57 protein-coding genes and 6 tRNA genes (2 of these 63 cut by a window edge) are annotated in these 54214 nt (G+C 67.9%); 23 read left to right on the top strand and 40 right to left on the bottom strand.

All coding sequences use genetic code 11. The features are described from left to right. Together MUG96_RS15025 and MUG96_RS15020 are read right to left on the bottom strand one after the other, a co-directional pair. Window positions 1–380, bottom strand: partial view of a hypothetical protein gene (locus MUG96_RS15025; protein WP_308220109.1) — the 5' portion only. The gene continues 697 nt to the left of window position 1, outside the view; the window shows 380 of its 1077 coding nt (coding positions 1–380); it begins with the start codon at window positions 378–380; its stop codon lies off the left edge, out of view. Next, the gene (locus MUG96_RS15020; protein WP_246984011.1) at window positions 377–883 is read right to left on the bottom strand and encodes a hypothetical protein; all 507 of its coding nucleotides are present in this window, start codon (window positions 881–883) and stop codon (window positions 377–379) included. The genes MUG96_RS15025 and MUG96_RS15020 overlap by 4 nt, the downstream gene beginning before the upstream one ends. Here MUG96_RS15020 and MUG96_RS15015 point away from each other — a divergent pair, their 5' ends adjacent. Continuing rightward, on the top strand, window positions 884–2005 hold the full coding sequence (locus MUG96_RS15015; RefSeq protein ID WP_246984010.1) for an SWIM zinc finger family protein: 1122 nt from the start codon (window positions 884–886) through the stop codon (window positions 2003–2005). It begins immediately after the preceding gene. A gap of 38 nt (window positions 2006–2043) precedes the next feature. On the opposite strand, the gene MUG96_RS15010 is transcribed toward MUG96_RS15015, so the two are convergent. Further along, entirely contained in the window at window positions 2044–2493 is a 450-nt protein-coding gene (locus MUG96_RS15010) for a helix-turn-helix domain-containing protein (RefSeq protein ID WP_246984009.1), read from the bottom strand. A gap of 97 nt (window positions 2494–2590) precedes the next feature. On the opposite strand from MUG96_RS15010, the gene MUG96_RS15005 reads away from it, so the two are divergent. Continuing rightward, entirely contained in the window at window positions 2591–3232 is a 642-nt protein-coding gene (locus MUG96_RS15005; protein ID WP_246984008.1) for an aminopeptidase, read from the top strand. Between the two features lie 16 nt (window positions 3233–3248). Here MUG96_RS15005 and MUG96_RS15000 read toward each other — a convergent pair whose 3' ends face one another. The 8 genes from MUG96_RS15000 to MUG96_RS14965 form a co-directional block, all read right to left on the bottom strand. Beyond that, complete coding sequence (locus MUG96_RS15000; protein WP_246984007.1) at window positions 3249–3491, bottom strand: hypothetical protein; 243 nt, start codon at window positions 3489–3491, stop codon at window positions 3249–3251. Window positions 3492–3658: 167 nt separating this feature from the next. After that, a complete protein-coding gene (locus MUG96_RS14995) occupies window positions 3659–3958 on the bottom strand; it encodes a hypothetical protein (protein WP_246984006.1) in 300 nt (99 codons plus the stop codon). A gap of 215 nt (window positions 3959–4173) precedes the next feature. Beyond that, window positions 4174–4251 (bottom strand) — tRNA-Lys (locus tag MUG96_RS14990). 185 nt (window positions 4252–4436) lie between these two features. Then, entirely contained in the window at window positions 4437–4841 is a 405-nt protein-coding gene (locus tag MUG96_RS14985; protein ID WP_246984005.1) for a hypothetical protein, read from the bottom strand. A gap of 16 nt (window positions 4842–4857) precedes the next feature. Then, a tRNA-Val gene (locus MUG96_RS14980) sits at window positions 4858–4929 on the bottom strand. 74 nt (window positions 4930–5003) lie between these two features. After that, window positions 5004–5078 (bottom strand) — tRNA-Glu (locus tag MUG96_RS14975). 416 nt (window positions 5079–5494) lie between these two features. Then, window positions 5495–5569, bottom strand: a tRNA-Asp gene (locus MUG96_RS14970). A 12-nt stretch (window positions 5570–5581) separates the two neighbouring features. Then, a tRNA-Gln gene (locus MUG96_RS14965) sits at window positions 5582–5657 on the bottom strand. A 626-nt stretch (window positions 5658–6283) separates the two neighbouring features. Here MUG96_RS14965 and MUG96_RS14960 point away from each other — a divergent pair. After that, a complete protein-coding gene (locus tag MUG96_RS14960) occupies window positions 6284–6916 on the top strand; it encodes an HNH endonuclease (protein WP_246984003.1) in 633 nt (210 codons plus the stop codon). Window positions 6917–6934: 18 nt separating this feature from the next. On the opposite strand, the gene MUG96_RS14955 is transcribed toward MUG96_RS14960, so the two are convergent. Next, on the bottom strand, window positions 6935–7396 hold the full coding sequence (locus tag MUG96_RS14955) for a hypothetical protein (RefSeq protein WP_246984001.1): 462 nt from the start codon (window positions 7394–7396) through the stop codon (window positions 6935–6937). 273 nt (window positions 7397–7669) lie between these two features. Further along, window positions 7670–7743, bottom strand: a tRNA-Gln gene (locus MUG96_RS14950). 919 nt (window positions 7744–8662) lie between these two features. On the opposite strand from MUG96_RS14950, the gene MUG96_RS24495 reads away from it, so the two are divergent. Next, on the top strand, window positions 8663–8905 hold the full coding sequence (locus MUG96_RS24495; protein WP_505465472.1) for a DUF8015 family protein: 243 nt from the start codon (window positions 8663–8665) through the stop codon (window positions 8903–8905). Between the two features lie 247 nt (window positions 8906–9152). Here the strand turns inward: MUG96_RS24495 and carA are convergent, their stop codons facing one another. Further along, window positions 9153–10193, bottom strand: a complete 1041-nt coding sequence (carA, locus tag MUG96_RS14945; protein ID WP_246983999.1) for a glutamine-hydrolyzing carbamoyl-phosphate synthase small subunit — start codon at window positions 10191–10193, stop codon at window positions 9153–9155. Window positions 10194–10294: 101 nt separating this feature from the next. On the opposite strand from carA, the gene MUG96_RS14940 reads away from it, so the two are divergent. The 4 genes from MUG96_RS14940 to MUG96_RS14925 all read left to right on the top strand — a co-directional run bounded on the left by MUG96_RS14940 (window position 10295) and on the right by MUG96_RS14925 (window position 12521). Then, the gene (locus MUG96_RS14940; protein WP_246983998.1) at window positions 10295–10708 is read left to right on the top strand and encodes an Lrp/AsnC family transcriptional regulator; all 414 of its coding nucleotides are present in this window, start codon (window positions 10295–10297) and stop codon (window positions 10706–10708) included. 137 nt (window positions 10709–10845) lie between these two features. Further along, window positions 10846–11433 carry an NUDIX hydrolase gene (locus MUG96_RS14935; protein ID WP_246983997.1) on the top strand — a complete coding sequence of 196 codons (588 nt, stop codon included), beginning with the start codon at window positions 10846–10848 and terminating at the stop codon, window positions 11431–11433. An 86-nt stretch (window positions 11434–11519) separates the two neighbouring features. Next, entirely contained in the window at window positions 11520–12215 is a 696-nt protein-coding gene (locus tag MUG96_RS14930; protein WP_246983996.1) for an SDR family NAD(P)-dependent oxidoreductase, read from the top strand. A 78-nt stretch (window positions 12216–12293) separates the two neighbouring features. Continuing rightward, a complete protein-coding gene (locus tag MUG96_RS14925; protein WP_246983995.1) occupies window positions 12294–12521 on the top strand; it encodes a hypothetical protein in 228 nt (75 codons plus the stop codon). 96 nt (window positions 12522–12617) lie between these two features. Here the strand turns inward: MUG96_RS14925 and MUG96_RS14920 are convergent, their stop codons facing one another. From MUG96_RS14920 to MUG96_RS14910, 3 genes are all read right to left on the bottom strand, one after another. Next, window positions 12618–14327 carry a sensor histidine kinase gene (locus MUG96_RS14920; protein ID WP_246983994.1) on the bottom strand — a complete coding sequence of 570 codons (1710 nt, stop codon included), beginning with the start codon at window positions 14325–14327 and terminating at the stop codon, window positions 12618–12620. A 107-nt stretch (window positions 14328–14434) separates the two neighbouring features. Next, on the bottom strand, window positions 14435–14776 hold the full coding sequence (locus MUG96_RS14915; RefSeq protein ID WP_246983993.1) for a DUF7977 family protein: 342 nt from the start codon (window positions 14774–14776) through the stop codon (window positions 14435–14437). Continuing rightward, window positions 14773–15813 carry a zinc-binding dehydrogenase gene (locus MUG96_RS14910; protein WP_246983991.1) on the bottom strand — a complete coding sequence of 347 codons (1041 nt, stop codon included), beginning with the start codon at window positions 15811–15813 and terminating at the stop codon, window positions 14773–14775. The genes MUG96_RS14915 and MUG96_RS14910 overlap by 4 nt, the downstream gene beginning before the upstream one ends. Window positions 15814–15903: 90 nt before the next feature. On the opposite strand from MUG96_RS14910, the gene MUG96_RS14905 reads away from it, so the two are divergent. Continuing rightward, window positions 15904–16626, top strand: coding sequence for a MogA/MoaB family molybdenum cofactor biosynthesis protein (locus MUG96_RS14905; protein WP_246983989.1), 723 nt, complete (start codon window positions 15904–15906; stop codon window positions 16624–16626). Window positions 16627–16639: 13 nt separating this feature from the next. On the opposite strand, the gene MUG96_RS14900 is transcribed toward MUG96_RS14905, so the two are convergent. Then, window positions 16640–16963 carry a cupin domain-containing protein gene (locus MUG96_RS14900; protein WP_246983987.1) on the bottom strand — a complete coding sequence of 108 codons (324 nt, stop codon included), beginning with the start codon at window positions 16961–16963 and terminating at the stop codon, window positions 16640–16642. Window positions 16964–17091: 128 nt separating this feature from the next. Here MUG96_RS14900 and MUG96_RS14895 point away from each other — a divergent pair, with 128 nt between their 5' ends. Next, window positions 17092–17766: an MBL fold metallo-hydrolase gene (locus MUG96_RS14895; protein ID WP_246983985.1), complete on the top strand. Its 675-nt coding sequence runs from the start codon at window positions 17092–17094 to the stop codon at window positions 17764–17766. 26 nt (window positions 17767–17792) lie between these two features. On the opposite strand, the gene MUG96_RS14890 is transcribed toward MUG96_RS14895, so the two are convergent. From MUG96_RS14890 to MUG96_RS14875, 4 genes are all read right to left on the bottom strand, one after another. Beyond that, complete coding sequence (locus MUG96_RS14890; RefSeq protein WP_246983984.1) at window positions 17793–18125, bottom strand: DUF7126 family protein; 333 nt, start codon at window positions 18123–18125, stop codon at window positions 17793–17795. Between the two features lie 46 nt (window positions 18126–18171). After that, window positions 18172–19089 carry a glutamine-hydrolyzing GMP synthase gene (gene guaA, locus MUG96_RS14885; RefSeq protein ID WP_246983983.1) on the bottom strand — a complete coding sequence of 306 codons (918 nt, stop codon included), beginning with the start codon at window positions 19087–19089 and terminating at the stop codon, window positions 18172–18174. After that, window positions 19089–20747 (bottom strand): glutamine hydrolyzing CTP synthase, encoded by a 1659-nt coding sequence (gene pyrG, locus MUG96_RS14880; protein ID WP_246983982.1) that lies wholly within the window; start codon window positions 20745–20747, stop codon window positions 19089–19091. Before pyrG ends, guaA begins: the two co-directional genes overlap by 1 nt. Window positions 20748–20838: 91 nt before the next feature. After that, window positions 20839–21432 carry an alpha/beta hydrolase gene (locus MUG96_RS14875; RefSeq protein WP_246983981.1) on the bottom strand — a complete coding sequence of 198 codons (594 nt, stop codon included), beginning with the start codon at window positions 21430–21432 and terminating at the stop codon, window positions 20839–20841. 54 nt (window positions 21433–21486) lie between these two features. Here MUG96_RS14875 and MUG96_RS14870 point away from each other — a divergent pair, with 54 nt between their 5' ends. Continuing rightward, window positions 21487–22353 (top strand): PspA/IM30 family protein, encoded by an 867-nt coding sequence (locus MUG96_RS14870; RefSeq protein WP_246983980.1) that lies wholly within the window; start codon window positions 21487–21489, stop codon window positions 22351–22353. A gap of 33 nt (window positions 22354–22386) precedes the next feature. Here MUG96_RS14870 and thrS read toward each other — a convergent pair whose 3' ends face one another. From thrS to MUG96_RS14855, 3 genes are all read right to left on the bottom strand, one after another. After that, entirely contained in the window at window positions 22387–24309 is a 1923-nt protein-coding gene (thrS, locus tag MUG96_RS14865) for a threonine--tRNA ligase (protein ID WP_246983979.1), read from the bottom strand. 177 nt (window positions 24310–24486) lie between these two features. Beyond that, a complete protein-coding gene (locus tag MUG96_RS14860) occupies window positions 24487–25194 on the bottom strand; it encodes a MinD/ParA family ATP-binding protein (RefSeq protein WP_246983978.1) in 708 nt (235 codons plus the stop codon). Between the two features lie 95 nt (window positions 25195–25289). Continuing rightward, entirely contained in the window at window positions 25290–26015 is a 726-nt protein-coding gene (locus MUG96_RS14855; protein WP_246983975.1) for a MinD/ParA family ATP-binding protein, read from the bottom strand. A gap of 99 nt (window positions 26016–26114) precedes the next feature. Between MUG96_RS14855 and MUG96_RS14850 the strand changes: the two genes are divergently transcribed. The 3 genes from MUG96_RS14850 to MUG96_RS14840 all read left to right on the top strand — a co-directional run bounded on the left by MUG96_RS14850 (window position 26115) and on the right by MUG96_RS14840 (window position 31344). Then, a complete protein-coding gene (locus MUG96_RS14850; protein ID WP_246983973.1) occupies window positions 26115–27968 on the top strand; it encodes a His/Gly/Thr/Pro-type tRNA ligase C-terminal domain-containing protein in 1854 nt (617 codons plus the stop codon). A gap of 27 nt (window positions 27969–27995) precedes the next feature. Further along, on the top strand, window positions 27996–29537 hold the full coding sequence (locus tag MUG96_RS14845; RefSeq protein WP_246983972.1) for a glutamate-cysteine ligase family protein: 1542 nt from the start codon (window positions 27996–27998) through the stop codon (window positions 29535–29537). Window positions 29538–29613: 76 nt separating this feature from the next. Then, window positions 29614–31344 (top strand): Na+/H+ antiporter NhaC family protein, encoded by a 1731-nt coding sequence (locus MUG96_RS14840; protein ID WP_246983970.1) that lies wholly within the window; start codon window positions 29614–29616, stop codon window positions 31342–31344. Window positions 31345–31353: 9 nt separating this feature from the next. Here the strand turns inward: MUG96_RS14840 and MUG96_RS14835 are convergent, their stop codons facing one another. The 4 genes from MUG96_RS14835 to MUG96_RS14820 are packed head-to-tail and all read right to left on the bottom strand — an operon-like array spanning window position 31354 to window position 34817. Beyond that, window positions 31354–32403, bottom strand: a complete 1050-nt coding sequence (locus MUG96_RS14835; RefSeq protein WP_246983968.1) for a dipeptide epimerase — start codon at window positions 32401–32403, stop codon at window positions 31354–31356. An 8-nt stretch (window positions 32404–32411) separates the two neighbouring features. Further along, window positions 32412–33428, bottom strand: a complete 1017-nt coding sequence (locus tag MUG96_RS14830; RefSeq protein WP_246983966.1) for an N-acetyltransferase DgcN family protein — start codon at window positions 33426–33428, stop codon at window positions 32412–32414. Between the two features lie 44 nt (window positions 33429–33472). After that, window positions 33473–34363 (bottom strand): Vms1/Ankzf1 family peptidyl-tRNA hydrolase, encoded by an 891-nt coding sequence (locus MUG96_RS14825; RefSeq protein WP_246983964.1) that lies wholly within the window; start codon window positions 34361–34363, stop codon window positions 33473–33475. A gap of 25 nt (window positions 34364–34388) precedes the next feature. Then, window positions 34389–34817 (bottom strand): DUF5802 family protein, encoded by a 429-nt coding sequence (locus MUG96_RS14820; RefSeq protein ID WP_246983962.1) that lies wholly within the window; start codon window positions 34815–34817, stop codon window positions 34389–34391. Between the two features lie 180 nt (window positions 34818–34997). Between MUG96_RS14820 and MUG96_RS14815 the strand changes: the two genes are divergently transcribed. The 3 genes from MUG96_RS14815 (at window position 34998) to MUG96_RS14805 (ending at window position 37431) form a co-directional block, all read left to right on the top strand. Next, on the top strand, window positions 34998–35642 hold the full coding sequence (locus tag MUG96_RS14815) for a DUF1405 domain-containing protein (RefSeq protein WP_246983960.1): 645 nt from the start codon (window positions 34998–35000) through the stop codon (window positions 35640–35642). 96 nt (window positions 35643–35738) lie between these two features. Continuing rightward, window positions 35739–36722 (top strand): hypothetical protein, encoded by a 984-nt coding sequence (locus tag MUG96_RS14810; protein WP_246983958.1) that lies wholly within the window; start codon window positions 35739–35741, stop codon window positions 36720–36722. Between the two features lie 58 nt (window positions 36723–36780). After that, window positions 36781–37431 (top strand): ArsR/SmtB family transcription factor, encoded by a 651-nt coding sequence (locus tag MUG96_RS14805; RefSeq protein ID WP_246983956.1) that lies wholly within the window; start codon window positions 36781–36783, stop codon window positions 37429–37431. 39 nt (window positions 37432–37470) lie between these two features. On the opposite strand, the gene MUG96_RS14800 is transcribed toward MUG96_RS14805, so the two are convergent. Then, on the bottom strand, window positions 37471–37977 hold the full coding sequence (locus MUG96_RS14800) for a DUF8526 domain-containing protein (protein WP_246983954.1): 507 nt from the start codon (window positions 37975–37977) through the stop codon (window positions 37471–37473). Window positions 37978–38117: 140 nt separating this feature from the next. On the opposite strand from MUG96_RS14800, the gene gatD reads away from it, so the two are divergent. The 3 genes from gatD to MUG96_RS14785 are packed head-to-tail and all read left to right on the top strand — an operon-like array spanning window position 38118 to window position 41063. After that, window positions 38118–39362 (top strand): Glu-tRNA(Gln) amidotransferase subunit GatD, encoded by a 1245-nt coding sequence (gatD, locus tag MUG96_RS14795; protein WP_246983952.1) that lies wholly within the window; start codon window positions 38118–38120, stop codon window positions 39360–39362. A gap of 1 nt (window position 39363) precedes the next feature. Continuing rightward, on the top strand, window positions 39364–40278 hold the full coding sequence (locus MUG96_RS14790; RefSeq protein ID WP_246983950.1) for a GNAT family N-acetyltransferase: 915 nt from the start codon (window positions 39364–39366) through the stop codon (window positions 40276–40278). 53 nt (window positions 40279–40331) lie between these two features. After that, window positions 40332–41063, top strand: coding sequence for a sporulation protein (locus MUG96_RS14785; protein WP_246983948.1), 732 nt, complete (start codon window positions 40332–40334; stop codon window positions 41061–41063). On the opposite strand, the gene MUG96_RS14780 is transcribed toward MUG96_RS14785, so the two are convergent. The 4 genes from MUG96_RS14780 to MUG96_RS14765 all read right to left on the bottom strand — a co-directional run bounded on the left by MUG96_RS14780 (window position 41060) and on the right by MUG96_RS14765 (window position 44532). Next, window positions 41060–41632: a hypothetical protein gene (locus MUG96_RS14780; RefSeq protein ID WP_246983946.1), complete on the bottom strand. Its 573-nt coding sequence runs from the start codon at window positions 41630–41632 to the stop codon at window positions 41060–41062. The two genes, MUG96_RS14785 and MUG96_RS14780, sit on opposite strands and share 4 nt — an antisense overlap. Window positions 41633–41766: 134 nt before the next feature. After that, entirely contained in the window at window positions 41767–42051 is a 285-nt protein-coding gene (locus MUG96_RS14775; RefSeq protein WP_246983944.1) for a ubiquitin-like small modifier protein 1, read from the bottom strand. Window positions 42052–42100: 49 nt separating this feature from the next. Continuing rightward, the gene (locus tag MUG96_RS14770) at window positions 42101–43291 is read right to left on the bottom strand and encodes a cation:proton antiporter regulatory subunit (RefSeq protein WP_246983942.1); all 1191 of its coding nucleotides are present in this window, start codon (window positions 43289–43291) and stop codon (window positions 42101–42103) included. Further along, complete coding sequence (locus MUG96_RS14765) at window positions 43288–44532, bottom strand: TrkA C-terminal domain-containing protein (protein WP_246983940.1); 1245 nt, start codon at window positions 44530–44532, stop codon at window positions 43288–43290. Before MUG96_RS14765 ends, MUG96_RS14770 begins: the two co-directional genes overlap by 4 nt. A gap of 96 nt (window positions 44533–44628) precedes the next feature. Here MUG96_RS14765 and MUG96_RS14760 point away from each other — a divergent pair, with 96 nt between their 5' ends. Continuing rightward, window positions 44629–45819: an NAD-binding protein gene (locus MUG96_RS14760; protein WP_246983938.1), complete on the top strand. Its 1191-nt coding sequence runs from the start codon at window positions 44629–44631 to the stop codon at window positions 45817–45819. Here MUG96_RS14760 and MUG96_RS14755 read toward each other — a convergent pair. The 5 genes from MUG96_RS14755 to MUG96_RS14735 all read right to left on the bottom strand — a co-directional run bounded on the left by MUG96_RS14755 (window position 45810) and on the right by MUG96_RS14735 (window position 50584). Further along, window positions 45810–47342 carry an HPP family protein gene (locus MUG96_RS14755; RefSeq protein ID WP_246983936.1) on the bottom strand — a complete coding sequence of 511 codons (1533 nt, stop codon included), beginning with the start codon at window positions 47340–47342 and terminating at the stop codon, window positions 45810–45812. The two genes, MUG96_RS14760 and MUG96_RS14755, sit on opposite strands and share 10 nt — an antisense overlap. Window positions 47343–47384: 42 nt before the next feature. Then, complete coding sequence (locus MUG96_RS14750; protein WP_246983934.1) at window positions 47385–48161, bottom strand: nucleoside phosphorylase; 777 nt, start codon at window positions 48159–48161, stop codon at window positions 47385–47387. A gap of 38 nt (window positions 48162–48199) precedes the next feature. Next, window positions 48200–48703 (bottom strand): hypothetical protein, encoded by a 504-nt coding sequence (locus MUG96_RS14745; protein ID WP_246983932.1) that lies wholly within the window; start codon window positions 48701–48703, stop codon window positions 48200–48202. Further along, window positions 48703–49383 (bottom strand): hypothetical protein, encoded by a 681-nt coding sequence (locus tag MUG96_RS14740; protein WP_246983930.1) that lies wholly within the window; start codon window positions 49381–49383, stop codon window positions 48703–48705. The genes MUG96_RS14745 and MUG96_RS14740 overlap by 1 nt, the downstream gene beginning before the upstream one ends. A 355-nt stretch (window positions 49384–49738) precedes the next feature. Continuing rightward, window positions 49739–50584: a DUF63 family protein gene (locus MUG96_RS14735; protein WP_246983928.1), complete on the bottom strand. Its 846-nt coding sequence runs from the start codon at window positions 50582–50584 to the stop codon at window positions 49739–49741. Between the two features lie 91 nt (window positions 50585–50675). Here MUG96_RS14735 and deoC point away from each other — a divergent pair, with 91 nt between their 5' ends. After that, window positions 50676–51431, top strand: coding sequence for a deoxyribose-phosphate aldolase (deoC, locus tag MUG96_RS14730; RefSeq protein ID WP_246983926.1), 756 nt, complete (start codon window positions 50676–50678; stop codon window positions 51429–51431). Here the strand turns inward: deoC and MUG96_RS14725 are convergent, their stop codons facing one another. Further along, window positions 51432–52919 (bottom strand): spermidine synthase, encoded by a 1488-nt coding sequence (locus MUG96_RS14725; protein WP_373222115.1) that lies wholly within the window; start codon window positions 52917–52919, stop codon window positions 51432–51434. Window positions 52920–53106: 187 nt separating this feature from the next. Here MUG96_RS14725 and MUG96_RS14720 point away from each other — a divergent pair, with 187 nt between their 5' ends. Continuing rightward, window positions 53107–54214, top strand: the 5' portion of a protein-coding gene (locus tag MUG96_RS14720; RefSeq protein WP_246983922.1) for a tRNA (N(6)-L-threonylcarbamoyladenosine(37)-C(2))-methylthiotransferase. Its footprint extends 152 nt past the window's final position; only the first 1108 of its 1260 coding nucleotides appear in the window; its start codon is at window positions 53107–53109; its stop codon lies off the right edge, out of view.

Genomic DNA, 54214 nt, shown 5'->3' with positions numbered 1-54214 from the left:
TAATCTAGCGTCGAGTAGACGAGGTTCTCGGCGTAGATTACCAGCGGACAGTCGTACTCGTTGTGGAGATTACGGAGACGCTCCGTCGCGATACCGTCACGGAGACACCGGACCGCGCGGTGGAGTGCGCCGTCGATATCCTCCAGGGAGTCGCGGTGGTTCCCCCGGATGGCCCTGCGTGTCCCAAAGACGAGACTGCCATCTCCATCGGCAGCGTCAATGACCTGCTCCGGATAGGCCGAGACGTAGCGGTCGTCGTACAGTGTGAACCGGAACCCGCTCCCGTCGAACTTCTCGACGATGGTGAGGTCCTCGGCCTCGAAGAACTCTGGTGGCACGACTGGATGGTCGTAGCGCGGAACTTTCGGATAGACCTTCATGTGTCATTCGTGGCCTTCTGCTCGCTGTCGGTGACTTCGACCACTCCGGGTGGATCGAACTGTTCAGCGTCGTCGGGTATCGGGTCGGTCGATAAAAGAATGATTTTGAGGTATGCTACCACACATCTCTCCCGTACCAGAATTGTCCCGCCGTTTGCGGCCGCGTATTTATTAGCCTCGTCCGCATCATCACCACCAAAATCGTGCCAACCTTCGCTCGCACCGGGACGGGAAAGTGGCACGTCGTCGGTCCCGACGGCTGTCGCTACGGCCGGTCGTTCACCGAGGCGGACACCAAGCCCGACGAGACGGTCACAGCCACGGATATCGTTGCATACGAGCCGCCGTCCGAACCAGACGATGTCGACGCCGTTGCTGATGCACTGACCGAACGCGGGTTTCGGGGAGGGACGACTGGTAACCAGCGACTCGTCTTCCCACAGACCGTCCGTGAAAGCGATGTCGACTGCTGCAATTCGTGTCGGACACGCCTCGAAGAGCATATGCAGCGCCGCGCTGCCGTCATCAGCAATCTCAAACAGGTCACCCCCACTCGCGCGGTCGAATGGACGGTCACCGACCACGACGACCGGCGGGCCTGTGACTGGTGTCGCGCCCACGAACTGACGACGTGGGCAAGTGATGCTCTCGGAGCCGAGGTGTGCCCGGCCTGTGGTCGCCTGTTCGAGTCTCCGCTCGGCGAACCGGACGATGACAGCCAACCGAAGCGCGACCGCCTTCCCGAGACGCCGAGCGATCCGGTCACCCCGATCCTCTTCGGAACGACACTGCCGGAGTACGACCCGACCGAACTTGTCGGGAGCAATCGCCCGCTCATCAAATATCGCGAGAAGAGCAAGTACGCCGATGTGGTGTGCGAACTCGAACGCACAGGCCACGGCTTCTCGGCCGGTGGTCTCGACGCACTCGGTGCGATCAGAGAGCGCTACGCCGCACAGGTTGCCGACGATGACAGCCACCAGACTGACGTCACGCTCTCGGTCGGCCGGACGCCACGGACGGTGACTATCGAGGGGCTCGGGACGAACGACAGCACCGGCGTCATCGAGGAGTGCAGAGAGGTCGTGAGCGACCCGGCGTACTGGATCCCGTTGGGCTGGCCCCAACAGGGCGCGATTCACCGACGCGCAGCCGATCCGTCGATTCCCGGTGACGACCCCGTCGTGGACGCGTTCCCCCGGCTCCGGACCCAAGCACCCAATCAGTCAGTCGACGTGGAGTCCATTCGTCGCGTGACCGACCCCGGACGGTTCGAGCGCGGCGAACGCTACTACGAACGTGGTGCCGTCACGGATATCGAACGCGTTGACGACCAACTCGAAGCCACCGTACAGGGCAGCCGTCCGTACGAGGTTCGCGTGACATTCGCCGGTGGAAACTACACCGAGGGGCAGTGTGACTGTCCCGACGACACAGTCCCCTGCAAACACATCGTGGCTGCCGTTCTAGCGAGCGGTGATGTCCCGGTCACGGGCGGTGACCAGTCACTGGAGGAACTGCTCGCGACGGCGTCGCCGGCGACGCTCCGGCAGGTCTGTCACGAACTCGCGGACGAGGACGTCAGTGTCCGAAAACGGTTGTACGAGAAACTCGGCGGAGAGTAGCACTCAGTGGTACAAGCGCCAGTACATGATTTTTCGGCTCAAGAGGACGAAGCTTCGTTCACGCTCGGTCGTGGCATCGCTTCGATCTCCTCGATTTCGCCGGTCTTCTGGACGCGCTCGTACTGGCGTTGCCAGGCCGCCTCGGGGAATAGGTCGTTCCGATCGAACAACGAGCGTGCCTGGTCGGTGATCCGGTAGAACTTGTAGGGGAAGCCCCGGACGCGATTGCCGGGTTCGATCACTAGTTCTTCGACGACGCCCACGTCCTGAAGAATGCGCAGATGCCGCCGAATCGCGTCTGCTTCGAGACTGGGGTTCATGTAATCTAGTTCTTTCACGCTCGGGGCGCCCTTTGGGTGGCCCACGATGTCGGCAATGAGGTTCGCCCGTGTCCTGTCGGTCGCCTTCTGGAGGGCTCGCCAGGTGTCGAACGCGGCCTCCGCATTCCCTTCACCCGTCTCATTCGTAGGCGCCGTGTCCGGGTGCATAGCTACGGTTACGAGACACACCACGATAAACACTTGGTTGTTAGAATTGACTGTTAGTCTCTTCGAAGCTCAAAGTAATCCGTTAAGCAGTAGCTATATGAGTACCACGGATGATTCGGCAGACAGGATGGCCGAGGACCCGGAGCCGGAGGATACGTCCAGTGACGAGTCGTACATCGACGGGATCGACGCTGCGGAACTGTACGACGAAACGCAGCTCCACCCGACACCCGAACAGCACGAACGGCTGAAAAACGGCCTCCACGGCGAGCTGTTCGATGATATCAGGCGGGCGGACCGCCGGTACCTTGTGATCGGACGCGGCGGTGGGGATGGGCCCGGCGAACGGCGACAACTCGTGTGTGATCGACTCGATAGCCGGACGCGAGCGGTCGCGTTCCGACTCGAGGACTTCGGGTTCACCAGTGACGAACTCGACCTGTGGGCGCCCGCCTTCGACATCCTCTCGGAGGTATCCTCACACGTCGTGGGCGTGCTCGAGGACTTCAGCGGCGGACACGTGTGGGAACTCGGCTTTCTGTATCATCACCAGTCCCACGTCAGGGACATTCTCTGGCTGCTCAAACGGGTCTACGGGAGTACCGAAAAGATGCGCGAACACTACGACAATGGGATGGCCGCCTCGCATCTGGCGGCACTCGAAGCGGCCGCTGGTGACCGCGTCATCACGTGGACCGAGCAGGATGATCTGGTAACTGCCGTCGAATCGATCCCCTGAGGGCGTCGTCCCTGCGTCACTCGTCCGGTGCGTCGATACCCTGTTCCAGGTCCGCGAGATCGCGTTCGAGTCGGTCGACGTGTGCTTCGAGTTCCTCGACGCTCATCAGCGCGAGTCGGAGGAACGCTTCTTCGCGATCCGGCATGAGCGGCAGACGACTCGTCGACTCGTCAGGGCCACCAGAGCACCGTGATCGCTTGCGAATCAGTTCCTCGCGTGCGGCACGGAGTTCCCGTCGAAGCAGTTCTGTGTCGTCCATGGCTATCGTGTCACGCCACCGTGTGTGCAGCCCGCTACGGCCCGGGAAGGCGGTCGCACGAACCGCTCACCGGCGGCGTGGCTTCTCGACCAGTGGTGCCAGTGTATTGCCGTCCGGTACAGAAGGCGATAATAGGTGCTTTCTGTCGCTCTCATCTCGTCCCACTCTCAGGAGTCGGCTGGCGCCAGTCGGTCGACCGACTCGACCGAGACGGTCGCCACGAACCGGTCCCGCAGCTCGTCGACAGCCACGGCGCTCTCGATGGTGACGGCGACCGTCACGAGCGTCGCGCTCACCCGCGGTTCGAGGCCGCGAAGCCCGTCGACGGTCGCCGTATCGACACCCTCCACGCGACGGAGCCGCCGCTGGGCGTCGGTCGCGAGGTCGGCCCCCGCGGCGTCCGGAATCCGGACGGTCAGGACGGCCGTCGTGGTCGTCGTCGATTCCGTCTCGTCTGTGAGTGCCATTAGTGTCACCTCCAGTGAGCGCCGCAGCCCGGTGCTGCGAACCGCGCTCGAATGCGCGAGGTGCGATTCGAAGTCTCTGCTGGTTGCTCCGAGGGTCCGCGAGAGCCAGTATGCGCTGGACAACGCGTCCCCAGCGCCTGGAAGAGGACTCGAACCTCTCACGACCGGAGTAACAGTCCGGTTCCCCCACCACGGGGGACTCCCAGGCACGAGAGAGGGCCGGGCGGGATTCGAACCCGCGCTGCGTCTCGATTAAAAGTCGAGTGCCGCAACCTGGTCGCGGCGTCCGGCCCGCATTGCGGCACCGAAGGCCTCTACCCCGCTGCCGATGGACGTACGAGGACTCGAGCCGGAGGAAGACTCGCTACTGCTCGTCTTCCAGGGTTCGAAGTCCCGTCGTGACTTCGAGCCGCCGACCAGTCCGTTATCGGTGGACCACTCTAGCCACCGGAGGTACAGGTCCGAGAGTGAGGTGGGGTCAGCGAACACGCTCGAAGCCGTCGAGTTGGCCGTGCGTGAACGTCACCTGGTAGGTGACGACGGTGTCGATCGCTTCCACGTACTTTTTGATCTGGAAGCGGCCGTGGTAGTCGTCGCGCTCTGTCCAACCATCGTGAACACGCTCCCGGCTGCCGCAGTAGTAACGAAAACCGTCCTCGTCCACGTCTTCTCGGCTCGCATACGGCCGCTCTTCGGGTGGCACGTCCTCGCAGTGCCACTCTTCTTCGACGAGTTGGCCATCGGCAGTGATTCGATAGGTCCCCATGCAGGGACGGTCGATGCCTTTCGTTTGCCAGTTCACCTCGTCAGCCGGGGGCGCAACGCTCGGGTAGTCGGGAAGCTTGACGTCGGTGTAGAGTTCGACGGTGTCGTACAGTCCCATGTTCTGCACCTCCTGATTGGCGGAGCAGGACTCGAACCTGCGACCTCGCCGATGTCAACGGCGCGTCTCGCCACTCGACCATCCGCCATTGCGGACCCAGGATTCGAACCTGGATTTCGGGGATATGGGCCCCGCGGGATCGCCAGGTTACCCCAGTCCGCATGCTCCAGCCCGGATTCGAACCGGGGGCTCGACCTCGAGAGGGTCGTGAGTTTGTCCAGGCTACTCCACTGGAGCTATCTGGCCTCGGCGAGCAGGTCACTGCCCGCGGGACGGGCAGGACTGATCGAAGTCGAAGACTTCGCGAGGGCCGGAAGACGGGCCTTCCGGAGCCCGAACATGCGTCTCTTCCTCTACAGGGAGGCGTCGTTACCGCTGGACCACAGGGAGACTCACTCAGATTGGTTGTGTGTCGATACGACTGCACGACGGCGGACGACAGCACAGCTGCTGCCCACCGTCGTGGGGGGCGTACTTCGGGCCACCCTGGAATGTCCATCGGACCATGGCGGTTGCAGACCCTTCCGGGCCCAGCCTGCCATCCACGATTCACACGTGGACGGTGGCTGCCTCCCTCGATGGATATCCCACTCGGCTCGCGGATCACTCGCGTTCCCCGCTTGCCATCGAGGTCATGTGACGGACCTCGCAAACGCCGACGCCGGGATTTGAACCCGGGTCACGGCCGTGACAGGGCCGCATGCTACGCCGAGCTACACCACGTCGGCATCCGCGGCAGGTAGCCCCGGACGGAATCGAACCGCCGAACTCCGGCTCCAAAGGCCGGCATCCCTCGCCAACGGGGACTCCGGGGCTTTACAGCGCCGCGGCTCTCCGTAGACTGGCAGTTGCGTACCAGTGGCTCGCCGTCCGCTCAGCGCAGACGGGGCCACTCGCTCACACTACGTGTTGTGAACTGGAACCGAAATGCCGCGAGCAGCACTCACCCGGTCTCAGCCGTTTCCGGCGAAACCAGGCACTGGAGGCGTGCAGGCGGCAGGCCCGTGTTCCCCAGCCCCGGGCGGGTAGTCCGCATTGGGGCCGGGTTATGCGGGCACGAATGCCCGGACAGCGCCGGATTGGAGCACGCCATCGCAACTGGCGTATTCCCGATTCCAGCGTTCCGGATCGGATTTGTCCCCACGCTGTTCGCGTAGGGGCTCGCCGAAGATGCGACCCACGGCTCTGGACAAGCGAGCGTGCCGTGGGATGTGGCGAGCTGTCGTCATACTGAATCTCCTCGAACTGTGTTGTGTCGAAGACTTCGATTCTATCTCAACGTGGCAATTGTATTAAATCTGTCCGAGGTGTGGTACGCATAGACACGGGGTCCCGAAGGGGAGTGTTACCTCGCCGATCAGTCGACAGAGACGCTCACCGAGATCATGTGCCGACGGAACGTTGGCCTCCGGAGTCTCCTATATACGCTCGCAGCCGGGCCGATGACTATCGCGGAGATCAGTCGCCAGCAACTCGACGCGCACCCACAACTCGGCTGGAAGCCAGCAAACACCGACATGGCGAAGCAGCGAGCCAACTGGGTGCGGAGTCTCGGACTCGCCGAGAGAGACGGCGACCTGTACCGACTCTCGGAAGCCGGTGTCGACTTCGTCGACGACGCAGTCGAAACGTGGGCTGGGACGGAGCAAGCGGGAGAGGGCTGTGCTGGGGCAGAGGCCCGTACCTACGAGACGACGGTACAGGCGAGAGCCGTCGATCCCGAGTTTCGCGCGACGGTCCTCGGGCGCCACGACGCGACCTGTCCCGTCTCCGGTGTCGATCATCCACAACTGCTCGCCGTTGCGCACGTCCTCCCCTGGAGCGAGTACCCCGATTGCCGGGCCGATCCGGCGAACGTCCTCCCGCTCGGGAAGACACACCACGCGGCGTTCGACCGTGGTCTGTTCACCATCGACGAGGAGTTCCACCTGCGCGTGAGCCCTGCCTTCGAAACCGAGAGTCGCGTCCTCCAACAGACGCTTCTTCATCAGGCCGGCGAGTCGCTGTCGCTCTCCGAGCAGTTGGTCGATCCCGACTACCTCCAGTGGCACAACGAATCGCTCGAGTGGACATAAGCCTGATCTCGACGGTGTTTATGTCGAATCCTTGGCGTCCGCTCTGATCTCTCGCTCTCGCTCCGGACTCCGCGTCGCATCGGCCCGATCCCGCTCGCCCGCGGCGTCGGTGACCACAGCCGATCGTTCGTCCCGTTCACGGCGCCGCACGCGGACTTCGCCCACGAGATCCTCTGCGATGGCATCGAGTGAGTCGGGTGGCCCGCCCGTCGTCCCTTCGGTGTCCGGTTCGTCGAATGCTTCGTCACGGACCTCCCGAACGTCAAGCACCAGATAGTCGACTGCACCGTCGGCCCGGATCACCTTCTCGACGCGCGCCGTGACGCTGACCGGCGTCGCCTCGGGAAGGTCATGTACGTCCGACTTGACTAGTACCGTGCAGTCGTCGGCCGCCGTTTCGAGTGCGAGCGAGCCGTTGGGATCGGTGGTGAACGTGAATGACGCCACATCGTCCCGTTCGAGATCTCCTAATGCTGTCATGGGTCTGGCTGGTCCCGTCTTCGTTTTTAAATATCAGGAGGTCGTGGCTGCCGACCGACCGCAGGGAGGTCGGGAGCGGAGGGTGGGGCGGTGGGCGTGGGCTGGCAGGACACACAGCGTGCGAGGAAGATAGTCAAAATAGGTTTGTTATACTACGGCAGTCTTGAGGCATTCACTAACACCTAATATAATTAATTTGTTATATCGGTCTCATACGCGGCTTCATTGAGAACCGCTATCACAGCGACTAAAGGTCGTTGATTCGGAAGGAAGTAGTCCATCCTGGATTCGAACCAGGGTCGTCAGCCCCAGAAGCTGACAGGATTGGCCAGCTACCCCAATGGACTTTGGATTATAGCCACGGCGTGTGACTATCGTGCACCCTCAGGTAAACCGTTGTAAGTAATGAGTGTTGCGGACTGAATTGATCGTCGGGTACGTCAACAACCCACTCGATGTAAACGCGAGAGTGAGAGGTCGTGACTGGTCCAACTCGGAAGCTTTCCGAGAGCTTAGTTCGATGTAGAGGAGTCCGTTACTCACGCAGGAACCTCGTAATATTCCTTCCGATGGCAGTTTGCACAGAGCACTACACACTTGTCCATCTCCGATTTGATCTGTTCTTTGATCGCCCACGAGCGACAAGCTGTGATATGTTTCCGCCTTTTCGCTCACGGTCAGTGTGATGGAAGTCAAGTGCCGCAGGATGAGTTTCACCGCACTCGGCGCAGCCACACTCGTCGCGCTTGTATTCGTAGAACCATCCTTTCCGCTGTTGCCGGCGTCGCTCACGACTTGCGATTGCTTGTTCCCGATTCCTGTAGTACCATCGTTGATACGCACTGAGTGAGTCCCAGCTTTCCCTGTCCGGCAATTCAACGTCATCGGGCTTCGGTTTCGGATCTGGCCCTGGCCCGTTCCTCTGTTCAAAGGTATCGAGACTTGCCGCTTCCTTCGCAGCGTTCCATCCCTCCGTGTTACGGGGGATTTTCCCTGGAGCAGGTTGCAATCCGACCTCCTCGTATTCTGCCTTCGTTGGTGACTTTCCAAGTATCTGTGCAGTTTCTCGCAGTGCGTGGATACACTTGTCTTCCCTGGTCATAGCAAAACACTGTGGACGCGTTCTCCTATCAAGAACGGCGTGCTGTATGCAAAGCGCGAATAGAGCACAGCGCAGATCGGTGACGACGGCCCCTGTCCCGCATTCTCAGTGAGCGGGAACCAGCGGGCAGCATTTGCTCGTGTCTGTCAAACTATCGAATAAAGATGTTCGATTACTACGACCGGATGCTGATAGCGATCGCTGCGGTGATGCTCGCTGGTGTAGCAGCGAGTGTTCACCCCCTGATCGAGATTCATCAGGGGCTCGCTGGTGGGAGTCTGGTAGCGACGCTTTTCTTGTATGAAATACTCTTCCGGAATCCCCCGACTGAACCGACCACGTCTACGACCGCAGCCCCGCCCCTTGTCGGAAGCAGTTGGCTACTCACGCTCATACTGTCTCTGTAAGCATCACCCCGCGTCGGGAGAATGGCAGTCGCTGGGTCAGTGCTAAAGTTTTCCTCTGAACTGAGCACCAGCGTCCGCCGAACGAGGGGGGCGAGTGAGGCGGTTCTCCGTCAGAGCAACGCTGACGAGCGCACGCTCGTCCCGTACAGTCACTCGTGTGCATACCGGGCGCGTAGCGCCCGTGAGCGGAGTCCGGTTCCTGCAGGCCGACGGCGTCGGCCGGGGACACCCGAGTCGGAAAACGGTACTACTGGGTCATCGCCAGCACGTCGTCGAAGAAGTCGAGCGAGTCGTGCGGGCCGGGGTTGGCCTCGGGGTGGTACTGGCGCGTGATGACGTCGAGGTCGTCGTTCTCCAGGCCCTCGGGGGTGTCGTCGTTGACGTTGACCTGCGTGACTTCGAGGTCGCCGGGTTCGGCGACGGAGTAGCCGTGGTTCTGGGTGGTCATGACCACGCGGTCGGTCCGGAGGTCGCGGACGGGCTGGTTCACGCCGCGGTGGCCGAACTCCATCTTCTCGGTGGAGCCACCGAGGGCGTTGGCGACGACCTGCTGGCCGAGACAGATGCCCGCGATGGGCGTCTCGCCGACGTAGGCGTCGACCAGCGACTCGGCGCGCTCGAAGTTCTCGGGGTCGCCGGGGCCGTTGGAGACGAACAGCAGGTCGGGGTCGACGGCGGCCACGTCGTCCTCGGTGGCGTCGTAGGGGAGGACGGTGACGACGGCGTCGCGCTCAAGCAGGGAGTCGATGATCGAGCCCTTGGCGCCGCAGTCGACGAGGGCGACGGAAGCGCCGTCGCCGTCCTCGTTGTAGGTGACCTGCTCGCCGACGCTGACCTGCGCGCCGATATCCGTGTGGTCGCTCATGTGCTCGCACTTCTCGAGTTCGGCCAGCGCGTCCTCCTCGGTGGCGTCGGGGCCGGCGGCGATGCCGCACTTTTTCGCCCCCTCGTCGCGGATGGAGGTGACGAGGTCGCGCGTGTCGAGGTGGTCGACGGCGGGGACGCCCTCGCTTTCGAGCCACTCGGCCACGTCGTCGGTGAGTTCGCGGGAGACGACGCCGTTAGGCTGGACGTGGTCGGACTCGAAGCGCTCCTCTCGGACGCCGTAGTTGCCGATCAGCGGGTACGAGAACGTCAGAATCTGCTCCTCGTAGGAGGGGTCCGTCAGACTCTCTTCGTAGCCGGTGTACGCAGTCGTGAATACCAGTTCCCCGCGGGTCGTCCCGGGAGCGCGGGCGCGCGCCTCGACGACGCGGCCGCCCTCCACGGCGATGTAGGCGTCCGACATTACGAGATACGTACCGGTCGCCGTTCATAAGTGTTGCTTTCGAAACTGAGTTACGAATTTCGCAATCCTCAAGTGAGGTGGGTGAGAAGGAACACACCTCAATGGACGAGCTGGACCGGGAGATACTGAGCATCCTGCGCCGCGACGCGCGGACGCCGTACACGGAGATAGCGGACCGGGTCGGGACTTCGGAGGGGACGGTCCGCAACCGCGTCGAACGGCTGGTCGAGGAGGGGATCATCGAGCGGTTCACCGTGTCGACGTCGACGGGCAACGTCAAGTCGATGATCGAACTCAGCGTCGACGTGAACGTGGACACGGCGGCCGTGGCCGACCGCATCATCGAGTGGAAGGAGGTCGATTTCGTCTGGCAGGTCTCCGGCGACGAGGACATCGTACTCGTCGTCGACGCCGCCGACACCGAGCGCGTCAACGAACTCATCACGCGGGCCCGGGAACTCGACGAGGTCGTGAACACGAAGACTCGTCTCATTCTGGACGAGCGGCTGGGGTGAGCCCTGCGAACCGCAGCCGCTTCACAGGATGTGACGAAGGCTGATTCTGGACGAACGGCCGGGGTTAGCGAGAGCACCGCTCGCGTGGGCGAGTCGACCTCGAAAGTTAGTTGAACCCCTCTGCCGATGGGTGAGTCATGACTACGGACGACTCGGGACAGGTGGGCGACGACGGCCTCGACCACGAGAACGCGGGCGAGGACGTGGTCGTGGTCGACGCCGACGACAACGAACAGGGCACGGCGAACCGGCTGGCGGCCCACACCGGCGACGGCATCCGCCACCGCGCGTTCACCGCCCTGCTCTTCGACGAGGACGACAACATCCTCCTCGCCCAGCGCAGCCCGGACAAGCGCCTCTGGGACACCTACTGGGACGGTACCGTCGCGTCCCACCCCGTGCAGGGCCAGTCCCAGACCGACGCCACCCGCCAGCGCCTCGACGAGGAACTGGGCGTCACGCCCGACCAGTACGAGGACCTCCGGGTGACCGACCGCTTCGAGTACAAACGCTACTACATGAACGAGGGCCTGGAGTACGAGGTCTGTGCCGTCCTGCAGGCGACGCTCACCGACCGGTCGCTCGACCCCGACCCCGAGGAGGTCGGCGGCCTGATGTGGGTCCCCTACGACCGGCTCCACGAACACCCGCGGTGGTACCGCCAGCTCCGCCTCTGTCCCTGGTTCGAGATCGCGATGCGCCGCGACGTCGAGGACCGGGACTGACCCCGGTCGCGGGTCGGCGCCCGTCCGGTTTTCAGCCGTGGTAACTGGCGGGTCGGCTTTTTGTCACCCCGACTGGAGCGTTTCGTATGGAGATCGAGACGTACAGTTCCCTCGGGGGCCAGGTGGCACTCGTGACCGGTGCCAACCGCGGCATCGGCGAGCGCGTCGCGGCACGGCTCGCCGATCTCGGCGCGACGGTCTACGCCGGGAAGCGGGCCGACGAGACCGTCGCGGCCGGTCTCCGCCCGCTCGAACTGGACGTCACCGACGAGGACGACATCGTCGACGCGGTCGACCGCATCGACGACGAGAAGGGGCGGATCGACGTTCTCGTCAACAACGCGGGCGTGATGGACAACCGCGTCGCCCTCGAAGATATGGGAACCGCCGAGATCGACCGGACGATGGCGGTGAACCTCCGCGGGCCGATGTTGCTCTCGAAGTACGCCCTGCCGCTCCTGCTGTTGCGGGACGGGAGCCGCATCGTCAACGTCTCCTCGGGGCTGTCGTCGCTGACCGGCGAGATGGGACGCGGGATGCCGGCCTACCGCGTCTCCAAGTCGGGGCTGAACGCCCTGACGGCCTACCTCGACGCGGAGTACGGCGACCAGGGGATCATCGCCAACGCGGTCTGTCCGGGGTGGGCACGGACGGAGATGGGTGGTCCCGACGCCGAGCGGAGCGCCGGGGAGGCCGCCGAAACGCCGGTCTGGCTCGCCCGGTTCAAGCCCGGGGGACCCGGCGGGGAGTTCTGGCGGGACAAACAGGTCATCGAGTGGTAGCGACGGCGTGGGCGTGTCGCTGGCCGACTGCCCCCGGCGACGGACAGAGCTATGTCACCGGGTCACAATCGGCAAGCCGTGACCGAGACGAGCGCCCGCGAACGGTGGCTGTGGCTGTTCGTGTTCTCGATTCCACCGGGGATCGGCATGGCCGGGTTCGTCGCCGTCGCGCTCAAGCGTGGCGGCCTCTCCCCGACTGCCATCGCCGTCGGTGCCGCGACGAGCGCCGTCGTCGGGACGGTCTTCTACGTGACGGCGATCCGGAACAGGGGCGGTGCGCCGGGGCCGGATCGCGCCGACGGGTAGCCGGGCGGGTATCGACCGTGGCCGGGACGTCCCGGGGGGGCAGCGACGGAAGTGCCGCCGACGCTGGCGAGCGCCGGGACCGGTGACGGCGGACCGTCAGTCGGCCGGGCTCGGTTCTGGCTCGGCGGGGGCATCGTCGGGTATCGGCAGTCGCAGGCGCGCGGTACAGCCATCGCCGTCGGTGTCGAACGTGAGCCGGCCGCCGAACTGGCCGACGATCCAGTTGACGACCCAGAGGCCGACGCCGCTGCCGTGCTGGAGGGCGGTCTCTTTCCCCTGGTTCAGGACTTCGAGCTCCTGTTCGTGGATGCCGGGGCCGTTGTCGGCCACCTCGACGAGGACGGCCCCGTCGTCTTCGGTCACCGTGACGGTAACGACGGCCTCGCCGTCGTTGTGCTGGACAGCGTTGGCGACCAGTTCGCCGACGGCGACGCCGACCGACTGGCCTGCGGCGGCTCGGAGGTCCGGCTGGATGTCGGTCTCGAAGGTCGCGGCGGGGAAGTGCTCGCGGGCGTCGACGACCTCCTGTGCGACGAGGCCCGAGATATCGACCCAGCGGCCGTCCTCGTCGTCGAGGAGGCGCGCGACGCGGCCGATCTTGTCCGACCGGGTGGACATCTCGTGAGCCGTCCGCTCGATCCGTTCGAGCCGGTCGACGAGCCCGCCGTCGTCGAGTTCTAGCTCGACGAGTTCGGCGTTGCCCGCGATGACGTTGAGGTCGTTCCGGAGGTTGTGTCGCAACAGCCGATTGAGCACGTCGAGACGCTGGCGCTGCTGGCGTTTCTCGGTCACGTCGCGCAGACTGACGAGGTGGCCGGTGACGACACCGCGTGCCCGATGAAGCGGCGTCACCCGGACGTCGTAGTAGCGACGCGCACCGCTTCGTTCCAGGGAGAACTCGGCCTGGAGCCGCTTTTCGCCGTCGTCGACGAGGGAACCGACCTCGGGGAAGAGGTCATCGATGTGCTGGCCGATCGCCTCGTCCTTGTGACAGTCGAGGAGTTCGACCGCGGCCGCGTTGAGATCGGCGACGTTGTCGCGGTCGTCGAGGACGATCACCTTGTCGTCCATGCTCTCGAGGATTTCGTCCCGCGCGATCTCCCGGGCGACGGGGACGACATCGAGCAACTGCCGCCGGAGGATCGTCCCGGCGACGATGACGCCGGAAAACAGGAACCCGATGTTCGTCGGGTCGATGCCCGACGGGAACAAATCGAAGGTGTAGAGGACGTTTCCGATCAGGGGGACGAACATCGCCACGAGCAGGGCGGTGCTCTGTGCCCGGTAGAGTCCGTCGGCGAAGAGGATGACCCGCAGAAGCAGGGCGCCGGCCACGGCGACGGCCGAGTACGAAAGCAGGATGTGCAGGAAGTAGGCCGGCCCCATCGTCTCGGCGATGATCCGGGAGGAGCCGACGGTCGTGAGGCCGACCGATTCGCGGACCAGGTCCGGCCTCCCGAACGTCACGGCCGTCATGACGACCGGTTCGAGAGCGACCACGTAGGCCAGCGGGTGGCGGAGCCACTCCTCGTAGCCGGTGTACTCCAGCACGAGCGCGAGGAAGGCCAGCGGGACGATTCCCGACACGGCGATCTCGACTTTGGTCCACAACACCTTCCCCGCCAGGTCGGCGTGGGCGAGGTTCATCCCCTCCGCAAACGACCAGACACCGGCCGCGAGCATGAACACCGCGAGCGGCGTCGCGCCGGGCCGGTCGCGGTGGGCCAGTGCGAACGTCGCCACGGCCAGTCCCACCACCGCAGAGAGGAATACCGGCGCGGTGTACGGCGTGTACTGCCAGACCATCAACTAGTCTCGGAGAACGTACTCCGTATCGAGGAATAAACGTTCGGGGCGGTACGATCAAAACTGATACTCCGCTCTCCCTGCGCCCCGTTGCAGGGGGCCGGCCGCTATCGACTCCGAGAACGAACGGCCGACCAGACGGCGATGGCGCCGAGGAGGAACGCGGGGACGAGCGGGAGCACGAGGTAGGTGTGCCGGAGGCCGAGGCCGAGGTCGGCGACGGCGCTCTGGACGGTCGGGAGGAGGTACAGCACGCCGGGGACGACGAGGAAGGCCAGGACGACGGCGGCGACCAGCAGCCAGCCGCGCCAGTCGAACTCGGCGTCGCTCGGGTCGGGCGTGTTACGCGGCTGGGCGTCGTCTACCCGCGCCGCTCCGTCGCCCGCCGGGTCCGCGCCGGACTCGCCTTCGGCCCCGGGCTCGTGGACGTAGCCGTCGTCCTCGCTCACATCTCGCTGTCCGGTTTGACGACGACCTTCCCGAAGCCCTCGCGGCCTTCGAGCATCTCGTGGGCGCGGGCCGTTTCGCTCATGGGCAGGACCTCGCGGACGCGTGGTTCGAGTTCGCCCTCCCAGACCAGCGGCAACACGTCGTCGACCTCGCCGGGCGTGCCCATCGTCGAGCCGATGACTTCGAGCTGGTTCCAGAAGATGCGGTCGATGTCGGTCTCGGGGTTGCCGCCGGTGGTCGCCCCGCAGGTGACGACGCGGCCGCCGTTGGCGAGGCTCTTGATGGAGTCGCGCCAGGTCGCCGCGCCGATGTGGTCGACGACCATGTCGACGCCGCGTTTGCCCGTCATGTTCCGGATCTGCCGGGCGAAGTCGTCGTCCTCGTAGTTGATGACCTCGTCGGCGCCACACTCTTTCGCGTACTCCAACTTCTCGTCGGTGCTCGCGGTCGCGTAGACCTCGGCGCCGATGTAGTCCGCGATCTGGACGGCGGCGTGGCCGACGCCCCCGCTCGCGCCCAGCACGAGAATCGACTCGCTCGGGCCGAGGTCGCCGCGGTTCATCAGCATCCGCCAGGCGGTCTGGAAGACCAGCGATGCCGAGCCCGCGACCTCCCAGTCGACGTGGTCCGGGACCGGGACCAGGTTGTCGGCGGGGACGGCAGCCTGCTCGGAGTGGACGCCCCGGACGTGCTCGCCGAGGATATGGTAGTTGACACACAGCGTCGGGTCGCCGTCGCGGCAGAACTCACAGCGGCCGCAGTTGACGCCGGCCGAGACCGCGGCGTGATCGCCCGGCTCGAACCGTTTCACGTCCTCGCCGACCTCCTTGACGACGCCAGCGGCGTCGCTGCCGGGGATGTGGGGGAACTCGAGGTCGATGATGGGGAGGCCGCGACGGGTCCAGACGTCGAGGTGGTTGAGCGCGGCAGCTTTCACCTCGAGCAGCACTTCGTCGTCAGCGGGTTCGGGGTCCGGGAACTCGCCGTACTCGATCACGTCGGTTTCGCCGTGTTCGCTGAACTGGACTGCCTGCATACCATGCTCTGCGGGGGGGCGTTCCAAAACAGTGGCGGTGGCAAGCGTCAACGCCGGGACTGTTTTGAGGCCGGACGCGAACATTCACACATGGTCGATTTCCAGTCGCGTGACACGGACCGGGGACTCGGCGACGACGATGACGACGACCCCGACGAGGGACCCGACGCCGAGGGCAGTGGCACGGACGACCCGGGCGACACTCCCGACGACGACCACGACGATCACGACACTCCCGACGACGGCAACGGCCACGGCGACGACCACGACCACGGCGACGACGGCCACGGCGACGACCACGACCACGATCACCACGCCCACGACGTGGCGGCGCTCGGTGTGGCAGTCGTCACGGTCACCTCGACGCGCACGAGCGACGACGACCCGGCGGGCGACGCCATCGCCGACGCCGTCGAACGCGAGGGCCACGAGGTTACGGTCAAGGAGATCGTCCGCGACGACTACGACGGCGTCCAGAACGTGGTCGATGCCCTCACCGGCCGCGGCGACGTGGACGCCGTCGTCACGACCGGCGGCACCGGCGTCACGCCCGACGACGTGACCATCGAGGCCGTGCGGCCGCTGTTCGACAAGACGCTCCCGGGCTTCGGTGAACTGTTCAGGACCCTCTCCTACGACGAGATCGGGACGAAAGTGGTCGGCACGCGCGCCACCGCCGGTATCGTCGAGGGCGTCCCGGTCTTCTGTCTCCCCGGCAGCGAGAACGCGGCGACGCTCGGCGCCGAGGAGATAATCGTCGAGGAAGCGCCTCACCTCGCCGGCCTGGCGACCCGGGACGAACCCGAGGAGTGACGACTCCGCGGCGCTATCCTGACCCCGGCAACGGACAGAGACTCGCCGTCAGGATTGCCACCTCGTCGGTGTCGTTCTCGGCCCCGTGGGCCTGCCCGCGCTCGTTCAGCACGACACCCGGCGCCGTGACTCGCTCCTCGGTGCCGTCCTGTGAGACGGTGACCGTCCCCATGAGGACGTGGAACACGTTCGTCGCGCCGTCGTGTTCGTGTGGCTCGATTTGCGCGCCCGGCCCGAGCGCGAAGACCTTCACGAGTACGTCGTCGGTCACCGCCAGTTCCTCGTCGATCACCTCGCCCGCCTCGGGGTCGAGGTCGGGAAGCCTGTCGAGTGCCATACCGGACGGTCGGCCGGCCGCGCCTTAGCCGTTGGGCCGCCGTCGGCGCGGGCGGCACCGTCATCGAGAAGTAACCGCAGTCTGCCGCGGGCGGACGGTTTTTGTCGAGTCCGGCCCGGAGTAGCCACATGGTCACGCGACTCGGGGCGGACGTGTGGTGGTACGACCTCCGGGGTGTCAACGCCTACCTCGTCGACGACGGCGGGACGCTCACGCTCGTCGATACCGGCAATCCCTGGAACGGTCGGGACCTCATTCTCGGTCTCAGCGACCTCGATCACTCGTTGCAAGACATCGAGCGGGTCCTCATGACCCACTACGACTTCGACCACGTCGGCGGACTCGGCCGCCTCCACGGCCTCGACGCGACCGTCTACGCCGGCGCGGCCGACGCGCCGCTGTTGACCGGACAGGCGAAACCGCCTCTCTCGAACCACAAGGGCGCGCTCCAGCGCGCGCTCGGGGTCTTTCTCGCGGAGTCGGTCCTGCCGGTCGAACCGGTATCCGACGGCGACGAAATCGGCTCCTTCACCGTCCATCACACGCCCGGTCACACGCCGGGCCACGTCGCCTACGTCAGCGAGGACCGCTCGGCCGCGTTCGTCGGCGACCTGGTCCGGGAGAGCGGCGGCGAACTCGCACCCTCGCCGTGGGTGATGAGCTACGATACGAACGAAGTCGCGGAGAGCATCCGGACGCTCGCCGACCGCACCGGCGAGTTCGACATCGCCGCGATGGGTCACGGCGTCCCGTTTCGTCAGCGCGGGAGCGACCGCCTCGCCGGCCTCGCCGCGTCGCTGTGAGCGCGCCGGCCGCTCCCGGCATCCCCTCAGTCGCCGCCGGCCGCCAGTTCCTCGGCGACGGCCGCGGGCTCGAACAGCTCCGGGTCGAGCAGGATGTCGGCCTGCGCCTTCGCGAACTCGGGGAGCGAGTCCGAGGCGTAGACGACGATCCGGAGGCCGTCGTTGAGGTCCTTGGCGATGGGGATGGCGGTCGCCAGTGACGTGTCGGTGAGGACCAGGACGTCGGCGTCGACGATCCCGGCCTCCTCCAGTGCGGGACGGTTGGCGAGGTCCCCGGCGTCGGTCACGGCCACGTCCTCGGCTTCGAGGGCCGCGATCATCCCTTCTGCGCCCGGCCCGGCGATGACAGCACTCGTCATACCGCGTTCGAGGACCCCCGGGGGCTTGTGTCTTGTCTCGTGCCCATCACTCGTACTCGATGGTCGCCGGCGGCTTGTGGGTCACGTCGTACATGACGCGGGCGACGTTCTCGTTCTCGCCGGTGATCCGGCTCTGGATACGCTGGAGGGTCTCCCAGTCCAGTTCCTGTGCGCGGGCGGTCATGCCGTCCCGGCTCTCGACGGAACGGACGGCGACGACCCAGCCGTGGACGCGGTTGTCGCCTTTCACGCCCGTCGCTTTGCCGACGACCGCCGCCAGCGCCTGCCAGGGGTCGTACTCCTCCAGTTCCTCCTCGACGACGTGATTGGCCTCGCGGGCCACGTCGAGCTTCTCCTCGGTGACTTCCCCGAGGATCCGGATCGCCAGCCCCGGGCCGGGGAACGGCATCCGCTCGGAGATGATCTCCTCCAGGTCGAGTTCGCGCGCCACCTCGCGGACCTCGTCCTTGTAGAGGTCGCGCATCGGCTCGACGATGCCGTCGAAGTCGATGCGCTCCGGGAGGCCGCCGACGTTGTGGTGGGACTTGATGGTCCCCTCCGATTCGATCCGGTCGGGGTAGATGGTTCCCTGGACGAGGTAGTCGGCGTCGACCTCGCGGGCGACGGTCTCGAACTCCCGGATGAACCCCTCGCCGATGGCGTGGCGCTTCTCCTCGGGGTCGGTGATGCCGTCCAGGGCGTCGAGGAAGCGGTCCTGTGCCTCGACGATCCGCAGCGAGTCCATGTAGTCGAAGGTCTCGCGGATCTGCTCGGTCTCGCCTTTCCGCATCAGCCCGGTGTCGACGTAGACCGGCGTCAGCTGATCGCCGATGGCCTCGTAGGCCAGCGCGGCGGCCGTCGAGGAGTCGACGCCGCCCGAGAGCGCGATGACCGCGTTGGCGTCACCGACCTCGGTCGCGATCTCGTCGATCTTCTCGTCGATGAAGGAGTCGACGTCGACCATCAGACCTCCACCTCCCCTTCCTCGACCCGCGCACCGATCTCGTTGTCGAGTATCGCATCGAGCAGCCCGACGAACGGCGGCGACGCCCGGCCCGGCCGCGAGCGGAACTCTGGGTGGAACTGCGTCCCGACGTAGTAGGGGTGGTCCTCGAGTTCCAGGATCTCCATCCGGTTGTTCGTCCGCCCGGAGAAGATCAGGCCCGCGTTTTCGAGGTCGTCGATGTACTCGGGATTGACCTCGTAGCGGTGGCGGTGGCGTTCGGTGCAGGTCGTGTCGTCGTAGACCGCGTGGGCGAGGGTGCCGGGCTGGATGTCCGTCTCGTGGGCGCCCAGCCGCATCGTCCCGCCCATGTCCTCCAGATCGTACTGTTCGGGCAGGAGGTCGATGACGGGGTGGGGCGTGTCCTCGTCGATCTCGGCGGAGTGGGCGCCGGTCAGATCGAGGACGTTCCGCGCGTACTCGACGACGGCCATCTGGAAGCCGAGACAGAGGCCGAGATATGGGACGTCGTTCTCGCGGGCGTAGCGGCAGGCCTCGATCTTGCCGGCGATGCCCCGCGAGCCGAAGCCGCCGGGGACGACGACGCCGTCTACGTCGTCGAGCTCCCCCGAGTGCCCCTCCGCGAGGTCCTCCGAGTGGACCCAGGTGGTGGTCACGTCGACGCCAGTCTCCAGGCCCGCGTGTTTCAGCGATTCGTGAATGGAGATGTACGCGTCCTCGAGCCCGTACTTGCCAACCAGCGCGATCTCGACCTCGCCCTGGGTCTCCCGGGTGACGAGTTCCCGCCAGTGGTTGTGGCGCTCGTCCTCCGGCAGGGCCTCCCCTTCGAGCCCCAGCCGTTCCATGACGTACTGGTCGAGCCCCTCGTCCTCGACCATCAGCGGGACGTGGTAGATGTCCTCGACGTCCGGATTCGAGAAGACGGCGTCGGTCGGCACGTCACAGAACAGGGCGATCTTCTCTTTGGTCTCCGGGTCGAGCCGGTCCTCACAGCGCCCGACGAGGATGTCGGGCTGGAGCCCGATGGACCGCAGTTCCTTGACGGAGTGCTGGGTCGGCTTGGTCTTCTGTTCGCCGTTTTTCGAGTAGGGGACGAGCGTGACGTGGGTAAAGAGGATGTCCTCGTCGTCCTCCTCGTGGGCGAACTGGCGGAGCGCCTCCAGATACTGCATCCCCTCGATGTCGCCGACCGTGCCGCCGACCTCGACGATACAGATGTCGTGGCCCGCGGCGGCCTCGCGGATGCGGCGCTTGATGTCGTCGGTGACGTGGGGGATGATCTGGACGGTCTTGCCAAGGTAGTCGCCCGAGCGTTCGTTCTCGATGACGTGCTGGTAGACCTTCCCCGTCGTGATGTTGTGGTCGAAGGTCATGTCGATGTCGAGGAACCGCTCGTAGTTCCCCAGGTCGAGGTCGACCTCGCCACCGTCTTTCAGTACGTACACCTCCCCGTGCTGGTAGGGGTTCATCGTGCCCGCGTCGACGTTGAGATAGGGATCGATCTTGACCGCGGTCACGTCGAACCCGGCGTTCGAGAGGAGCCGTCCGGTACTCGCGGCCGTGATACCTTTCCCGAGTCCGGACATGACGCCCCCAGTTACGAAAATGAACTTCCGCCCCAGCGAGGGGTCGTAGTCCGTCGCTGATTCCGTCGGCATACCGACGGTGCGCGCGGGCCGGTCAAAACCGTTTCGGAGACACGGACGAGTGTGGACGCGTGTCAAGAACGAGCCGGGGTCCCCGTCGGACTCAACAGAGTCTTGCCGGCAGAAACGACGCCACCGCCGACGCCGCCCGGTCGACCTGCCCCGTGAAGAAGTGGTCGCCCGGCACCGACTCGACGGTGGCACCGCGTTCGCGCGCCCGCTCGACGACCGGCTCCCAGTCGACTGTCGTGTCCCGCTCGCCGTAAACCACGCCGAGCGGCGAGTCGATGTCGTCGAGCGCCGCGACCGTGTCGAACGCACCGACACTGGCTGGCGGCGCCAGCACTGCGACCGCGGCCGGCTCGGGGTCGGCATCGGCGGCCGCTAGCAGGCCTACGCCCGCGCCGAAACTGTACCCGAACAGGCCCACGGGGTCGTGGCGCTCGCGCGCGTAGGACAGCGCGTCGAGGACGTCCCCGCGCTCCGCGTCCCCCTCGTCCCACGGCCCGTAGTCGAACCGCAGACAGGCGATGTCGTCCTCGGCGAGTGTCTCGCCCACCGCACGCAGGCGTGCGTCCGACCGGGAGCCGCCCATCTGCGGGTGGGGTGGGCAGGCGACCACGCAGGCGTCTGCGTCGGGCGCGTCGACGGTCGCGCGCAGGTCCCGGTCGCCCGGAACCCGGATTCGTTCTCCCATGTCCTCGCGCTGGCGTGTCAGAGATTTAAGGGCGCTGATGCCCTACAACTCCGCATGGGAATCCTCTCGCGCGCCTCCTACATCGTCCGCTCGAAGATCAACGCCGTGTTGAATCGAGCGGAGGACCCCTCCGAGACCCTCGATTACTCCTACGAACAGCTCCGGGACGAACTCCAGAAGGTCAAACAGGGGATCGCCGACCTCACGACTCAGAAGAAACGCCTCGAAATCCAGCAGCGCCGGCTGGAGGAGAACGTCGAGAAACACAACGAGCAGGCCCGCGAGGCCGTCCGGCAGGACCGGGAGGACCTCGCACGCCGCGCGCTGGAGAAGAAAAAACAGAAGATGACCCAGATCGAGGAACTCGAAACGCAGATCCAGCAGCTCCAGCGCCAGCAGGACGACCTCGTCGACAAGAAAGACGAACTCCAGAGCCGCATCGAGCAGTTCCGGACCAAGAAGGAGACGATGAAGGCCCGCTACAAGGCCGCCGAGGCCTCCAACCGGGTGTCCGAGGCCATGACCGGTGCGGGCGACGAGATGGAGGACGTCGGCCGGTCCATCGAGCGCGCGGAGGAACGCACCGAGGAGATGGAGGCCCGCGCCGCCGCCATGGACGAACTCCAGGACTCGGGCGCGTTCGACGACGCCCTCTCCGACAAGGACGACATCGACCGCGAACTCGAAGAGCTACGGACGAGCGGCGAGGTCGACGCCGAACTCGACACGCTGAAACAGGAGATGGGAGCGGAGGACGCCGAGACGGCGGCGGAGGCGGGCGAGGGGGAGACGGCGGACGCCGACGCGGCCGAAACCGAGGCCGTCGGCTCGGAGGTCGACGTGAGCGACGTGGAACCGTCGGTCAGCGACGAGGAAGTCGACGCGGAACTCGAAGAGCTGAAAGAGGAAGAGAAGAGCTGAACCGGGGCCGGGCGGACCCCGACGCGACCACCCTCAGTCCAGGAAGTCAGGTTCCGTGCGCTGCTCGCCGACCTCGTCGGCGAGGTGGTCGCGGAACGCCTCGATGGACACGTCGTTTTTCTCCCGTTCTTTCCGGTCACGGACGGAGACCGTCCCCGATTCTTCCTCGTCGTCGCCGAGGATGAGCATGTAGGGGACACGGTCCTCGTGGCCCTGCCGAATCTTGCGTTTGACCGTCCAGGACCGCTCCTCGATGGTGACGCGGTAGTCGCCGAGTTCCCGCTTGATCTCCTCGGCGTAGGGGATGTTGTCGTCGCTGATGGGGAGGATGCGGAGCTGCTCGGGGGCGAGCCACGTCGGGAACTTCCCGTTGTAGTGCTCGGTGAGGACCATGAAGAACCGCTCGTAGGAGCCATAGAGCGCGCGGTGGATCATCACCGGGCGGTGGTCCTCGTTGTCCTCGCCGACGTAGGAGAGGTCGAACCGCTCGGGCATGTTGAAGTCGAGCTGCACGGTCGGCCCGTCCCAGTCCCGGCCGAGGGCGTCCTCGAAGGCGAAGTCGATCTTCGGGCCGTAGAAGGCGCCGTCACCTTCCTCGATCTCGTAGTCCATGTCCGCGTCCTCGAGGACCGCTTCCAGTTGCGACTCGGCGCGCTCCCAGATGTCGTCGCTCCCGACGGACTTCTCCGGGCGGGTGGCGAACTGGACGTTGTAGTCGAGGTCGAAGGTATCGAGCGTGTCGAGGATGATGTCGACGATGCTCGTCACCTCGCTCTCGATCTGGTCCGGGCGGACGAACAGGTGGCCGTCGTCGATGGTAAAGGCCCAGACCCGCGAGAGGCCCGACAGTTCCCCGCGCTGTTCCTTTCGGTAGACCTTCCCGTCCTCGAAGTACCGCACCGGGAGGTCGCGGTAGGACCACTGCTGCTGGTCGAAGATGGTCGCGTGCCCGGGACAGTTCATCGGCTTCAGGCCGTACTCCTCGTCGTTGACGTCCAGCAGGAACATGTCGTCCCGGTAGTTCTCGTAGTGGCCCGACTTCTTCCAGAGTTCGGTGCGGAAGACGTGGGGCGTCTCGACCTCGTTGTACCCGGCGTTCCGGTTCAGCCCGGCGACGTACTCGGAGAGTTCGTTCAGCACGGTCTTCCCGTTGGGGTGATACAGCGGGAGGCCGGGTCCCGTCGTCTCGTCGATGGAGAAGAGGTTCAGCTCCTGGCCGATCTTCCGGTGGTCTCGCTCCTTCGCTTTCCGGCGGTTCTCCAGGTACTCCTCGAGGTCGGACTCGTCTTCGAAGGCGGTGCCGTAGACGCGGGTCAGCATCTCGTTGTCCTCCTCGCCGCGCCAGTACGCGCCCGAAATCTCCAGCAGTTCGATGGCGCCAATCTCGCCCGTCGACTCGACGTGTGGCCCCTGACAGAGGTCGTAGAAGCCGTCCTGCTGGTAGAACTGGACGGGGTCCTCACCGGCGGCCTCCGTTTCGAGGATTTCCCGTTTGAAGCGGTTGTCCTCGTAGCGGTCGAGGGCCTCCTCGCGGGAGACCAGTTCGCGCTCGATGTCGTAGTCGGCCGCGATGATCTCCTCGGCCTCCTGTTTGATCTCCTCGAGGTCCTCCTCGTCGAGTTCGACGCCGGTGATGTCGTAGTAGAAGCCGTCGTCGGTCCAGGGGCCGATGGTGAGTTTCGCCCCGGGGTAGAGCCGCTGGAGCGCCTGTGCGAAGACGTGGGCCGCGGAGTGGCGGAGCACGTCGATGTACTCCTCGGACCCCTCGGTGACGATCTCGATCTCGACGTCCTCGTCGAGTTCGGCGTGCTTGTCGACGAGTTCGCCGTCGACGACGCCGGCGACCGTGTCGTCCCCGAGTCCCGGGCCGATCTCGTACGCGACGTCCTCGATGGTCGCCCCCTCGGGAACCGAGAGGGTCGACCCGTCGGGCAACGTGACCGTAACCTCGCTCATACACGTGGCAAGTCCAGGCCGCGGGATAAGTGTATTGAGAAGGCAGCGCGTGCCGCGGTGGCCGGGCGGGCGGTCGTCGGCCCGGCGTCGACGGCCGAGAATCACGGCTCGACGGTCGCGACACTGCACGGCGACGCCGCTGTCCGTCCGCGAGCATCGGCGGGAGCGAGGGCGGCGTCAGAGACGCGTCGGCTGTGCGCTGACCATGTTCCCCATCTTCTCGGCGAGCGTCCGGTAGGACTGTGCCGCGAGACACCCGTCGGCGTTCCGGACGATGGGCTCGTCACGCGCCGCCACCGGGTCCTCCGGGACGGCCGCCAGGACCGTGATGCCGAGGTCGTCCGAGACGGCCGGAATCTCGGTGTCCGGTTCGGCGCGAGTGACGACGGCCCCGACGACGCTCGTGTCGACGTGGTCGCCGAGTTCGATCATCTTCCGCGCGTCCGTGACCGACACCGCGTCGGGCGTCGTGGCGACGACGGCCCTGTCGGCGAGCCGCATCGGGACGACGGTCTCCTGGCACAGCCCCGAACCGGTGTCCACGACGATGATGTCGTACTGGCCGCGGAGTTCGTCGACCACCGGCCCCAGGTTCCCGGGGTCGGCGCTCGCGAACGCCTCCAGCCGGCTGGAGCCGGGCAGGACGGAGAGGCCGCTCGGGCCCTCGGTGATGGCTTCCCCGAGCGGCGCGACCCCGGCCAGTACGTCGTGGATCGTCGGCTGGTGCTCGACGCCGAGCGTCTCGTCGAGGTTCGTCATCCCCAGGTCGCCGTCGACGACGAGCGTCTCGTAGCCCGACTCCTGGAGTGCGATGCCGACGTTCGCCGTCGCGGACGTCTTACCGACACCTCCTTTTCCCCCCGCAATCGCGTATACATCCCCCATGTTCACCCTGAAACGAAGTCAGCCGGCCACAAATAATTTATGTGCTGACTGAACTCGCGGCGGTACCCACTGGCTGGATGTCGGTGGTCCGCGGCTCAGAGGTCGGCCGTCGCCTCGGCGTCCTCGGTCGCGACGAGGCGGTCCGCGAGTTTCGTCGCGAGGCGTCGGTAGGCCTGGGCCGCGTAGCTGTCCTCGGCGGTCAATACGAGCGGTTCCTCGCCCGCCGCCTCGGCGTCCTCGGGGACGACCGAGAGCACGTCCTGGTCGATGCGCTCGGAGACTGCCGAGACGTTCGTGTCCGCGGTCGCGCGCGTGAGGACCGTGCCGATGACCTCCCCATCGACCTTCCCGGCCAGTTCGGCGGCCTTGTTGGCGTCCGTGAGCGAGACCTCGTCGGGCGTCGAGACGAGGACGACCCCGTCGGCCAGCCCCATCGGGACGACCGTCTCGTGTGAGAGTCCGGCGCCAGTGTCGACGACGACCACCTCGTAGGACTCGGCGAGGCTGTGGACGACCGGCCGGAGGTTCGACGGGTCGCCCCGGGCGAACGCATCCAGACTCCGTTCGCCGGCCAGTACCGAGACGCCGTTCGGCCCCTCGACGGTCGCGTCGGCGATCGACGCCTCGCCCGCGAGCACGTCGTGGAACGACGGCTCGTGGTCGATGCCGAGCAGGTCGCCGATGTTCGTCATTCCGAGGTCGGCGTCGGCGATGACCGTGTCGTAGCCCGCCTCCTGGAGCGCGACGCCGGCGTTGATCGCCGTCGTCGTCTTGCCGACCCCACCTTTGCCCCCCGCTACCGTGAGCACGTCCCCCGGCATATAGTACCCGTAGTTACTCGTCCACGAACAAATAAATGATGGACCGAATACGCGGAAATTTATAGCCAGGGCTTTCTCCACCCGGGTCGAAGCCGAGCCATGCGACTCCGGGTTCGCCACGCCGCACGGGCCGGATACGAGGTCACGCGGCCCGAGGAGACGGCCCACGACGGACCGGCGAGCACGACCCTGTCAGACTGTCTCGTCGCCGTCCTCGGCGTCGAGGGGCCGGACGTCGGCGACGTGACCGGCACCGCTGCGGCCGCCGCCGAAATCGTCCGCTCGCGGGCCGACGACCTCGGCACGTCGCGGGTCCTGCTCGTCCCCGACCCGGCGTTCGCCGCCGACGACGTGGCCCCCGAACTGGCAGAGGCGGTCGCGACCGAGACGGCCGCGGCGCTCGCCCGGACCACGCCGGACGCGTTCGAAGTCGTCCGGGCACCGCTTGGCACCTACGTCGTCACCGACATCGAGACGAAGGCCCACCCCTTCGCGGACAGCACGCACACCGTCCGCCCGGACGCCGAAGCCCGCTCCGGCGCTCGCTCCGGGGACGCCGAGTGGCTCCTCGTCACCCCCGACGGCGACCGCCGGGATCCCGACGAGGCGTCGCTCCCGCCGCCGCTCGAACGGTGGCTGACGACGGCGCGGACGACCGACGCTTCGCGGACCGTCTCCGCGACCGAGCTCGACCGACTCGCGTCGGCAGGGCTGGCGGACGTCCCCTCGTCCGCCCCGGGCGCGCAGGGACGCTGGCTCCCGGAGGGTGCCGTCGTCCGCGAGACGATCACCGCCGACATCGCCGACCGGCTCGCCGCGGCGGGGGCGACCCCCGTCGTGACCCCGCCCGTGGCCGACCCGGGCGAGTCGATCGTCGGCGAGTACGCGGCGACGGCCCCGCGACAGTACACGGCCAGCAGCGGCGACGAGCGCGCGCTGGTCCCGCCGACCCCCGAAGTCGGCCTGCGCGCTGCACTCCGGGACGCGCTCGAAGCCGGCTCCGACCCCCCGATCTGCCTCGCCGAGACGCCGGGGTGGTCCGCTCGGCCCGACGGCGCCGGTGGGACCCGTCCCACGATGCTGACGGCCGCCGCGCCGGGCGACCCTGCGCTCACCTCCGTCCAGCGCGACACCGAACTGGCGGTGGCCGCCTGCGCGAACCTCGGCGTCGCCGACGGAGTCGTCTGTCGACTGGCGGCGGACGCACCGGTCGACGTCGAGTGGGTCGAGCGGCTCGCGTCGTCGCTCGACCGCACTCTCCTGGTCGAACGGTCGCCCGAGGAACAACCCGAGCGGGCGGTGGAAGTGATGATCGTCGCAACTGCGGGGCTCGACGCGCCGCTGGCACTCGGGCGGGTCCGTCTGGACACCGCCGGCGGGGAAACGCTCGTGGACGGGACCGCGGACGACGAGGAGTATCGAGTTGGCACCGCGGACGACGGCCACCCGTGGCTCGTGACGACCGAGCCGGTCGGGAGCGTCGAGGCGGCGACGGCGGCCGTCCTGGCGAACCGCCGGAACGATGCGAATCGACTCCAGCTCCCGGTCGCACTCGCCCCGACGCAGGTCCGCCTGCTCCCGCTCGAACCGGGCCACGGGAAGCGGTGTGTCGACCTCGCGACGACGCTCCGGGCAGCCGGGGTCCGGGCCGACGTGGACGACCGCGACCGCCCCGTCGCGGCACGACTCGACGCGGCCGCGGACGTGCCGTTCGCCGCCGTCGTCGGCGACCGCGAGGCCGAGAGCGGCCCGCTGAAAGTAACCGACGCCGTCGCCGGGAGCGAACGCGAGATGCCCGTCGAGGCACTCCGGGAGCGCGTCGCGGCGGCCGTCGATGGCTGGCCGCGGCCGCGGTCGCGGCTCCCCGTGCGGCTGTCCGAACGCACCTCGCTCCGTGCCGACGACGACGATGGCGACCACAGCGGCGCGGCCGGCGACGATTCGCAACGCTAATCGGGACGGTCGCGCAGGTGAGACGTAATGAACGACCTCGCGGACCTGGTGGACCGGTCGTTGTCCGCGGCGGCGCGCGACGAGTTCACGTCGCGGGTCGACGCACAGGCGGCCTTCCTCCGGGACGTCATCGAACGGGGGGAGCTGGACGCGGATGGGCTCGCCATCGGGCTCGAACTCGAAGTGTACGCCGTCGGCGACGAGGGCCGCCTCGCGCCGATTCCCGACGGCGTGTTCGGGGCCTGCAACAAGGAACTCGGCCTGCACAACGCCGAACTCAACACGGACCCCGACCCGTTCACGACCGAGGGCGTTCAAGCACAGGCCGAGGCGCTGCAGGACCAGTGGCGAGGCGCACGGGCGGCCGCGGCCGACGCCGGACTCGACCTCGTCCTCGATTCGATGTGGACGGTCCCGCCAGCCGAGGGGAGCGAGCCGTACCTCGCCGCCCTCGATGACTGCGACGGCGTGGCCGTGCCCTCGAACATGCGGCCGGACCCGCGGTACGCGGCTATCGACCGCGACTGCGTCGGCCACGCCGGCGGCGAGATCACCTTCGACGTGCCCGGCGCGACCGTCACCTTCCCCTCGATCCTCTTCGAGTCGCTGGCGACCTCCATCCAGCCCCACGTCCAGGTCCCGACCGCCGAGGCGTTCCCGGCCTACTACAACACCGCGATCCGGACGCTCGGGCCGGTGCTGGCGCTGGGGACCAACTCCCCGCTGCTCCCGCCGGACCTCTACGACGACCCCGACCCGGAGACCCTGCTCGTCGAGACCCACCACGAACTCCGCATTGCCGCCTTCGAGCAGTCGGTCAACCACACCGAGCACCGCAAGGTACGGGTGCCCGCGGACATCGAGACTGCCACGGATGTCGTCGACGGCGTCGTTGCGGACGACCTCGTGGCCCCCTTCCTCTCGGAGTGGCTCGACGACGACCGGACCGGCGCGGTCGAGCCCGGTACCGAACCGGCCTTCGCGGACAACGTCCCCGAGTTGGACCACAAACGCAGTACCTACTGGCGCTGGCTCCGCGCGGTCGCCGGGGGCGACCCCGTCGACGGCGTGACCGACGACCGCTCGCTCCGCATCGAGTACCGTCCCGTCCCGACACAGCCGTCCATCCGGGACATCGTCTCCTTCCAGTGTCTCGTCGGCGGCCTCGTCCACGGGTTGGTCACGGGCGACCACCCCATCACCGACCTCCCGTGGGCCGACGCCGAGCGCGCCTTTTACGAAGCGGTCGAGGACGGCTTCGACGGCGACCTCGTGTGGTACACCGCCGACTGCGAGCGCACGACCGACCCCGCGGTCGTCTACGACGAGGTGTTCGAGTACGCCCGTCGCGGACTGGCCGACCTCGGCATCGACGAGGCGACCGTCTCGCGGTACCTCGCCCCGCTCGAAACACGGTGGGCGGCACGGACCGCGCCGAGCGACTGGAAACTGGACCGGGTGCGCGCGGAACTGGATGCCGGCGCGGACCTCGACGAGGCGATCCGGGAGATGCAGGCGGCCTACGTCCGGCAGTCGCGGGCTCACGACACGTTCGCCGACTGGCTGTGAGCGGTCGCGATCGGACGGCGCTGGGCTTCGGTACGGACCAGTACCCATTTACTCGGACGGGGGACAAGACCCGGGCATGGTGCAGGGCATCGCCGCTGGTCCGTGGTCGGTCGTGCCGGCGCTGCTCGCGATTACGCTCGCCTGGCACACGCGCGACGCGCTGGTCGGTCTCTTCGTCGGAATCGCGACCGCGGGGGTCCTCCTCGGGGCGCTCCACCCACAGGCGGTCGGCGTGCCGCCCGACCTCGTGACGGCCGGAGGCGAACTCGGCGAGATCGGGCCACAGGAGGACGGCGACCCCTGGCCGATTGGCGTCGGCGGCGTCGTCCTCGGCGCGGTGTTCGGGCTGAAACTCGTGCCGGAGATCATGGCGACCGCGCCGATTTTCGGCCCGTGGTACGTCGAGAACGTCCTGCTCGCTATCTTCGCCATCGGCGGGCTGATCGGGCTGATGATCCGCGCGGGCGCCATCGAGGGCGTCCTGCAGGCGCTGTCGGCGCGGGTCGACTCCGCGGCCGACGCCGAGAAGGCCGCCTTCCTGGCCGGCATCGCCATCCACATCGACGACTACTTCAACTGTCTCGTGGTCGGCTCGATGATGCGCCCGCTGACGGACGCCTACGACGTGTCACGGGCGAAACTCGCCTACTACGTCGACTCCGCGGGGTCGCCGGCCGCCCGACTGGCCTTCTACTCGACGTGGGGCGCGGCGATGGTCGGGTTCATGGGCGGCGGCCTCGTGCAGGCCTACGAGCAGGGCATCCTGCCGGCCGGGATGACCGACGTCGTCGATACGGGTGGGAGCGAGGTGACGGCCGCGACCGGCGCGGTCTGGCCGCTCTTTTTCAACACGCTGTTCACCGGCTTCTACTCGTGGATCGCGCTGGCAATCGCGGCGCTGGTCGCCTGGCAGGTGGTCCCGAACATCGGCGAGATGGGGACCGAGGAGTCCCGCGCCCGGGCCGGCGGGGGCGTCCTCGGCGAGGACGCCGACCCGATGATCTCGGAAGAGATGGACGAGTACGAGACCTACGAGGGGGCGACGCCGGACTGGCGGAACTTCGCGATCCCGATCCTGACGATGATCGTCGTCGGCCTGAGTGCGATGTTCTGGCGGTCGAGTCCGGTGGTCTACGTCGACGGCAAGGAGGGCACGACACTGCTCGCGCTCTGGGGCTGGGAACTGGTCGCGCCCGCGAGCGGCCCGTGGGCGTTCAATATCGGCGGCGTCCGCCTCGGTATCGCCTCCTTTACCGCGCTCGTCCTCGCCTTTTTCCTGTATCGATGGAAGGGCGACATTCCCTCGAACGACGAGGCGACCGACGCCCTGCTGGTCGGATTCAAGGGTATTTTGCTGGCGGCGGTGATCCTCACGTTCGCCAGTTCGATCCAGAACGCGGTGACGCTGCTCGGCATCTCCTCGTTCGTGACAAACGTCTTCGGCGGCCTGCCCGCCTGGGTCATCCCCGTGGGCGTGTTCGCGGTCACGAGCTTCGTGAGCTTCGCCGACGGGTCCTCGTGGTCGACCTACGGAATCATGTTCCCCATCGCCATCCCGCTGGCGTTCGCGACCGGCGCGAACCTCCCGCTGGTCCTCGGGGCGGTGTTCAGCGGCGGCATCTTCGGCGATCACGCCTCGCCGATCAGCGACACGACGGTCCTCGCCTCCTCCACGAGCGGGAGCGACCACATGGTCCACATCCGCACGCAGATTCCCTACGCCCTCGTCACGGCCGCGATCTCGGCCGCGCTCTTTCTCGTCTTCGGCCTCCTGCTCCCGGAAGGGTTCCGAATCATCCCGTACTGACGCGGTGACTCAGCGAACGCTTGCGCCGGTCCCCGGCCGGTCCTGCCGGGCGAGTTCGATACGGCCGCCCGGCATCGGGACGCCGTCGACCGGGTCGTCGGCGAGCAACAGCGACCCGTCGAGGTCGACCCACTCACAGAGCGGCGCGAGGTGACAGCCGGCCGCGATCGAGGCGTTGCTCTCGGTCATACAACCGAGCATGACGTCGAGGCCGTGCGCCCTGGCCGTGTGAATCGCGCGTGTCGCCGGACGGATGCCGCCCGCCTTCGCGATCTTCACGACGACGATGTCCACCACGTCTGCCACGTCGGGAACGTCCGCGGCGACGAGACAGGACTCGTCGGCGGCCACCGGAATGGGGCTCGCGTCGGCCACCTGCGCCAGCAGTTCCGGGTCGTCGGCGGGCACTGGCTGTTCGACGAACGCCACGTCGTGGTCGGCGAGCACGCTCGTCATCTCGACGGCTTCCGCGACGCCCCAGGCGCCGTTGGCGTCGACGTGGAGCGTCGCGTCGGGGACCGCCGCCCGGACCGTCGAGACGACCTCCACGTCGCGGCTCGTCCCGAGTTTGAGCTTCAGCCGGTCGAACCCCGCAGTGGCGAGGTCCACAGCCCGCTCGCGCATCTCCTCGGTGCTCGCCAGCCCGACGGTGTGACACGACGGCGGTGCCTCCCCGGGGTCGAGCCCGAACTGGCGATACAGCGGGACGCCGAGTCGCTTCGCGGCGAGGTCGTGGACGGCGATGGAGACCGCCGCGCGGGCCGCCGGGTGTTCGCGCGGGCCGCCGGCCACCTCCCGGAGGCGGCGCTCGACCCGCTGTGCGTTGTGCGGGTCGCCGACCGACTCGACGGCCGCGAGCAGGTCCGGGAGAACGTCTTCCATCGAGACCCGCGTTTCGCCGTAGTACTCCGTCGGCGTCGCGCCGCCGATTCCCTCGCGTCCATCGCCGTCCTCGACCCGGACGACGGCGTTCTCCGAGACCTCCCGGGTCCCCCGAGAGATGGTGAAGGGAGCGTCCAGCGGCATCTCGTGCCACTCGTGTGTCGTCGTGAGTGCCATTCTGTGTGTTAGCGTATGGCGTCCAGCACCGTGTCGGTTCCGAATCGGACGGGGTCGGTGGCCGGTGCGTCGATGGCGTCGCCGAACGCCGAGACGGCGGCCTGTGCGGCCGCGTCGTCCGCGATGTGGCTGGTGTTCAGCGACCCGCCGGCGACCGACGCCGCGGCGACTGGGGCCGCGAGGTCCTCGTACAGCGCGACGTGCTGGCTCGGGTCGGGGATGGGGAAGGACTCGTAGCCGTGGACGGCCTCCCGGCCCGCCTCGTGACAGAGGACGAGCGCGTCGGGCATCGCCCCGTGGAGGATGCCACAGGTCACCGCCGAGTAGGCGGGGTGGGTGATTGCGCCCTGGCCCTCGACGACGAGCAGGTCGTGGTCGTCGCCGCGCTCGCGGACCATCTGCTCGACCGCGCCGGCGGTGAAGTCGCTGACCGTGCGGTCGACCGCGATACCCCACCCCTCGATCAGGATGCCGGTCTGGCCGGTCGGGACGACCGCGGCGTCGATGCCGCGCTCGCGGGCGCTCGCGGCGAGTTCCATCGTCGTCGTCATCTTCCCCGTCGAGCAGTCGGTGCCGACGGTCAGAACCACGTCGGCAGCCACTTCGTCGGCCCGACCCTCGGCGACGGTCAGGTCGTCGGGCGGGCGGCGCACGTCCCACAGCCGGCAGTCGTTCGCCTCGGCGAGCGCGGCGAACTCCTCGTCGTCCCCGAGGAAGTAGTGGAGGCCGGCGAACACGTCACAGCCGCGTTCGAGCGCGCCGGCCACGTCCGGGCGCCAGCTCTCGTCGAAGCCCCCGCCGATGGGCGCGATGCCGACGATCAGCGCATCGAGCGGTTCGTCCACGTCGTCGATCCCGGCGACGATGGGTGCGTCCTGGACTTCCGGCAGGTGGTCGGCGACGCGCTCGCCGGCCCGCGTCCGGTCGAGGACCGCCGCGACCTCGTGGTCGGCGTAGCGGAGGACTCCCACCGCGGTCTTGGCCCGGTCGGGGAACAGTTCGTGGGCGAGCAGGGCGACGCGCATACCGGCCAGTCGGACCCGGGGGGATTAAGCGCTCCCCCGGCGGCTCACACCGCCCGCAGGCGGACCGTCCAGAAGTCGTACACGGCGTCGTCCAGCGCGGCCTCGGGGTCGCCGGTGGCGTCGACCGTCGCCGTCGCGTCGGCCACGTCCGTGAACTCCGAGAGGACCGTGCGCTCGCCGACGACGAACAGCCGGTCCGCCGAGCGCTCCGCCAGTGCCTCCAGACAGCGCTCGACGTGGCTGTCGATCTGCTCGTCGCGCAGCCGCTCGAAGCGGGCCTGTGAGAACCCCCCCTTCGAGTGCTGGCTTTTGAGGTCGCTGTCGAATCCGACGAAACCGGTCCGCTCGCGCCCCTCGTACTCGGCCATCGCGAAGAGGTCCGAGCGCACGAGCGCGACCGCGTGTGAGCCCACGGGCTGGACCCAGTCGCGTTCGAGGGTCACCCCGTTGCCCCACGTCGCGAACGGCTCGGGGGGATTCGGGACGGAGAGGGTCGCGCTGAGGAGGCCGGCGTCGTCGGTTACGGCGAGACAGGGCGCCGCCTGCGCGACGAGGGACGCGCGGTCGCCGAACGCCTCCCGGACGGTGTCGGAGAGGTCGCCGTCCGGGACGTACGCCGTGAGGACGCCCTCCGGTCCCGTCTCGAACGAATCGAGTCGGTCGAGGACGGTGTCGAGCCGGTCACCGTGCAGGTCCTCCGTCCGGCGGAAGGTCAGGTCCGCGTCGGTGTCGTCCCCGCCGCCGACCTTTCCTTCGAGGTCGGCGATGCGGTCTTCGAGACGATTGACGCGCTCCTCCGCGTCCTGGCGGGCGCTGACGGCGTCGGCGCGGCGCTCCTGTTCGGCGTCGAGCTGTCGCTGTACGTGCTCTTTCTCCGCTTCCAGTTCGGCGATTCGCTCCTTCAACTCGGCGCGCCCGAGCAGCCTGTCGAGCATCACCGGAAGCGGGACGCGGAGGCGCTTAAATGGCGGGGCCGTCGAATCCCGGGGAATCGTCGCCTTCACCGCCGTCGCGGTCGATGCCGGGGACGGCGTCCATCCCGGCGGCCGGGTCGCCCCCGGTCAGCGAGAGGAGTTGCCGCGCCCGGTCGGCCTTCGCGAGCAGGACCTCCTTCAGCGTCGGCGGGTTGCGGACCCGCGTGTCCTCGAGCAGTCCGCGCGGCACGGTCAGTGTGTCGGGCGGCACGCCCTCGTCGCCGGTCACGGGGAAGTGACTCGAGCCGAGTTTCATCACGAGCGGCCGGTCGAGCCGGTCGATGCCCTCGTCGTCCGCGTACAACTGTTCGTTGACGCGCTCGTGCTGTTCGCGACAGAGCGCGGCCGTCTCTCGCTCGGCCGGCTCAACGTACAGGCGGCCGAGGTAGTACCCACGGGAGAATCGCTCGAACATGCTATACGGTGACACGTACCAAATGTCGACATAAAACTCTTGGCCGGCAGGCTTATCCCGGCGTGCTTTCACCGGATTCGACCCGTCGACACCGTCCGTGCCGCGCAGCGACCTGGCCGGGACGGTGGGGCCGGCGGCAGGAGGCGACACGGATTTGAGGCCGGCGCTGCCCCTTGGGGTATGGACCCGCGGGAGGGACGGCTACTGCCGAAACGCTGGGCGCAGTACTACCTGGGGAACGCGCCGAGTCTCGTCTGGTTGCTGTTCGCCAACGCCGCGGCGGTCCTGGTCGGCGTCCGCTACTACGTCGACACGATGCCGGGCGTCTCGACGTTTCTGTGGCCGCTGTACGCCGATTCGCCGACCGCGGTCTTTCTGATGGCGCTGTCGCTCGCCACCCTGTTGCCGTTCCTCGGCGAGGACCTCGCGGACGTGCCCCGGACCCGCGTCCTGGCGTACCTCCACACCATCGCGTTCGTCTGGTTGGTGAAGATGGGGCTGTGGACGTTCGTCGCGCTCAACCTCGGGTTCGGGGCGTACTTCCCGGACCCGTGGGGCTACTTCGGGATCATCGCCACCCATCTCGCGTTCGTCCTCGAAGCGTACGTGATTCCACACTACGCGGCGACGACCCGGGGCGCGCTCGCGGTCGCGTTAGTCGTGGCCTTCGCCAACGACCTGCTTGACTACGGGTTCGGACTGGCGCCGCCGCTGCGCTACGAACCGGGCCTCGCGCTCGCGTTCGCGACCGTCGCGGTGTCGGTGCTGTCGGTTGCACTGGCCGCTGTCGCGCTCGATCCGTTACCGGCTGAGAGCGAGTATTGAACGCTATTGGACGGTTAGCGGGTGTGTCGGTGCGTCGCTGAACGGAACGAACGAGCCTTCGCTTTTTTGTGTGTATCGATAATAGGGGGGAGTAAGATGAACGCTCGTCAGGCCTCGCTGGTGGCCCTGTTGGTCGCGGTCGCGGCTGCCGTCGCGGTCGCCCCGGCGGTCGGCGCCGCGGGGACGGCAACCGACGCGGTCCAGGAGAACGGCTCGGACAACGGGTCCGAGGCGTCCGGTGAGGCCAGCCTGGGCGCACAGCTGTCCGGGTTCATGCAGGCGAGTTCGAGTGCCGCCGACGGCTCCGTCGATTCGAGTATGTGGGCGGCCGAGTTCAACGGCACGAACGGGAGCGAGCGGGCCGAGCTGGTGACGAAGCGCGTCGACCGGCTCGACACTCGGCTCGACCGACTGGAAGACCGGATGGCCGCCGTCGAGGCGGCACACGACAACGGCTCGCTCCCCGAGCCCGCCTACCTCGCACAGGCGAGTAGCCTCTCCGAGCGGATCGATGCGCTCGAGACGGCGATCAATCAGACCGACACCGCGGCCAGGGCGACCGGGGTGAACGACTCGCGGCTCGAACGCCTCCGCCGGAACGCCTCCGAGCTGGAGGGGCGCGCCGTCGCCAGGACTGCCAGGAATCTCAGCGTGATGACGCCGCCCGGCCTCCAGGACCGTCCCGACAGGGGGCCGCCCGTCGATGTGGGCTCACCTGCGGACGCCGGACCTCCGGCCGATGCTGGGCCGCCGGACCGGAATGGCGACGAATCGGGCGAGAACGAGTCCGACAGCGATACTGGGCCGCCCGACGACCCCGGCCCACCAGTCGACACCGGTCCCTCCGACGACACTGACCGTGGGAACGAGTCCGATAACGACACGGGGCCGCCCGACGACGCCAGCCCGCCGGATGACGACCAGAGCGACGAGTCCGACGACTCGGGCCCTTCTGACGACAGCGGTGAATCGGACGAGAGCAACGACTCCGGCGGCGGGTCTGCCGGGGGCGCTGGCGGTTCGGACGGTGGTGGCGGCTCGGGCGGCGGTCCGTCCGGAAACCCCGGTCGGGGACGGTAGCGAGCCCGCCGCCGTCGTGGTGATACCCTTTTCTGCTCTCGTCACTAACGTCAGGTAAATGGATTCCGCCGAGTTGCTCGATTTACTGGGCAACGAAAACAGGAGACGGATTCTCCGCTTGCTCGCCCGCAAGCCCTGTTACGTCACCGAAATCAGCGAGTACCTCGGCGTGAGCCCCAAGGCGGTCATCGACCACCTGCGGAAACTGGAGGAGGCGGGGTTGATCGAGAGCCGGACCGACGATCAGCGCCGGAAGTACTACTTCATCTCACAGAACCTCCGGCTGGAGGTCAGCGTCAGTCCCTACGGGTTCGGCGCGAAAAGCGCCTATCCGGCGCGGAACCTGGACGTGACGACCTCCTGTCGCCACCTCACCATCGACGTGTCCCCGCGGGAGTCCTCTGACCTCTCCGACCTCGCGCGGGAACTGAAACGACTCGACCAGCTCGAAAACGAGCTATCGATGGCCCAGCGGTGGGTGCAGGGGCGGCTCGCGGACGTGATGGAGCGGATCGGTGACGGCTTCGGCGACGGGGAGACGCGCCTGTACGCCGAAATCCTGCGCGTGCTGACCGAGGAGCCGGCCGACCCGGAGACCATCGGCGAGCGGATCGAAGCGCCGTCGTCGGTGGTGCGGGACGCGCTCGTCGACCTCGCGGACCACGGCGTCGTGGCACGGACGAACGGCGAGTGGGAACTTCGCGAGTGACCGCCGGTCGTGCGGGGACGGGGACCGAGCGTCGGCCGGTCACAGGTCCCGGGTGAGGCCGGCCCGGAGGTCCCGGCCGAAGTAGTGGCCGGCGAGGGCGGCGATACCGCCGGCGGCGGCGCCGAGCGCGACGGGTGCGACGCCGCCGACGACCGCCACCAGGGCGTACTCGAAGACCGTTCCGACGCCGGCGACGAGCAGTCCCGCGAGCAGGAGTTCGAGGTACCGGCGGTGGCCGTGGCCCACGCCGACGGCGAAGCCAACGACGGCGATGCCGGCGATGCCCGCGCCCGGCAGACCCACGACGACGGTCCCGAGCACCAGGCCGACGGTCGCCAGCGCGAGGACGACGAGAAAGAGCCGGAGCGAGAAGAGTTCGCTGAAGGGCGTAGCCAGTCGCGCGCGGACGCTGTCGCCCGCAGTCGCGGCCTCCGGGTCGACCGGCTCCGTGACGCCGGTGTCGACGTCCGGCCCCATGGGATCGTCCCCGAGAAGCGGGTCCTCGGCCGGCGGGTCCCGGCTCTGGTCGTCGCGACGTTTCGCCATACTAACCGATTACGGCTCCCGCGGTATCGGTTTTGCGGACGACCGAGACGGCGGGGCCGACGGTGGCGACCGGACCGACGCTGGCGGGGCCTGCCCGCGGAAGAGATGGTTTCAAGTCCGGGCGGGCGGTAGCGGGGCGTATGCAACCAGGGGACCGGGTCCACGTCGACCGCGGGGACCAGACCTACGAGGGCGTACTCCTGCCCTCCTCGACCGAGGAGAACCTCGTCGTGAAGCTCCCGAGCGGCTACAACGTCGGGGTCGACCGCGACGCGGCGGCCGTCGACGTCCTCGAATCGGACGTCTACGACGTCGAGAGCGCACAGGACGCCGAAGGACGGTCGGAGATCGAGTTCGACGACGACCTGCCGACGGTCGCGCTCATCTCGACCGGCGGGACCATCGCCTCGACCGTCGACTACCGGACCGGCGCGGTGACGGCCCAGTTCGACGCCGAGGACGTGCTCCGGGCCGTCCCGGACCTCGCCGGCCGGGCCAACTACCGCGGCCGGGTCGTCGCCAACATCCTCAGCGAGAACATGACGCCCGAGGTGTGGCGGGACCTGGCCGAAGCGGTCCACGAGGAAATCGAAGCCGGCGCGGACGGCGTCGTCGTCATGCACGGGACCGACACGATGCAGTTCACCGCCTCGGCGCTCTCCTTCATGCTCGATACGCCAGTCCCCATCGTGTTCACGGGCAGTCAGCGCTCGGCCGACCGCCCCTCCTCCGACAACGTGATGAACGCCGTCTGTGCCGTCGAAGCGGCCAAAGCCGACTGCGCGGAGGTCATGATCTGTATGCACGCCGACACGGCCGACGAGACCTGCGCGCTCCACCGCGGGACCCGCGCCCGGAAGAACCACACCTCCCGCCGGGACGCCTTCGAGACCGTCGGGGCCGAACCGCTCGGCGAGGTGGACTACGAAGCCGAGGAGGTGACTTTCCGCCGGGAGTACGTCGAGCGCGGCGAGAACGACCTGGCGCTCGAACCGGACCTGGAGACCGAGGTCGAACTCGTGAAGTTCACGCCGGGCTGTGACCCGGCGATGCTCGACGCGGTCGGGGACAAGGACGGAATCGTCATCGAGGGGACGGGTCTGGGCCACGTCAACACCGACTGGATCTCAAACATCGAGTCGCTCACGGAGTCGGGAACGACGGTCGTGATGACGAGCCAGTGTATCGAGGGGCGGGTCTGTGACCGGGTCTACGACACCGGGCGGGACCTGCTTTCGGCCGGCGTCGTCGAGGGCGAGGACATCCTCCCCGGCACCGCGAAGGTGAAGCTCATGTGGGCGCTGGCGAACGCCGAGGACCCCGCAGAGGCCATGGGCACGTCGCTGGCCGGCGAGATTCAGGACCGGTCGGTCCCCTGGACCTGACATGGTTGGGTCGGTCCGCCAGGCGCGAGCGGCCGACGAGGAGTGGGTCGCCGACTTCGCCGCGGAGACGTGGACCGACCGCGAGGTCACCGACTACGTGCCCGACGTGTTCGCGGAGTGGGTCGCGACCGACGGCCCCGACCAGCGGACCTTCGTCTACGACGGCGACGAGGGCGTCGTCGGCGTCTGCCAGGGCACCCTTCTCACCGACGACGAGGCCTGGGCGCAGGGCATCCGGGTCGACCCCGCCGTTCGCGGCGCGGGCGTCGGGACGGCGCTGACCGAGGCCGTCTTCGACTGGGCGCGCGAGCGGGGCGCGACCGTCTGTCGAAACCTCGTGTTCTCCTGGAACGACGCCGGCCTCGGCCAGTCCCGCGCGACCGGGTTCACGCCAGTGACCGAGTTCCGCTTCGTCCATCCCGACCCCGACGCCGACGCGGAGACCGACGCCGGGGGCGCCGACGAACTGACCGTCGAGCACGACCCGGCCGGGGTCTGGCGGTGCTGGCAGGGTTCGCCGGCCGAGCGACAACTGCACGGCCTCGGCCTCGATCCGTCCGAGACGTGGGCGCTGTCGGAGGTCACTCGGGAGCGCGTCCACGAACTGGCCGACGAGGAGTGGGTCGCCGCTGTCGGGGACGGCGACGGGACCCGGGCCGCGACGGTGCGGGTCCGGACGGACGAGAGCGGTGACGGGACCCGCTACGCGGAGTACGGCTTCGCGACGTGGACCGACCTCCCGGCCGCGCGATCCCTGTTCGCGGCGATCCGCCGGGACGCCAGTCGACTGGGGGTCGACGGGACGCGCGTCCTCGTCCCGGAGACGCCCCGGCACGTCTCCGACGCGTCCGTCGCTCGCGTCGACGTTGGCGACCACCCCGAGTTCGTCTTCGCGGCGGACCTGACCGGCCGCTGACCGACGGCGAACTCGACCGAAGATTTATCAACAAACCGACCGGATTCGGGGGCATGCGAAAGGTGCTGTCGAGCGTCGGGATCGGGTCGGCGACGGTGGACACGGTTCTCGACGACACGGAGTTGCATCCGGGGGAGACGGTCGGTCTGTCCGTCGAGATCGAAGGTGGGTCGGCCGAACAGGAGATCGAGGGGCTCTACTTCGTGCTGGAGACGAAGTACGTGACCGAGGACGGCGGCACGGAGACCGCGGAAATCGAGCGGGCGGGCGCGACGGAGTCGTTCACCATCGAACCGGACGAGCGCCGGACGCTCCCGGCGAGCATGACCCTGCCGCGGGTGACGCCGCTGACGAAGGGGGGCGTGTCGGTCTCGCTGAAGACCGGGTGCAAGATCGACTGGGCGAAAGACCCCCAGGACCGCGACCACATCGACGTGGTCGGGACGCCGGCGATGCAGGCCGTCCTGACGGCCGTCGAGCGGATCGGCTTCGCCTTCAGCCACTCCGACTGCAAGGAGTCGTCGGTGTACAGCCCCGCGCCGTTCGTCCAGGAGTTCGAGTTCGAGCCGGCCAACTCCGAGTGGCGGCGGAAACTCGACGAACTGGAGGTGATCTTCGCGCCCCTCTCCGACGAACTCGAAGTCAGGGTCGAGGTCGACCGCCGGGAGACGACCTACACTGACCTCACCGGGAGCGAGGAGAGTCGCCAGTGGATCAGCGTCGACCACACCGACACGCGGAAGCTACAGCGCCGGATGCGGGCGCTGATCGACGACCACTTCTAGGGGTCATCGGCGGCCGTCGAGGACTCCGCCGCGGTTTCGGCGGGAGTGTTCTCGGTCGGTGTCTCGGCGGGAGGGCTCTCGGTCGGCGAGTCTTTCGGCTCGTCTCCGTCGTCGGGATGGCCCCGAAAGAAGCCGACGACGACGCGGACGGCGAGGACGACTGCCGAGAGCAGGAGGGTGATCACGAGGCCGACGAAGGTCATGAAAAACAGCGTGATCAGCGGGTTCGCGGCGAAGGAGAACTCCGCGGGACGGCCGACGACGGTCCACCAGAGGACGACCGGCGCGAGCACGAGCAGTTCGGCCAGCAGATTGCGCTTGATGCTCCAGGCCAGCCAGTTACGTCGCATGAACCAGCCGCCGGCGACGACGAACAGACACGCCGCCGGGAGGGCGAGCCAGATCAGGTTCGACGGGATCGACGGGCTGCCGAGGACGCCCGGACCGAACGCCACCGAGAGGAGGAAGTGAACGACGAGCAGCGCGAATCCGACGCCGTAGACGCCGCCGGCCCGACTCCCGAGGAGTCGCCGGAGCCGCGCCCAGTCGCTCGCGAGATACCCGTTCATACGCCGCCTTGTGTGTGAGAACGGATGTAGTTCACGCCACGCGCCGCCGGCCGACGCGGCTCCGGTCGGTCACGCCGTGGGTCGGGTCGGCGGCAGGGCTGTCGGCCGCGCCGTCGACGGGCCAGTCCCATCGGTCAGCGCCGGCCGCCGCTGACCGGCGGGAACAGGGCGAGTTCGTCGCCGGCTTCCAGTTCCGTGTCGTAGCCCTCGTCCTCGACGAACGGGTTGTCCCCGTTGTGGAGGACGCGGATGTGGCCGTGAATGTCCCCGTCCTCGTCGAGAATTTCGGCTTCGAGTTCGGGGTGCGCCTCCAGCAGCGCGTCGACGGCGTCACCGAACGTCGCCCCCGGTTCCACGTCCACCTCGACCTCGCTCCCGCCGGCCGTCTCCGCGAGGTTCGCGAAGAGTTTCCACTTCATGTGCGGGCGAGGGGGCGCCGCGACAAAGAGGGTTCCGGGGTCGACCGACTCAATCGTCGTCGTCCGCGGCGTCGGTCGGGCCCTCGACGGTCTCCTGTGGGACCGTTTCGGCGGCGCGTGCGGCGGCTTCGAGTTTGCGAAGTTCCTCCGGTCGAGCGACGGCGTAGAGGCAGTCCCCGGCCGTCAACAGTCGCTCGCGACCCGGCAGCGGCTGGACGCCGCCCTCGGCGGCCCGGAGGGCGACGATGGCGACGGCCAGCGACCCGAGCGGCTGGCCGACGAGCGGGCTCCCCTCGCCGATCTCGACGAGGGCCATCGTCTCCTCGGCGGCCCGGAGCAGCGAGGCGAATTCCCTGTCGGCCCGTGTCTCGACGGGTAGCGTGACCAGTCGGTAGCGGGTGTCGGGGTCGAGTTTGGGCGTGTCCGCGGCGTCGACCGCGAGCGTCACCACGTCACCGACCGTCCCGCGGAGTTCGGCGGTCGTCACCCGCTCCATCGGGTCGGTCCGCCACACCTGCACCACGTCGCCGGCGCTGGCCGCGAACGCCGGGTCGGCGCGGACGGCGACTGCGGCGGTCTCCGGCGGGAGCGTCGGGCCGATCCCGGCGGCCCGGGAGCCGACCGCGAGGTACTCGACGGTGCCGTCGGCCGCGACTTCGATGTCGACGTGTCCCACGCCGTAGTCGGCCTTGAGCCGCGTCACGAGTCGGGTTTCGAGATCGGCGACCGTCAACCGGCGGGGGAACAGGAAGGTCCGGCCGGCGAGCTTCGCCTTGGTCTCCTCGGACACGGGGTCGTAGCCGACGATGTCGCCGATCTCGTCGGGGATCTCGACGGAGATGACCCGCCCCACGGCCTCGACGACGCGGCTGACCTCCCCCTCGAACCCCTGCGCGCTCGCGGGACTGAAGAGGATGGCGCCGAAGCGGTCGCCGGCCCGGACGCCGACGGTCGCGGCGAACGTCGCGACCGCGAAGGCCGCGATGTTGAACAGTGCGAGCCGGGTCGAGAGGGGGTCCCCGTCGATGACCTGCCCCAGTGCGGTCGAAGTGTTCAGTACCGCGGCGACGCCGGCGAGGCCGACCAGCACGGGAAGCCCCTGCTGGACCCGCTCGCGGGCGTACCAGCGGAAGATCAGCGCGACGATGCCCGCGAGGGTACCCGCGAGCACCGCCAGGCCGACGACCTGTCCGATGGCCTGCACCTCGTTCGTCAGGCTGCCGAGCTGGAGAACGGTCACGCCACATCACCCGCGAAGGCGTCAAGTTGCTCCCGCGTCCCGACGGCGTACAGTTCGTCGCCGGCCGCGAGTTCCACCGTGCCGCGAGGCACGAGCTGCCAGCCCGTCGACTTCCTGACTGCCAGGACCGCCACGTCGTAGACGTCACGGACGCCGACGTTGCCCAGCGACTGGCCCTCGAGTGCGCCACCCGACGCGACCGTCAGCCGTCGAAACCGCCGGCCGGAGCGCCTGAGCAGGGAGATGAGTTCGTACTCCAGTCGCGTGCCGCGGGCCTCGACGACGACGCGGGCACGCGAGGCCCGGACGAGCGGCTCGGCGTCGGTCCTGGTCACCGCGGCCGTCACTCGCCCCTCGCCGCCGCTGGTCGTGGGCGCCCGGACCGCTGCCGGCTGCTCCTCGTCGTCGGCGTCCGGGTCCGGCCCCGGATCGAGTGCCGGCGCGGCCGGGCCGGTGACGGTCGCGCCGTCCGAGGGGTTCGAGTTCGCGCTGACGACGGTCCCGCGGACCTGCGCGTCGGCAGTCAGCAGCGTGATTTCGTCGCCCCGGGCCAGCCCCGTCGGGAGCAGTGCGTCGACGGAGACGGCACGCTTCCCGGCGGGGATGCGCTTCGAGAGCCCCGAGAACGGCGGCGCGGCGCTCACCGACGCCCGCCCCTGCTCGTCGATACCGACCGTCACGTCGCCGAGGTCGAACTCCGTCCGGAGCCGCTCGGCGAAGCGTTCTTCGAGCTCCGAGACCCGCAGGTCGGCTGGAAAGGTGTAGGACGCCTCGCGGATTTCGGCCCGGAGGTCGTCGGGGAGCGGCGGGTACCCCTCCATGTCGGCCACCTCGCCGACGACACGGATGCGGAGTTCGTCGCGCCCGCCGATGAGTTCGACCACGTCACGGGAGAGGGTCCGCTCGCGGAGCCCGGACAGCGAGAGCCGCTTGGGGAAGTTCGCCCCGAGCTGGTCGCCCTTGGCGTGGGCGTACAGCGAGATAGCGGTCACGACGAGGATGGCGGTCGTGACCGTCGGCGCGTTGGCCGACTGGGTGATGTTCGGGTCAGCCAGCGCGAGCAGGCCGCCGTTGACGCCCGCCAGCGCGACCGCGAGGACGACGACACCGAAGCCGGGGATCGACACCCCCGTGAAGTACTTGAAACCGAAACCGAGCGCCCAGGCCACCAGCGCGGGGATGATGCCCGTGAGGATACCGAGGTAGATACCGAGGAGGATTTCGACCGGAAGCGACGCCATGAACCGACACAGAACCCGGACTTATAAACTACTGTCGGCGGCTATCGCCCACGGGCGAAGGCGGGATTTATACACGGTCACGGCGGACACGGTTGCATGGCGTCACGGCGCGTGTTGGTACGGACGCAGGCGGCCGTTCTGTTGACGACGGCAGTGGCCCTGCTCTCGGTCGTGACCGGGATCGTGAACATCGCCGTCGCAGACGTGTCCGGACCGCTCTCGGCGTACATTCCGGAGTACATCGAACGGACCGCCGGGTTCACCGGCGCGCTCACCGGCTTTCTGATGCTCGGGAGCGCTTTCGGCCTCCGACGCGGCCTGCGAGCGGCCTGGTACTCGACGGTCGTCCTGTTGCCGGTGACGGCGTTACAGGGACTGATTCAGTCGAACGTCGCCTCCTACCCGCTCGTTGGCCTGTCGGTCCTCTCGCTCCCGGCGGTGCTGATAAACTACCACCGCTTCGACGGCCGGCTCAAGCTCTCGACGACGCAGATGGCTGCGGCCGCGGCGCTCATCGGGACGCAGATATACGGGACCGTCGGCACCTACACGCTCCGTGAACACTTCGCCAACGTCACGACGCTGACCGACGCCTTCTACTACACCATCGTCACCGCGAGTACGGTGGGCTACGGTGACGCCATCCCGGAGACCGGCGCCGGCGCCGGGCCACAGCAGGCCCGCCTGTTCGCCATGTCCGTCGTCGTCCTCGGGACGGCGAGTTTCGCGGTGGCGCTCGGGTCCCTGCTGGGGCCCGCCATCGAGGCCCGCCTCGCGACCGCACTCGGAACCATGACCGACCGACAACTGGAACTGCTCGAGGACCACGTCGTGGTCCTCGGCTACGGCGACCTGACGGAACCGATCATCGACGAACTCGCACGGGGCGACACCGACTTCGTCGTCATCACGCCGAACGCGGACACGGTCTCGAAGCTCCGGGCTCGCGACATCGACGCCATCAACGCCGAGCCGAGCGACGAGGAACCGCTCGAACGGGCCGGGATCGACCGGGCGCGGGCCGTCGTCGCCGCGACGAACGACGACGCCACCGACGCGCTGGCGATCCTCACGGCGAAGGCCATGGAGAAGGACATCCGGGTCGTCGCCGCGGCCACCCAGCGGGAGAACGTCGAGAAACTACGCCGGGCGGGTGCGGACACCGTCATCAGCCCGGCCGTGATCGGCGGCCACCTGATCGTCGAGTCCGCGCTCGGGTCCGACGACACCGAGTCCATCGCACAGGGCCTGCTCGACGATACCGACCACCGTACCGATCACTCGTAGTTCCGGTCGACGATCGCCACGTCGCAGTCGATGTCCTGGATCCGCTCGAAGGTCGGGGGCGAGACGAGCCGTGAGGCTGCCGAACGGTCCATAGAGGCACCCATGAACACGAGGTCGTAGTGTGGCCCGTGGTCCGCGAGGAACGACTCGATGGGCTGGCGGGCGACCCGCGACTCGATCGGCCCGTCGAACGGTTCGACGAGGTCGGCGAGCATCTCCTCGGCTTCCCGCCGCCCCCGACGCGGCTCGATGCAGTTACAGACGCTGACCTGGCCCGTCCGCCCGGTCAGGCGGAGTGCGAAATCGACCATCGCGTGTGCCACGTCGCCCGCGCGACGGACGGGAACCATGACCCGGCGCCACCGGGTCCGGTCCCCCGCCGACCGGTGGACGAGAACGTCGGTACTCCCACGGAACAGCGCCCGGACGAACGGCGACAGGCTCCCGTGACGCTCCTCGTAGGGCGCCGCGATCAGATCGCAGTTCACCTCGTGAGCGGTCCGGATTACCGTCGTCGCGGGCGAGCCGTCGGCCACCGCGATGACGACCTCGCAGGGAACTCCGACCTGTGTCTCGATGTCGCTGGCCCGCTCCTCGAGGCGTCTCGCCCGCGCTGCGATTCCATCGTCCCCGGTGACGGCGTCGGACACCGGTCGGTCGGCCGTCGCCGACCCCTCGGGATCCCCTCCCTCCGTGTTCGACCCGGTCGGCTCGCCGCCGTCGGCCGCCCGCAGTCGGTCGGCGTCCCGGTCCAGCAACTCGGATTCGGCGGCCGCCGTCTCTGCGTCCCCGACGAGGTCGAGCAGGACGACCTTTCCCGCGTCGTGTGCTGCTGCCAGGTGTGCGCCGAGCATCGCCGTGCGGTCCGCCCCCTCCGTGCGCATCGGGACGAGGACGTGGTCGTCGCCGTTCGTCGACTGGTAGAGGTACCGGTCGCGACGTTCGTAGAACCGCGACCGCCAGACGACGAAGATGGCGGCCACGATCGCGCTCGACAGGAACACGGAGACCACGTACGTCCAGCGGGACGTGGCCGTGAAGTCGGTGACCTGGACGAGCAGGGCCGCGGCGAACGCGGAGGCCTCCTCCATGTCGAGCCCCCAGGTGACCGCGCCGGTCAGGAACACTGCGAGCCCGACGGCGAACGGATCGACCGAGAACCCTCCGGACGAGGGCTGGTAGCGGAGCACGGCCGTGAGTTCGAGCGCCAACCAGCCACAGACCGCGCCCGCCGTCAGCCCGCCGACGAACCGCCGTGGTGAGGCGTACCGGCTCTCCGGCTGTGCGAACAGCGTGTACGCCCCGGACGCCAGCGGCGGAAAGAGGAGGAAGGGTAGTTCCTGAACGGCGTTCGATAGCGCCGTCACGAGGCCCAGCACGAGGGGCATCAGGAGGAGCACGGACAGATGCAACAGGTTCCGCGTGTGCTCGAGCCAGGCGCGAAACGCCCGGACTCGCCGGCGCTGGAACCGGCGCAACCGACCGATCAGCACCACAAGTCGCCGTCGCGTCCCGCCGAGCATACCCGCCGTTGACGGCGAACTCACAAAAGTCGCCTGCTGGGGTCAGAGCGTCGTCGTCGCGTCGAGTGCGATGTGGATCGCCCGCTCGACGTTGTCCTTCGCTTTCGCGGGCAGTTCGTCGTCTTCCGTCTCGCCCTTCTGTGTTCCCTCGACGAGGTTCCCGTCGACGGTACAGATCGCGCCGGCGGCCATCCCCTTCCGGCGCGCCAGCGAGAAGATCGCCGCGGCCTCCATCTCGACGGCGAGCAGGCCGGCGCGCTCCCAGTCGTCGACGTACTCGTCGGTTTCGGCGTAGAAGGCGTCGTCAGTCGCTATTGGGCCGACGTGGACCCGGCCTCCGGCGCCCTCGGGTTCGGCCTCCCCACTGGCGTCCGCGGCCGCTCGCGTCTCGTTTGCCTCGGCGGCCTCGACGAGGGCCGACAGCACCCCGTAGTCGGGAACGGCAGGATAGGTCGCCTTCTCGTAGCGCTTCGTCGTTCCCTCGTCTTTGGCTGCGCCGGTGGCGACCACCATGTCGCCGATCTCGATCCCGCGCTGGAGCGCCCCAGTCGTTCCGACGCGGATGAGCGTCTCCACGCCGACGCGCTCCAGTTCCTCGACCGCGACCGCCGCCGACGGGCTCCCGACCCCGGTCGAACAGATCGTCAGATCACGCCCCTCGTAGGTCGCGTTGACGACCTTGTACTCGCGGTTGTAGGTCAGTTCGGTCGATTCGTCACACATGCCCGCGATACGGTCGACGCGGCCCGGGTCGCCGGGGACGAGCGCCACGTCCGCCAGGTCGCCTTCGCTCACGAGCAGGTGCGGTTGCTTCGACATACACCTCCCTTGTGCGAGAGGCTACTAAGAGCGTCCGGTCACCGGACGGCCGCGATCACACCGGGGACGACGATGGCGAGTGTCACGCCGAACACCAGCGCGGACACGAGCCAGTCCCGGCGAACGGCCGGCAGGCGGTCGCGGGCCTCGCCACCGTACCGCGGGAGGACGACCCAGGCGAACAGTCCGTAGACGAACAGCGTCACGAGGCCCGCCGCGAGCAGGTGGGCCGCGATTTCGAGGCCCGCGACCCGGGCCACCGCCGGCAGGACCGCGGCCAGTCCGATCCCGACGAGTGCGTAGAGAACGGCGGCCATCGGCCCGACCGCGTGGTGGAGCACCGCGGCTTCCGTCCGGGAGACCTTCGACGGGACGGTCCCCTGGAGGACCGAGGCCGCGACCGTCGCGGGCGTCCAGCCGGTCGCGAGTCTCGTCAGGGGAACGTCCATCGCGACGGCGGCGAGCAGGCCCGAGACGACCGCGGCGGCGAGCCAGACGGTCGCCGGAACCGGCGTCGTGTGCCCGACGTGTGCGACGATCATCAGTCCGAATCACTGCGTGGCCCCGACTCCCCACGCGGTACAGGGAGCCGGCCGGTCAACTGTGAAAACGAGAGGTCGACCGAATCGAGGTAGAGCTTCGTCCGGTAGGCGGCGTAGCAGGGGAATCCGATGAGGAAGAAGACGAACGCCGTGAGGAACAGGCGCGGCACCGAGACTGGCAACAGGACCTGGGTCGTGATCGACTCGGTCAACAGGAGGCCGATGAGAAAGAGTCCGGCGAACACCGAGTGTCGGCCGAGGCTTCCGATGAACGCCCAGCGCGGACTCAGCGCCTCGACGGGCGGCTCCTCGCCCGGCGGCTGGCTCGCCTGTCCGCTCCCGGCCGTCGGTCCCGGAACCGATTCGACTTCGGGCACGTCGACCGGTTCGGCCGCGGAATCCGGAGCAGGAGCCGGTTCCGGCTCCGGTTCGGGCTCCGGCGGCGCCACGCGCCACCAGACACGGCCCACTCCCACGTCCTTCGACTCGATTTCCCCCCGTTCGACGAGATCCTCCAGCCGGTTCAGCGTCGCGCGCTTCCCGATCGGGAGTTCCGCTGCGACCTCCGCGGTCGTCAACACCGGATCGTCGGTCGCCTCGAAGACTCCGAGTATGTTCTCGTCGCGGGCCTTCTGGGCCGGCGCACGAGGATACTCGTCCGAATCGGAGTCTGAGGGCATATGAGTCCATTTTTCTCCCTTCCGCATATAGCTTTGGATTCCTATGACCGGGTTTCAGGACGCATTAACCCAAACTTCGCCCTTACGAAACAAGGTGCACAAGCAGTAACCTTTATACTCTCCTGCGTACATGGATGGAATAGGGACGCGGGGGCGTGGACGGTTCCGTTCGGTGTCCGTCCACCGCAGACCGCGTCCGACTCCCCTCACCCCCAACACCGAACCTCACTCTCGACGAACCCCAACACCACGGGTCGACCGATACCGACCCATCCTCACTCTCATCCCCATTTTCCGGACGACGCGGAGCGACGGCTCCGGCGTGACTGTCCTCCCGGGACACCGGCCGTGACACTCAGACGGGGCCGACGGCCGCGAAAAGCAGGAGGTTGTGGGCGCCGGGGCCGAGCCCGACGGCGGCGACCACACCGAGGGCCGTGTTCCCCCAGACCGGGTCGTCCTCGACGAAGTCGCCGAAGAGGTCGAGGACGACCACTGCGACGCTGAGTTTGACAAGCACGAACAGCCACCCCTCGCCGATGAGCGGTGCCGTCGGGAGTTCGCGGGCCAGGTCCATGATCGCACGCGGGAGCGGACTCCGCTCTCCCGTCCCGAGGAGGTCGACACCGACCGCCGTCGAAACGCCGTCGAGCGTGTGTCCGAAGACGACGAGCACGCCGAGTAGTCCGGCCCGGTCGACCGGTGTCGGCCGGACTCGTGCCATCGCCGCGTACACCAGGCCAGCGAGGAGGACGGCGACGACTAGGGCCGCCAGTGGGATGACCGGCGAGAAGGTCCCGGCCGTGACGCCTGTCCGGAGGACCAGACCGCTCGGGATCAGGGCGGCGACGGCACCCGCGACTGCCAGTCGGGCCGGCACCTCGCTACCGGCCAGCGAGAGCGCCAGCCACACGCCACCGGCTATCGTGAACGTCGTGACGTAAACCGCCGGTGCGCCGGCCAGTGGCGCGACGACCGCTGGCACGGCCTCGCGCTGATACAGCGCGTGGAGCGCGGCGCCGGCGACCATCCAGGGGGCGAACGCGGCGACGACTCGCTGTGTGACCGGCGGCCGACGGCTGTAGACCAGCCCGACGACGGCGCCGCCGGCGACGGCTAGTACGAACAGGTACGGCACCGGTGGGACGACGAGCCCGCTCGGAAGCAGTTGCAGGACGACGGTCCCGGGGGTCTGCGACATGTCCGTGGAGGGTCGCCGGGCGGCCGAAAGCGTTCCGATACACGCCATCGCGGCGACCGGGTTTATGTGGGAGTCGGCTGAATCCGGGGGCATGACGCTTCCGGGGCGGGTCGATCACACGGTGCTCGGGCCGACGACGACGGGCGAGGACGTGTTAACGCTGTTCGACGAGGCGATGGAGTACGGGACCAACGTCTGTATTCCACCGTGTTACGTCGATATGCGTGGGTACGCCACGGATGTACTGGTTGCTACCGTCGTCGGCTTCCCACACGGCCAACACCCCACGACCGTCAAGTGCGCCGAAGCGGAGCGCGCGTGGCTGGACGGGGCCGACGAGATCGATCTCGTCGCCAACGCCGGCTTGCTCCTCGGCAGCGAAGACGACCGCTACCGCGAGGACATCGAATCGGTCGTCGCCAGCGTTCCGCTCCCGGTGAAAGTCATCGTCGAGGCGCCGTCCCTGACCGACGACCAGCTCCACCGGGCCTGCGAACTGGCGGTCGAGGCCGGTGCCGACTACCTCAAGACCGCGACCGGCTTCGGCGACGGCGGCGCGACGGTCGCCGACGTCGAACTGATGAGCGACTACCTCCCGGTCAAAGCCAGCGGCGGAATCGGCTCGTGGGAAGACGCGAAATCGATGCTCGATGCGGGCGCCGAACGAATCGGTGCCAGTAGCGGCGACGTCATCGTCGCGGAGTGGCAGGACGCGACGGCTGACGACGGGGTCGACTACATGCGCGGTACCGACTCGGACGACGAGTCGGGCGCCGGGGACGACGAGGGAGACACCAACGTCGAGGGGGCAGGCAGTGACGGCGCGGACGATTCCGACGAGGAATGATCAGGGCCTCGGCGTGGCCGTCGTCGTTTCGTTCGCCGCTTCGACGACGTAGCGCTGGCCCGCCTGTGACCGCAGGAGGCGGTCGACGGGCGCGTAGTCGTCCCGGAGGACCGGGACATCGCCGACGGCCACGTCCGACTGGTAGCTCCTGATTTCGTTCGAGAGGTCGATCCCGATGTCACGGGCCCGGTTGCGCTCGCGGAGCTCCGATTCGGTCACCCGTCCGTCGTCGACGGTCGCAACGAGTTCGATGTTCTGAAGGGACTCGGTGTTGCTCGTCGGGAAACTGTACACCTGTGGGAACACCTCGCGCATCGTGCGGTACTGGGCGCGGTAGAACTCCGAGCCGGCCCCGCTCCGCGCGGAGATGACGTTGGCGACGAGCACGCCGTCCTCGCTCAGATGCGACCGCGCCTCGCGCATGAACTCGACCGTCGTCAGGTGGTGTGGCACCTGGTCCGACCGGTAGGCGTCGAGGACGATCACGTCGTAGGTCCGGTTGGTCTCCTGGAGGAACACGCGGCCGTCCCGCGTGTGGATGTTCAGCTTCTCGGATTCGGAGACGTTGAAATACTGCTGGGCGGCGTCGACCACGGCGGGGTCGATCTCGACGACGTCGACGGTCACGTCGTACTCGTGGGCGTAGCGCTTGGGGCCGGAAAAGCCGCCCCCGCCGACGAACAGCACCCGGTCCACGTCGGGGGAGTCACGGAACAGCAGCGGCATATGAAAGTAGCGGGTGTACCCGAAGACGTAGCGGGTGGGCTGGTCGAGGTCCATCGCACTGTGGCGGACGCCGTCGAGGTACAGCGTCCGGACGCCGTCGTCGTCGGCGACCCGGAGTTCCTGGTACGCCGTCTGTGTCTGGTAGACCGTGCGGTCGCCGACGGGGGTGTACGCCGCGAGCGAGAAGGCGAGCAACAGGAGGACGATCGCGGCGAAGACGCCGCTCCAGGTGGCGGTATCTTCCCGATCTGCCAGCGCGAGCGCGGCGACGACGAGGACGACGCCGAAGGCGAACTCGATCAGCGTCACGCCGACGTAGGGGATCAGCGCGAACGTCGTCGCGAACGCGCCGACGATGCTGCCGACGGTCCCGAGCGCGTAGACGTGGCCGGACGCGCCGCCCGTGCTCTCGGCCTCGACCAGTTCCGCGGCGTAGGGGCTGACGAACCCGAGCAGGACGGTCGGCGGCCCGAAGAGGACGGTGATCGGGACGAGCGGCGCGTACCGCTGTGGAATCGGTAGATCGGCGCTCGCCCGGATCACCCACTCGCCGCCGACGATAAGCGCGGCGACGAACAGCGCCGACCCGACGAAGACGGCGGCGATTGCTCGCCGTGATGCGCCCGTCGCCGCTCGCTTCCCGCCGGCCCAGTAGCCGACGCTGAGCGCGGTGAGGAACACCCCGATGATCGCTCCCCAGACGTAGATACTGCTCCCGTACGTGGGCGCGAGCAGGCGGCCGGCGACGATCTCCAGGCCCATGCTCGCGACGCCGGAGGCGAAGACGGCGAACCCGACCGGGGACACGTCGACCGCGGCTCGTGACCGTGACACGACACGCGTTAGCAGTGGGACGGATATAATCCTGCCGTGCTCGTCACGCCACTGCTCGGTCGGTCGCCCCGATTCGTCGCGTTTTTGCGCCCGGAGCGGCGAGAGTCTGTACGCGATGGCCCGCTATCACATCGAAACGTACGGGTGCACCTCGAACCGGGGTGAGACCCAGCAGATCGAGCGGTCGCTCCGCGAGGGGGGCCACCACCCCGCGGACGGCCCCGAGGAGGCCGACGTAGCCATCCTCAACACCTGCACGGTCCTGGAGAAGACCGAGCAGAACATGCTCAGGCGGGCCGAAGAACTCGACGAAGCCACGCCCGGCGACCTCGTCGTCACCGGCTGTATGGCCCTCGCACAGGGCGAGGAGTTCGAGCAGGCCGGCGTGGACGCAGAGGTTCTCCACTGGGACGACGTGCCCCAGCACGTCCTCAACGGCGAGTGTCCGACGGTGACGCCGGACACCGAACCGGTGCTGAACGGCGTCGTCGGCATCCTCCCCATCGCTCGCGGCTGTATGAGCGACTGCTCGTACTGCATCACCAAGCAGGCGACCGGCCGCATCGACAGCCCACCGGTCGAGGAGAACGTCGAGAAGGCTCGGGCGCTCGTCCACGCGGGCGCGAAGGAACTCCGCATCACCGGGCAGGACACCGGCGTCTACGGCTGGGACCGGAATCAGGGCGATAGCCTCCTCCCGGAACTGCTCGACCGCATCTGTGCCATCGACGGCGACTTCCGCGTCCGCGTTGGCATGGCTAACCCGAAGGGCGTCCACGGCGTCCGCGAAGAGCTGGCGGCGGTCTTCGCCGAGAACGAGGAACTCTACAACTTCCTGCACGCGCCGGTCCAGTCCGGGAGCGACGGCGTGCTCGCGGATATGCGCCGCCAGCACGCCGTGGAAGAGTACGTCGAGGTCGTCGAAACCTTCGACGAGCGCCTCGACTACTGGACGCTCTCGACGGACTTCATCGTCGGCTTCCCCACGGAGGACCCCGCGGACCACGCACAGAGCATGGCGCTCATGCGGGAGACTCGCCCCGAGAAGATCAACGTCACCCGCTTCTCGAAGCGGCCCGGCACCGATGCGGCCGACATGAAGGGGCTGGGCGGCCAGACGAAGAAGGACCGCTCGAAGGCGATGTCGGAGCTGAAGATGGACCTCGTGGGCGAGGCCTACGAGGAGATGATCGGGACCGAGCGGTCGGTCCTGCTCACCGAGG

It is taken from the genome of Halorientalis marina (genome assembly GCF_023028345.1).
GTDB lineage: Archaea > Halobacteriota > Halobacteria > Halobacteriales > Haloarculaceae > Halorientalis > Halorientalis marina.
Note: the sequence above shows the minus strand (reverse complement) of the source record. Positions and strands in the feature narration are given on the sequence as shown.

Excerpts from the sequence above, each read along its gene's own strand:
- MUG96_RS14765 (WP_246983940.1), bottom strand. The coding sequence starts at position 44,532 with ATGGCGTCGCTTCCGGTCGAAATCCTCCTCGGTATCTACCTCGGTATC.
- carA (WP_246983999.1), bottom strand. The coding sequence starts at position 10,193 with ATGTCGGACGCCTACATCGCCGTGGAGGGCGGCCGCGTCGTCGAGGCG.
- MUG96_RS14840 (WP_246983970.1), top strand. The coding sequence starts at position 29,614 with ATGGTGCAGGGCATCGCCGCTGGTCCGTGGTCGGTCGTGCCGGCGCTG.
- MUG96_RS14985 (WP_246984005.1), bottom strand. The coding sequence starts at position 4,841 with ATGGGACTGTACGACACCGTCGAACTCTACACCGACGTCAAGCTTCCC.
- MUG96_RS15005 (WP_246984008.1), top strand. The coding sequence starts at position 2,591 with ATGAGTACCACGGATGATTCGGCAGACAGGATGGCCGAGGACCCGGAG.
- MUG96_RS15020 (WP_246984011.1), bottom strand. The coding sequence starts at position 883 with ATGCTCTTCGAGGCGTGTCCGACACGAATTGCAGCAGTCGACATCGCT.
- MUG96_RS14755 (WP_246983936.1), bottom strand. The coding sequence starts at position 47,342 with ATGCTCGGCGGGACGCGACGGCGACTTGTGGTGCTGATCGGTCGGTTG.
- MUG96_RS15010 (WP_246984009.1), bottom strand. The coding sequence starts at position 2,493 with ATGCACCCGGACACGGCGCCTACGAATGAGACGGGTGAAGGGAATGCG.
- MUG96_RS14820 (WP_246983962.1), bottom strand. The coding sequence starts at position 34,817 with ATGTTCGAGCGATTCTCCCGTGGGTACTACCTCGGCCGCCTGTACGTT.
- MUG96_RS14900 (WP_246983987.1), bottom strand. The coding sequence starts at position 16,963 with ATGGCACTCGACAGGCTTCCCGACCTCGACCCCGAGGCGGGCGAGGTG.
- MUG96_RS14935 (WP_246983997.1), top strand. The coding sequence starts at position 10,846 with ATGACTACGGACGACTCGGGACAGGTGGGCGACGACGGCCTCGACCAC.
- MUG96_RS14780 (WP_246983946.1), bottom strand. The coding sequence starts at position 41,632 with ATGAACGGGTATCTCGCGAGCGACTGGGCGCGGCTCCGGCGACTCCTC.
- MUG96_RS14800 (WP_246983954.1), bottom strand. The coding sequence starts at position 37,977 with ATGGCGAAACGTCGCGACGACCAGAGCCGGGACCCGCCGGCCGAGGAC.
- MUG96_RS14905 (WP_246983989.1), top strand. The coding sequence starts at position 15,904 with ATGGTCGATTTCCAGTCGCGTGACACGGACCGGGGACTCGGCGACGAC.
- MUG96_RS24495 (WP_505465472.1), top strand. The coding sequence starts at position 8,663 with ATGTTCGATTACTACGACCGGATGCTGATAGCGATCGCTGCGGTGATG.
- thrS (WP_246983979.1), bottom strand. The coding sequence starts at position 24,309 with ATGAGCGAGGTTACGGTCACGTTGCCCGACGGGTCGACCCTCTCGGTT.
- MUG96_RS14790 (WP_246983950.1), top strand. The coding sequence starts at position 39,364 with ATGGTTGGGTCGGTCCGCCAGGCGCGAGCGGCCGACGAGGAGTGGGTC.
- MUG96_RS14895 (WP_246983985.1), top strand. The coding sequence starts at position 17,092 with ATGGTCACGCGACTCGGGGCGGACGTGTGGTGGTACGACCTCCGGGGT.
- MUG96_RS14960 (WP_246984003.1), top strand. The coding sequence starts at position 6,284 with ATGACTATCGCGGAGATCAGTCGCCAGCAACTCGACGCGCACCCACAA.
- MUG96_RS14735 (WP_246983928.1), bottom strand. The coding sequence starts at position 50,584 with ATGTCGCAGACCCCCGGGACCGTCGTCCTGCAACTGCTTCCGAGCGGG.
- MUG96_RS15000 (WP_246984007.1), bottom strand. The coding sequence starts at position 3,491 with ATGGACGACACAGAACTGCTTCGACGGGAACTCCGTGCCGCACGCGAG.
- MUG96_RS14750 (WP_246983934.1), bottom strand. The coding sequence starts at position 48,161 with ATGTCGAAGCAACCGCACCTGCTCGTGAGCGAAGGCGACCTGGCGGAC.
- MUG96_RS14860 (WP_246983978.1), bottom strand. The coding sequence starts at position 25,194 with ATGGGGGATGTATACGCGATTGCGGGGGGAAAAGGAGGTGTCGGTAAG.
- MUG96_RS14890 (WP_246983984.1), bottom strand. The coding sequence starts at position 18,125 with ATGACGAGTGCTGTCATCGCCGGGCCGGGCGCAGAAGGGATGATCGCG.
- MUG96_RS14785 (WP_246983948.1), top strand. The coding sequence starts at position 40,332 with ATGCGAAAGGTGCTGTCGAGCGTCGGGATCGGGTCGGCGACGGTGGAC.
- MUG96_RS14810 (WP_246983958.1), top strand. The coding sequence starts at position 35,739 with ATGAACGCTCGTCAGGCCTCGCTGGTGGCCCTGTTGGTCGCGGTCGCG.
- MUG96_RS14805 (WP_246983956.1), top strand. The coding sequence starts at position 36,781 with ATGGATTCCGCCGAGTTGCTCGATTTACTGGGCAACGAAAACAGGAGA.
- MUG96_RS14830 (WP_246983966.1), bottom strand. The coding sequence starts at position 33,428 with ATGCGCGTCGCCCTGCTCGCCCACGAACTGTTCCCCGACCGGGCCAAG.
- MUG96_RS14855 (WP_246983975.1), bottom strand. The coding sequence starts at position 26,015 with ATGCCGGGGGACGTGCTCACGGTAGCGGGGGGCAAAGGTGGGGTCGGC.
- MUG96_RS14775 (WP_246983944.1), bottom strand. The coding sequence starts at position 42,051 with ATGAAGTGGAAACTCTTCGCGAACCTCGCGGAGACGGCCGGCGGGAGC.
- MUG96_RS14850 (WP_246983973.1), top strand. The coding sequence starts at position 26,115 with ATGCGACTCCGGGTTCGCCACGCCGCACGGGCCGGATACGAGGTCACG.
- MUG96_RS14740 (WP_246983930.1), bottom strand. The coding sequence starts at position 49,383 with ATGCCCTCAGACTCCGATTCGGACGAGTATCCTCGTGCGCCGGCCCAG.
- MUG96_RS14995 (WP_246984006.1), bottom strand. The coding sequence starts at position 3,958 with ATGGCACTCACAGACGAGACGGAATCGACGACGACCACGACGGCCGTC.
- MUG96_RS14870 (WP_246983980.1), top strand. The coding sequence starts at position 21,487 with ATGGGAATCCTCTCGCGCGCCTCCTACATCGTCCGCTCGAAGATCAAC.
- pyrG (WP_246983982.1), bottom strand. The coding sequence starts at position 20,747 with ATGCCGACGGAATCAGCGACGGACTACGACCCCTCGCTGGGGCGGAAG.
- gatD (WP_246983952.1), top strand. The coding sequence starts at position 38,118 with ATGCAACCAGGGGACCGGGTCCACGTCGACCGCGGGGACCAGACCTAC.
- MUG96_RS14745 (WP_246983932.1), bottom strand. The coding sequence starts at position 48,703 with ATGATCGTCGCACACGTCGGGCACACGACGCCGGTTCCGGCGACCGTC.
- MUG96_RS14930 (WP_246983996.1), top strand. The coding sequence starts at position 11,520 with ATGGAGATCGAGACGTACAGTTCCCTCGGGGGCCAGGTGGCACTCGTG.
- MUG96_RS14845 (WP_246983972.1), top strand. The coding sequence starts at position 27,996 with ATGAACGACCTCGCGGACCTGGTGGACCGGTCGTTGTCCGCGGCGGCG.
- MUG96_RS14910 (WP_246983991.1), bottom strand. The coding sequence starts at position 15,813 with ATGCAGGCAGTCCAGTTCAGCGAACACGGCGAAACCGACGTGATCGAG.
- MUG96_RS15015 (WP_246984010.1), top strand. The coding sequence starts at position 884 with ATGCAGCGCCGCGCTGCCGTCATCAGCAATCTCAAACAGGTCACCCCC.
- MUG96_RS14760 (WP_246983938.1), top strand. The coding sequence starts at position 44,629 with ATGGCGTCACGGCGCGTGTTGGTACGGACGCAGGCGGCCGTTCTGTTG.
- MUG96_RS14725 (WP_373222115.1), bottom strand. The coding sequence starts at position 52,919 with ATGGGCCTGGAGATCGTCGCCGGCCGCCTGCTCGCGCCCACGTACGGG.
- MUG96_RS14835 (WP_246983968.1), bottom strand. The coding sequence starts at position 32,403 with ATGGCACTCACGACGACACACGAGTGGCACGAGATGCCGCTGGACGCT.
- MUG96_RS14815 (WP_246983960.1), top strand. The coding sequence starts at position 34,998 with ATGGACCCGCGGGAGGGACGGCTACTGCCGAAACGCTGGGCGCAGTAC.
- MUG96_RS14920 (WP_246983994.1), bottom strand. The coding sequence starts at position 14,327 with ATGGTCTGGCAGTACACGCCGTACACCGCGCCGGTATTCCTCTCTGCG.
- deoC (WP_246983926.1), top strand. The coding sequence starts at position 50,676 with ATGACGCTTCCGGGGCGGGTCGATCACACGGTGCTCGGGCCGACGACG.
- MUG96_RS14940 (WP_246983998.1), top strand. The coding sequence starts at position 10,295 with ATGGACGAGCTGGACCGGGAGATACTGAGCATCCTGCGCCGCGACGCG.
- MUG96_RS14955 (WP_246984001.1), bottom strand. The coding sequence starts at position 7,396 with ATGACAGCATTAGGAGATCTCGAACGGGACGATGTGGCGTCATTCACG.
- MUG96_RS14825 (WP_246983964.1), bottom strand. The coding sequence starts at position 34,363 with ATGCTCGACAGGCTGCTCGGGCGCGCCGAGTTGAAGGAGCGAATCGCC.
- guaA (WP_246983983.1), bottom strand. The coding sequence starts at position 19,089 with ATGGTCGACGTCGACTCCTTCATCGACGAGAAGATCGACGAGATCGCG.
- MUG96_RS14875 (WP_246983981.1), bottom strand. The coding sequence starts at position 21,432 with ATGGGAGAACGAATCCGGGTTCCGGGCGACCGGGACCTGCGCGCGACC.